We start from the raw sequence: 41,457 nt of genomic DNA, 5'->3' as shown, positions 1-41,457 counted from the left end.
GTCGAGAGGGGGCGGGGGTCGCGTCGGGCGCGGCGTCCGCCCCGCTTGCGCACGTCGCCGGGGGCGCCGCTCCAGACGGGAACCACGGCGGGCTTCAGGGGAGCGGCGACTCCCGCTGCGTCCGCCCAATTCGGGGCGAAACGAACGAAATCCTGACGCAGACGGTCCAGCCAGCTTTGCAACAGCATCCGGGCCCTTTGAGAAGGGAGGGAGGTCAGCGGAGCCTTGATCGCGAGCGTCGTGCGTTCGCACGCCGCCGGATCGGCCGGCCGCATTCTACGCCCCCGACACCCCCTGACACACCGGCGTTCGCCCAGACCGACCGCGATCCGGCGGGGACGTCGGGAATCCGGGCGACGCGCTGAAGGTCGGAGAACCGTTCGTCTGGGGCGCATCGGAGCATGTCGCGTCGATTGGGCTGTCCCGATGCGGGACGTTCGTTCTAGCGTGCCCGATCGACCGGCTCGCCCCGCAGGACTCGCCCGATCCGCCTCCGCACGCTCCCGACGATCGACCGTGCGGCGGCGGCGCTGCTGTGGTGTCTCGCATGCGCCGGCTCCGCGGGCGGAGTCGTTCAAGCGGCCGAGGGACCGATCGAACTGCAAACGCTCTCCGAAAGCCTTGCCCCCTTCGAGGAACGGAGCGCGAGCGATGGGCTGCCGTTTTCGTTGCTGACGCCGTTCGACGGCGACGGCGGCGCCCTCCCCCCGCGGCCCGATTGGACGCGGACGGACTGGTTGACCGCTCGTGAGGACGCCGATGACCAGGTCGTCACGCTGCTCGCGCCGGATCGCGGCGAACTGGTTCTCACGGAGACCTCGCTGCTGGGCCGCGCCCTGAAAAGCCGGGGCCGCCTGCGATTCGACGCCTGGAGCGACTTCGACGACACCAGCCGCTTCGGCGGGCAATTGGTCGCCACCACCTGGCTCCGCACGGCGATCGATGCGGAGGGGTACGCCTGGGACTCGGACGACCTCGCCGCCCCGGGAGAGCTGTTCGGCGGAGAGTACTACACCGGCGACGTGAACCTAGTGGCCGAGGTGATCAGCCACGCCCGCGGGACCGCCCGCACCGGCGCCGGGGCGGCCTGGGTGATCGACTCCTCCGGCGAATCGCACTTCGGCCCGCAGGCGACTGTGGCGCTCGATGCGAACCTGCTCGGCCCCGCGACCGCGGGGTTCGAGATCGACTGGGGGGCGATCGGCGACGACGCCCTGTTCCGCTGGCGGGCGGAGTTCGGCTGGGTGTGGGGGCTCGCGGAGATCCGCACCGGCTACGATAAAGTCTCGCTCGGCGACGAGAAACGGGCCGGTTGGTTCGCCTCGCTGTTGATGCGGTATTGAACGCAGCCGAAGCACGAGCCGGTTTCAAAACCGACGTACCAACCCGAAGCGTTAGCGAGGGCGTCGGCCGCAGGCCGACGTGCCGGACGCGACGCGTCCCTCGCTGACGCTTCGGGTTAGTTTTTAAACCGGCCCGTGCGGGATTGAGTTTGAGACCGGAGCGACGCACTGCCGGAGCTTGCGCTCCGGTCTCACGGGAAACCCTCTCAAGCTGCCGTGGAGGCATCGTTCCCGGCCTCAATTTAAGCCGTATAACGCCCCGTATTTCTCCCGGAGGTGCGTCAGTAACGGACCCGGAACCGGGGGCGAGCCGGCGGCGCGTTCGATCAGGTCCGTCGGGGCATAGCGGCGGCCGTGGCGATAAATCTTGTCCGTGAGCCACCCCCGCAGCGGCGCGAAGTTCCCGCCGGCCAGTTGATCGTCCAGGTCGCCCAACTCTTTCTGAGCCGCGTTCCACAGCATCGCGGCATACACGTTGCCGAGGGCGTAGGTCGGGAAATAGCCGATCAGTCCCGCGGCCCAATGGATATCTTGCAAACACCCGTCCGCGGGGCTGGGCGGGCGGAAACCGAACATCGCATCGAACTTCTCGTCCCACACGTCGGACACGTCCGCGACGGGCAGATCGCCGCTGATCAGCGCCTGTTCCAGCTCAAATCGCAGCAGGACGTGCAGGTTATACGTCACTTCGTCCGCCTCCACCCGGATGAGCGTCGGCCGCACGTCGTTGACGACGCGATAGAGATCATCGTCGGAAACGTTCTCTAGTTGTTCGGGAAACGCCGCCCGCGCCTGCGGGCCGACGTGCTTCCAATAGGGCGCCGATCGCCCGACGAAATTCTCCCATAAACGGCTTTGCGATTCGTGCACGCCCAGCCCGCAGGCCTCTCCGGGCGGGGCGCCGAACCACTCGGCGGGGAGGCCCTGTTCGTAAATGCCGTGTCCCGCTTCATGCAACACCCCGAAATAGGATTGCGAGAAGTCGTTGACGTTGTATCGCGTCGTCAGGCGGCAATCCGCCGGGCCGAGCGTCGTGCAAAACGGGTGGGCGGCGGTGTCGAGCCGGCCCGCTTCAAAATCGAAGCCCAATTCTTCGGCCCCGGATCGACAAAACGCGTCCTGAGCGGCGATCGGATAGTTGCGCGAAAGAATCGAACGATCCGGCGAGACGTTCGATTCGGCAATTCCATGCACCAACGGCACTAATCCGTCGCGTAGTTCGGCGAAGACCGCGGCGACCTGCTCGCTGCTCGCGCCGGGTTCGTAGTCGTCGAGGAGGGCGTCGTAAGCCGGGCGATCGGCGAGGTCCGTCCGACCCGCCGCGACCGCGGCCGCTTCCTCCCGCTTGAGTTTGACGACGGCGGAGAGGTGCGGACGGAACGCTGCGAAGTCCGCCGCTTTTCGGGCCTCCGCCCAGTTGCGTTGGGCGAGCGTGGTGACCCGCGAGAGTTCTTCGACCAATTGCCGCGGCAACGTGGTGCGGCGATCGAAGTCGCGGCGGGCCTCGCGCACGCAGGCCGCGGCGGCGGAGTCGTCCGGAAAGCCTTCGCCCTCCGCGGCGAGCAGCGCGTCGTTCAACGCCGGCCCGGTCAAGCGGTCATGCGTCAGGCCCGCCAACGCGGCGAGTTGATCGGCCCGGAAGTCCCCGCCGCGATCCGGCAGATAGGTTTGCTCGTCCCACGCCAGCGTGTCCGCGGCGGTCTTCAGGGTCGCGGCGTCCTTCAACAGGGCGAGAAGATCGGCCAGCGGGCCGCTCGTGGGCGGGCCGAAATCCGTGGGGGAGGACGACATCGGTGCGGCTCCGTCAGCAGGGTGGGGAATCGAACATCGTGCGGCGCCGGCGCTGGCGGGGAAAGTCTGCCGGCCGGATCCCGGCGGCGACCTCCTCAGGACAGGCCGCCCTCAGGACGATAGGCCCTCAGGATGAGAGACTCTCAGGGCGCCTCGATGCCCCAGGTGTCCAGCAGGTTGCGGGCGCGGGCGGCGCGGCGGGCTTTGATGATCTGCTTGATCGGCGGGAGCAGCTTCCAGGTCGCCCGGTAGGCGCCGGTCCAAGTCATCAACCGTTTGCCGTTCTTCACCCGTTCAAAGTGGCCGCCGTCGTGATAGTCGGCGAATTCGCGTTGCATATCGGCGCGGGCGGTCGCTTCCCAGTCTTCGGGGTCCGGCAGGGGGCGGAGGCGGCCGGTTCCCCATTCGCTGGCGATCGCCTTCTGGATGCGGACCAGCGTCGCCGGATCGTCGATCCACTCGCACAGCAGCTTGCGGCACTTCGTCGGATCGCGGGGGAAGGTGGCGGAGTCGCCGGAGTTCACCACGCCGACCTCCAGCACGCCGTCCTCGGAGTCGGACGATTCGTATTCGTTGCTCAACTCGAAGGCCCGCTGGGTCTCCGTGAAGCCGCCGCCCTGGCCGGAGGCGTAGGCGAAGGTGGCGAGGAACGCGGTGTCCGTCGTCCGATTGCCGAAGATCGCCACGAGAATGGAGACGTTCGGCACCAACCCGTGCACCGCGACGTGGGTTTCACGGGCGAAGCCCAAGGGGGCGAGGTCCGCTTCGACGTCGTCCCAAAACTCGGCGACGGGCTGCGGCGGGGGCGTTTTGTCCGGGTCGAACGCCACCGGTCCGGCCTCGGCGTTCTGGGCCGTGGCGAGGCGGATCAGTGCCGGGCTGACCAGGTAGAAGAACGCCCCGATCCCGAGGGGCACGGCGATCGCCCAGAACAGCAGGTCGTCGGTCATGACACGGCAGGGAAACGTCGGCGGGGCCGGGATGGCCGCGAGTGTGGCGTGGCGCCCGCCCGGTTCGCCACCGACCGGCGGACGCCGAGGCGCCGCGACGAGCCGACATGAAGACGACCCGCCCCGCCTCGCGGGCGGAACGGGTCGCGGGTTCGCGGGGCTGCGGTGCGACGCGGCCGGTCAGACCTTGTCCGCGGCGGGGATTTCGAAGCCTTTCCGCTGCGGATCTTGCAGCAGGGCGTTGGCCTGATCGGCCCGGTTGCCGGTGAACCGCTCCGACCCCGGGTCGAACTCCAGCGTCGGGCCGACGGTGTAACGGGTATCGGCGTCGGAGAGTCCGACCCCGTCCCGCATGATCGCGTGCAGACGCTCGAAGTGCTCCGTGGCGTCGTCGTTGGCGAACTCAATCGATTCCACCGGCGCCGGTTCGCCGAGTCGATACGAGTTGTTCATCACGTGGCCCAACACGCAGCCGTAGTGGGCGTCGAGGGCGTTGCCGTTGGCCATGCCGGGGTCGCCGGCGCGCACCGCGCTGATGAAGCTGCCCCAATTGCCGCCGGGCGTCACGTCCCCCTGGGGCAAGCTGAGCGGCTCCGCCTGATCGCTGCCGGGGCGATAGATCTTGTAGTTCCCCTCGCCGACGATCCGGCTGCCGTCTTCGAGGTAGTACTCGTTATACACCTGACGTTCGTAGCCGTCGTAATTCACGTTGCGAACGTCGAACATGACCATCTGGCCGTTCGGATATTCCGCGACGCTGAACATCGTGTTGGGCGTTTCGCCCTGGTCGTCCCACTTGAACCGTCCGCCGACCGCAGTCGTCCGAATCGGGTGGGTCTGGTCCGGGTCGATCGCCCAGCGGGCGACGTCGAGTTGATGGGTGCCTTGGTTATTGAGGTCCCCGTTGCCGGTCGGCCAGAACCAGTGCCAGTCGTAATGCACGTAGTTGTCGTGATACTGGTCGATCTCCGCCGGGCCTTTCCAGAGGTTCCAATCGAGGTTCTTGGGCGGGGCCTCCGGCTTGGCGACGCCGATGCCGCCGCGGGGCTTGCAGCAGTAGCCGTAGGCGATCTTCAGCTTCGGCAGCTTGCCCGTGTGCAACGCTTCATGCAGGCCGGCGATGCCGCTGTTGCTCCGCCGCTGGGTGCCGTGCTGGACGACCACGCCGTACTTCTCCTGGGCCGCCACCGCGACGCGCCCCTCGGCGATGTCGTGGCTCATCGGCTTCTCAACATAAACGTGCTTGCCGGCCTGGGCCGCCCAGATCGTGATGAGGGAGTGCCAGTGGTTCGGCGTCGCCACGCTGATGGCGTCCAGCGAAGGATCGTCCAACGCTTCGCGGACGTCGGCGACGCCCTTGACGTTCTTCGCGGCCTCCTTCCCCTCCAGATTCTTCAACGTCTTGGCGAGGACGTTCGCGTCCGGGTCGATGACGTAGGCGATCTCCACGTTTTTCTGGCCCAGCCACCCGCTGAGATGCGCTTTACCGCGACCGTTCAGCCCGGCGACCGCGATCCGCACGCGGTCGTTCGCCCCCTGAACCGCCCCGGACGCCCGGGTGCCGGCGAGAATCAGCCCGCCGCCGGCCGCGGCGGAGGTGGCGAGAAAGGTGCGTCGAGAATTGCGACGGGGAGCGAGCGTAGACATGCCGAGCGCCGTGGTGCGTGGAACTTGGAAGAACTGCGAACCCGTCAGCCTACGGAGCGCAGCGCACGGATCAAGCCGTTCCGATGGGGTCGGCGGGGCCGTTCGCCAGCGCATCGCGCGTCTTAGAGGCGCTCTGCGATGGCCCGATGACCGATTGCGCTCCCGCAGTCGGAGTCCGAGTGACGGGTTTCGTCCTTAAACTCGCCGGCGTTGATGCGAACGAAGAGTTTTGCAAGTTCCATGCCTGATTTGACGGGCAGCATATGGCGTCGCGGACTGTCGGCCGTACTGTGGACCCCTCTTCAATGTGGGGCCGGGCGCTGCGGCCGATTGATGCGACACAGAACTCTTTTCACTTTTGCACGCCGATGGCTCTTCCGGTCACCTGTGACGAATGTTTCACCGCCTTTGAGGCGCCGACAAAAGCACGGGGAAAACGAGTTCGATGTCCGCACTGCTCCGCCGCCGTGCGAGTCGGCGGCGGAGCGGCCGCCCCGCCGCAATCCAGCGCGGCGCCGACCCGGGCGGGCGGAAAACGAAAAGCCGCTCCCGCGACGAAGGCCGCCGGCCCGTCCACCGGGGTGCTGATCGGCGGCGGAATCGCCGCGGTGTTGGTCGTCGGCGGCGGCATGCTGGGTCTCGGCATGATGCTGGCCGGCGGGGGCGATGCAGCCGTCGCCGGCGGCGTCGCTCCCACGCCGGTCGTCGCGGAGACCAGCCCGACGGAACCGCGCAACGCCGCGGGCGATTCTTCAAACGAGACTTCATCGGAGTCCGCTCCGGATGCGGATCGCTCCGAACGGGCGCCCTCCCCGGCCGAGGACGACGAGACCGGCGTGATGGCGAAAGGCGGGTTGGTCGCGGATCTCGGCATCGCCAAGAGAGGCGGCCTCTCCGCCGAAATGTCGAGCGATGCCGAAGGAGCCGAAGCGGTCGTCGCGCCGGCGGATTCCAGCGACGCGGAGGGAAGCGAAGCCGCCGGGCCGGTCGCGACGGCGTCCTCCGAAGGCCTGCCGGCGGTCCGGGGCGAGGAACTCCGCGGGTCCGAACTCGTCAGCGCGGTCATGCCGTCGGTCGTTCGGATCAACAACACCGGCCCGAGAGCCCGCAGTCAGGGCAGCGGTTACCTCGTTCATTCGGACGGCATCGTCGTCACGAATTACCACGTCGTCTCCGGAGCCAATCGGATTGAAGTGGAGTTTCAGGACGGCAAGAAATACGACAGCCCGGGCTATCTGCTGGTCGAACCCCAATACGACATCGCGGTGATTAAGATTGATTTGGAAGGCGACGACACGCGGCCCGCCGTCCCGCTTATGGGCGAGTTCCCGGCGCAGGGATCGGAAGTGATGGCCTTCGGCACGCCGCAGGGATTGAACTTCAGTTCGACCCGGGGCAGCGTGAACGCCGTGCGGGACGAAGACGAGATTCGTAATAAGACCAACACCGATCATCGCGGCACTTGGATTCAGTTCGACGCCTCGATCTCCAGCGGAAACAGCGGCGGCCCGCTGTGCGACATGCGCGGCAACGTCGTCGGTATGAACACGTTCGTGATGGGCGGGGGCGGAGTCGCTCAGAACCTGAACTTCGCCATCTCCTCGGTCGACATCCGGGAGAAGGTCCGGGGCGTTCTGGATGCCTATCAAGGCGAGAGCAGCATCCAACGCTGGAGCGCCGAGAAACTGAAAGAGTTCGACGGCGACCTCGGCCGGAAACTGGTCGAGAACGAGATCGGCACCAACAAGGGCAAGCGGATTCTCGCCTCGATGACCGAGGTTCTGTTCGTCAAATATCAGGAGGGCGGCGATCCGTCGCTCGACGGCGTCCGCCGATACGTCGATTCTCAGGCGGAGAAGGCTGTCGAGAAATCCAATATGTCGGTCGTCTGGAAACGCCCGGAACGGATCGATATCGCCATCATGGTCATCAAGATGGACGTGGAGCCGAAGGAGCGGGGCAGCAGCGTGATGGTCGTCACGTTGGAAGCCGAAGTCGTGGTGCCGGACACGGAGGACGACTCCAAACAGAACCTGTTCTGCCGGGTGTGGACGCACAAAGGCGAGATCGGCACGCTTTCCCCGATGTCGATTGTGACCGGAAAGGTGCCGCCCGGCTGGAGCCTCCGCCTGATGCAGTTCTTCGGCGATTTCCGTCGGGTTTACAAAGACGCTCAGGACGAAGCCCTCGAAGGGAACCTCGACGACGACACCGAACGAGACGGCTCCAAGATCGCTGAAGAAGGCGAAGGACTCTTTGAAGAGCTCTTCGGCGGAATCTTCAACCTGCCCGAGCCCGGGGCGGACGTGGGCGAAGGGGAGGAATCGCCCCGCGGCCTGGGACCCGAAGGCGAATCGCCGAACGAAGGATCCCGCGGCGAGTTCCCCCGCCCGATGGAACCGGACGACGATCGCTGATCACGCCCGACCCGCCTCATCCGATCTGACGCGGTCGCGGCGCCCGGAACATTCCCGAGCGCCGTGGCCGCCTGGTTCGTTGGCGTCCTGGTACGCACGCCAGATCAGTCTGGCGTTTGCTGGAGGCGATGTGAGCCCGAAGCGCAAGAGATTTTTGCACGAAGAGACGCAACATTCGACCTACTCGGAACTTCGGTCGTTCGATGCGACGGCAGCCCGAAGCGCGAGCCGAGGCCGGGTGAGGCTGTGAACGTCGAACAACTTCGGCTCGCGCCTCAGGCTGCCAATGCTTCGTGCAAAAAGCTCTTGCGCTTCGGGCTCACTGAGGGACGCCGCACTGATCCGCCGGGCGCACTAATCGCGCGCAGCACCCGGTCGGCGCCCGTCTCCGCTTGCCCGCCGCGGGTGAATTGCGGCGGCAGGATCCGCGTGTTCGTCGACAGGCCCTGTGGCTGCAGGCCTTCCTTTCTCGCACGCTTCGGTTTGAGCCCTTGGGGAAAGAGGCAGCCACGCCGAACCCGTGCCCCCGACGTGCTCGGCCGGTTGAGGTCGAATCCACGCGGAGTCGCCAACAAAAACAGCCCCCCGCCACGGGGGCGGGGGGCTGCGACATCCGGCTGTGCGACTGGAGAGTCGCGTCTCAGAACTCGTTCTCGACTTCGCCGCCGTCCCGGCTGCCCAGGGCGCCCCAGGTGCCGTAGGGGCTCTTGCCCGAACGAACCGTCTGAGCGTTCTGGTTGCCGACATCGATGGTCTCGCTGATCAGCTTGACCGAGCCGTCGCCGAACACGACCTGCACGCCGCCGGAGTGGTAGCTGCCGGCGGACATGATGCCGTCGCTGGAGTCGCCGCCGTTATGGATACAGCTCGGGCCGTTCGGCGGGAGGATCGTGTTGAACCCGGTGAACACGGCCGAACCGTCGGCCCAGCGGGTGCCGCGCTCCTGGTCGCCGCGGCGGACGTTCGCACTGGGGTTGTAGAAGCCCGGGTTGTTCGGGTCCGCGACCACGTCGGAGCAGTTCGCTTCCGGGTCGTTAAAGATCTCGCGGGTCAGATCACGGGCGAACCCGGATTGATAGTGCCGAGTCCCTTGGCCGCGACCGATCTCAGACATCAGCAGGGTCGAGGTCGTCCCGTCCCGCATGTCGCGGAGGCTGGAGGGGTAGACGCGGCCGAACATCCCGCGGACGCGGGGGTTCGTGCCGAACACGTCGTCGTTGCCGTCGCCGTTATCGCCCCAGTTCACGGCGTAGTTGGTGTCCGCTTCGTTCGTGACGCGGGCGCCGTCGGAGGGGCAGAGCAACGTGGCGGTCACCGTCGCCCACGGGGCGTAGTTCTCGTTCCACGGAACGGGACCCATCGCCGGCCACGGGTTATCCGCGGCGCGGGTGGTGCCGTTCGAATTCAGCAGCGACGGCCGACTGATCTGGTTCCAGAGGGCGGTCTGGTCCATGTACGGGGACAGACCGACCAGGCCGCTCAGGCGACCACGGTTATCGCTCGTGCCGCCGCGTCCGATGGTGAAGGACTTGTAGGTGCTGTGGTAGTTGTGCAGAGCCAGCCCCAATTGTTTGAGGTTGTTCTGGCACTGGCTGCGGCGAGCCGCTTCGCGGGCTTGCTGCACGGCCGGCAGCAGCAGCGAGACCAGGATGGCGATGATCGCGATCACCACCAGCAGTTCGATGAGGGTGAAGCCGGCGCGCCGGCGTTGATTCGTTCGTAACATGGGATCCCTAAGGACAGGGGAAGAAAAGAGGTTGTGGAACCGCAGGGGAGTCTTTGGAGATCAGCCGAGAGTGTGACCGAACGGTCGATTTGAAGGCTGACGCATCCATCGTAGCAAATCTGAGAGCCCATTTCCACTCGCCATTTCGCCGCTTCCACGGAGGAAAACCGAAAACCGTGGGGCAGGGGCGCCTGGGCCGACCCTCATGCGTCCGCCAGATCAGTGCGGCGCCTGTCCGTGAGCCCAAAGCGAAAGCGAGGCCCGGGACCGCTCCGCCTTGCTTGTCCTTAGAACTCACAGAGGGCTTAGGAGAGTGCCGCGGTAGTTCGTGGAACGTCTTGGTGCGTCCGCCAGATCAGTCTGGCGTTCGCTGGAGGCGAAGTGAGCCCGAAGCGCCAGCGAGGATTACGACTCGCCCACCTCGCTGGCGCTTCGGGCTCACTGAGGGACGCCGTGCTTATCCGCCGGACGCACTAATAAAGGAACGTGCAATCGGCGAATTTCGGAAACCTGCTGGAGCGAGAGACCCGTCAACCAACCATGAATTCCCCGCGCTGAACAACACGTGTTGAATCATCAGAGATCCGGTGCGTTATGAGTCCGTTGCCGAACCGACGTATCAACCCGAAGCGTCGCCAGAGCCGTCGGTCGCAGGCTGGCGCATGACCAATGGCAGCTCGAGGGGGACCGATACACGCAGCCGCATTGGCCTTGGCCGATGCCTCGGGCTGTCGGTCCCTGAGTCGCGGAAGGCGCCTCCCCGCCGGGCGGGAACTGCGGCCCTCCGATGGTCGTGGGCCGTGCGCGGGCCGTAACTGACGCGATGGACCGAGTGCGCACAAAAACAGCCCCCCGCCACGGGGGCGGGGGGCTGCAACATTCGGCTGTGCGACTGCGGTGAGTCGCGTCTCAGAACTCGTTCTCGACTTCGCCGCCGTCCCGGCTGCCCAAGGCGCCCCAAACGCCGTAGGGGCTCTTGCCGGACTGCACCGTCTGGGCGGTCTGGTTCCCGGCATTGATGGTTTCGCTGATCAGCTTGACCGAGCCGTCGCCGAACACGACCTGCACGCCGCCGGAGTGGTAGCTGCCGGCGGACATGATGCCGTCGCTGGAGTCACTGCCGTCATGCATGCAGCTCGGGCCGTTCGGCGGGAGCACCGTATTGAACCCGGTGAACACGGCCGAACCGTCGGCCCAGCGGGTGCCGCGTTCCTGGTCGCCGGCGCGAACGTCCGCGCTGCTGTTGTAGAAGCCCGGGTTGTTCGGGTCCGCGACCACGTCCACGCAGTTCGCCTGGGGGTTGTTGAAGATCTCGCGGGTGAGGCCACGAGCAAAACCGGACTGGTAATGCCGGGTGCCCTGGCCGCGACCGATCTCAGACATCAGCAGGGTGGAGGTCGTTCCGTCCCGCATGTCGCGGAGGCTGGAGGGGTAGACCCGACCGAACATGCCGCGGACGCGGGGGTTGGTGCCGAACACGTCGTCGTTGCCGTCCGGGTTATCGCCCCAGTTAAAGGCGTAGTTCGTATCCGCTTCGTTGGTGACGCGGGCGCCGTCGGAGGGGCAGAGCAGCGTGGCGGTCACCGTCGCCCACGGGGCGTAGGTTTCGTTCCAGGGCTGGGGACCCATCGGCGGCCACGGATCGTCCACAGCACGCGAGGTGCCGTTGGCGTTCAGCAGCGACGGCCGGCTGATCTGGTTCCAGAGGGCGGTCTGATCCATGTACGGGGAGAGACCGACCAGGCCGCTCAGGCGACCGCTATTGTGGATGCTGCCGGTGGTGGTGCCGCCGCGTCCGATGGTGAAGGACTTGTAGGTGCTGTGGTAGTTGTGCAGAGCCAGCCCCAGTTGTTTGAGGTTGTTCTGGCACTGGCTGCGGCGAGCCGCTTCGCGGGCCTGCTGCACGGCCGGCAGCAGCAGCGAGACCAGGATGGCGATGATCGCGATCACCACCAGCAGTTCGATGAGGGTGAAGCCGGCGCGCCGGCGTTGATTCGTTCGTAACATGAGAACCCTTAAGGACAGGGGTGAAAGAAGACTGGGGCGTCACAAAGTAAAGTGTCAGCGGAGGACGCGACCGAATGGTCTTTGCAGTAGCTGACGCATCCATTGTAGCAGATCCGACATCGGCTTTCAAGTATCCGATTCGTCGTTCCAACAGACAAAAAGACCGCTGCCCAAGGCTGAGGGCTTCAGACAAGGCAAAACCCCGATCCGATCGAACGGCGATCCACGGAGCAGCTTTTCACGTGGGCGACGGGATTGTCCGCCGACCGCAACTCATACGATCCCGACCTGAAACCGGAACGAAGCCGACGGTTGACAGCGGCCGCCGGCGGCAATCTGCTTAGGCACGGCTTTCGCCCCCTCCCTCTCCATTAGGATTGCTCGATGCGTCTCCCCGCCCCCCTGTCTGCCCTCTCGTTCGCCCTCCGCTCCGCCGCGGCCGCCTCCATCTGCCTGTGCGCGGTCGCCGCGGCTGGATGCAGCGACGTTGAGTCTGGAACTGTCGAGTTGGATGAGAGCCCCGAAGCCGTCGCGGCACGCGAAGCTGAGAACGAAGAGAACGACCGCATGGCCAACGAAGCGATGCAGAACGACTGAATCGGCAGAGGCCGATCTTGAGCGTGGAACGATGGCAGAGCCGCCGGTCTGCGGACCGGCGGTCAGTCCCGCTCGAACGCCAGCGGGTGATCGCCCTGCGTGTCCGCGACGCGCAGGGCGATCTCACCGTCCAGCAGGTCCGTCAGCAGCTGACCGCACAGGTCTTTGCGCCAGCCCGCCGCCAATTGCGGGACCTCCACGTTCTCCGGGCGGCCGGCGGTGTGCCAGCGGACCAGATCGCGGAGATCCTTCGCCGTCCCGGCGATCGTGCGGGCCACCTCGTGCTCGTTGCAGAGGCTGCTGAGCGCGATGCCCAGTAACTGACCGAGCACGTGCTCGTCCGGGTTCTTATCCGGTCCCTCGCGGCGGATGCGGGGGGGAAGCTCCTCTTCGGGCACCAACTTGCCGCGTTCGATGGCGGCGAGGATGTCGTCCGCGCTGCGGTGGATGTCGCCGCGGTTCAGATCGCGGGGGGCGGTCAGTTCCTCCGCAGTCTCCGGCTGCCGCTTCGCCACGTCGATGACGAGGTCGTCTCGCAGAATCCGGCGCACCGGGCGGTTGCGCTCCTCCGCCTCGTTCCAACGCCACAACGCGACCTCCCGCGCGATCGCCAGATCCCTTCGCGACAGCTTCGACAGGCCGGACAGCTTCTCGTGCGGTTCGCGTCGATGGTCTTCCGCGAGATTCCGGACGAAGCGCACGAACTCCGCCGCCGCCCACGCCGTGCGGCCTCGCGCCTGCAAATCTTTTCGCTGGATCTCCCAGATTTTCGGCAGAAACTCCGCGTCGCGGAGGGCGTACGAGAGTTGATCCGCCGAGAGCGGCCGGCGGCGCCAGTCGGTGCGGGTCTGCGATCCCTTCTGCGGGCGGACGTTCAGCACCCGCTGCACGAGGGCGTCGTAGCCCAACGGGTAGCTCGTGGAACGTAACCCCTCGGCAAGCTGCACGTCGACCAAACGTCGCGGCGCCTGCCCGGTGGCTTCGAGGCAGAACTTCACCTCAGCCTGTCCGCCGTGGACGATCACGGTGGTGCGATCGTCCGTCATCAAATCCCACCACGGGGTGAGATCCTGCAACTCGAACGGATCAACGCCGACGGTCTCGCCGTCGGCGCTGAACTGCATCAGGCACAGTTCGGGGCGGAAGGTGCTCTCGGAGACGAACTCCGTATCGAAGGCGACGAGCCGGGCGTCGCGGGCTCGTTGGCAGAAGTCGTCGAACTCCCCCTGATCGGTAATGAGGGCGTCTTCGTCGGCCGGGGGGCCGCTTCCGCCGCCACGGCGGAACCCGCCGGAGGACTTCGATCCGCCGGACTTCCGGCGGGTCGGTTTCCGTGCGGCCGCGTTCCCGCCTTCAGAATCGCCGCGTGACGACGTTCGGCCGGGGGCGCCGCGGCTGTCGGAACGGGGCGAGCGACGAGAGCGGGGCATTCGGGCAGTGCCGCGGCAAGCGGTTGGTTGAACAGGGCGACGCCCGCGGGCGAGGCGGTCGGCGGGGGACTTGAAGCGTCGACGAAACAGGGATTCCCCCGATGGTCCGTTCCGGCTCCGCGGACGCAACCGCTGTGCCGTTCACGGCGGGCGGTCCGGTCGGAACGGTTCGCGGACGCCCCTTCAACCCGCACCGCCCGACAGGCCGATGGGCGTTCCCGTGCCGCCGGTCCGGCGCCGCGACCGACCTCGTCTTCGCCCCCTCCCCCGAACAGCTACGATGGACGCCGACGACGATGCGCCGCCGGGGGTCCCGGAATGGGTGGTGACGTACGGCGATATGATGAGTTTATTGCTGACCTTTTTTATTATGCTGGTCAGCATGTCGGAGATCTCCGAGAAATCGAAGTACCGGGAGGTTCTCGCGAGTTTGCACGATCGACTGGGCTACGCGGGCGGCGCCCGATCCAGCCCCGGCGATGAATTAGCGGGGACGGCTTCGGCCTCCATCGATGCCGAAGCGGGCGAAGCGCCGGTGGATCAGGCCGGCGACGGGGGCACGCCGCGGCCCACCAGCCCCGGCGTGCAGACGATGCTGACGCGGGAGCGCCCCGGCCGCCCGGTGTCCGCCGGCGCCGCGGTGCGATTCGATCCCGGCGCGGACGCTCCGGCGAGTGGCGAGCCGGCGACCTTGAACGCCCTTGCCGCTGCGATCGCGGGGAAGCCGCAGATGATCGAACTTCGCGGATACGCCGCAGATGGCGCCGAGACCACGTTGGCCTACCGCCGCGCCCGCAAGGTCTTGGACGAACTGACGGCTCGGGGCGTGCGACCGGGGCGATTCCGTATGCGGACCGGCGGGTTCGCCGCCGAACAAGCAGTGGATGCGCCGGACGCTCCGCCCGTCGATCGGGTCGAAGTTTGGGTGTTGGACCGGCTCGCCGCCGATCCCCGCGCGGGGTTCTGAACGGCCGCCTTCAAGAGCCTTCCCAACCGCTCGGCGACCGGCGACGCCAGGCGATCAGCGCCCAGATCCCGGCCAGGGTGAGCAGCCCGCCCACGCCGATCGCCGCGTCGAGCGGCCAGTGCCGAGCGTCCGCGGACCATTGATCCTGGATGTGCGACGGCCGGCCGGAGGTGTCGCCGACCTTCAGAATCGCGACGCCGTATTTTTCCTGAAAGCGGGCGTCGGGATCGGGCGATTTCTCGATCCACAACGCCTCGTCCTCGCGGACCTTTTCGAACCACTCGTCGGTCTCCGCGAACTCCCGTTCGAGCGCTTCGGCGACCTGCTTCGTCTCCACGTCCTGGCCGTCGATCTGCTGCATTTGAAGAGCGGTCGCGGCCAGTTCATGGAAGGCGTCCGCGGCCTCGGGGGCGGATCGGCCCGCTGCGAGATAGGCCCGCGAGGCGAGCAAGCGGGCCGCGGCGGGGTCTGGGAATTCGGAGGTGACTTGGGGCGCCATCAGCAGATCGCCCAACGCTTCCAAGAGCGCCGGGCTGCGATAGTCGCCGAACCGCATCATCCCCTCGACGCCCTTCCGCCCGTCCTTCAAAGAGACTTTTCGCTCTTGAAGGAACTTGGCGAAGCCCTCCCGGTTCGGGCCGATCGGGGCCAGCGGCGCCGGCATGGCCTCCGCATCGCTTTTCTTCTCCAGCATGTATTCGACCAACAGCTTCTGGATCCGCTCACGGCCGAAGTGGGCGTCCGGGTTGATCGCCAGCGCCCGGTCGATCTCCCCCAGCCCTTCCTCGAAGCGGCCGGCGTGGATCAGAATCGTGCCGCGATTCGCGGCGGTTTCGTACTCGCCCAATTCGCCGACGTCCGCGACCTTCTTGTCGAGCGTCGCCAGCGCCTCGTCGCGACGGCCAAGCTTGTCGAGGGCGACGGCGAGGTCGTCATAGGCGGCGGCGCGATCTTCGGCCGACATCGCCCGCTCGCCGAGGGCGTGCAGGCGGAGCGCCGCCCCGCGAGTCGAGATGCGGTGCTCGTAGAAGGCGTCGGTGTGCCGGGGGAACTTGCCGACGATCAATTCCAGCGTGCCGGGGAACTCCTGGCGTTCCTGCCACAGCGTGTCGGTGTCCCAGAGGCAGGCGGAGGCCGCCGGGGTCAGCAGCAGCGCCGAAACCGCGGCGACGGCGGCGAGGGGACGGAGACGAGTCATGACGGCGCTCGGGCGACGGGGGACCGGTCATTCTAACCGATCGCTGAGACGGTCGATCCCGCAGACGGTCGCACCCCGCGGCGGACGATTCTACCGTGACGGTCGCGTTCCTCCTCACCGATCGAGCTTCCCCGCGATGCCCCGTCCCGTTTCCGCCCTGGCTTTGCTGCCCGTCGCCGCCCTGTTCGCCGCCCTCGGTTCGTTCGCTCCGGCGGATCACCACGAGGGGGAGAAGGCGGAGGACTTCGGTCACTACCGCAAGCCGACGATCGACGTCGGCGTGATCGTCTCCGACGTGGGGGCCGCCGAAGAGTTTTACGAATCTGTACTTGGCTTCGAGGAAATCGACGAATTCACCGTCTCCGAGCAGATCGCCGGCGACAGCGGGCTGACGGACTACCGGAAATTCACCGCGGACGTGATGGCGATTGGCTGGGGCGAGAACGCCACCCGCATCAAGCTGATCGAAATGGCCGGCCGTCCCGCGGCCCGCGTCGACAATCAGTTCATCAGCAGCACCTACGGGCCGAGCTATCTCACGTTGCACGTGAAAGATATGGACCCGATCCTGAAAGCCGCCGCGGAGCACAAGCTCAAGCCGCTGGCGAAGGGGCCGGTGAAGATCGGGGAGAAGGGCTATCTGGCCTTGCTCCGCGACCCGGACGGCAACTTTATCGAACTGGTCGGCCCCCGCCCGAACATGAAGGCGGAGGAACCGGTCGAGAAGGCCGCGGACAAGGCGACCGAGGAAGCCGCTGAGGCGACCGAAGAGGCCGGCGAAGCTGCGGAAAAGGCCGGCGAAGCGGCGGGCGAAGCCGCCGAAGCGACGGAAGAAGCGGCTGAGGAAGCCGTCGAAGAGGCGGCCGCAGAAGCGACGGAAATCGTCGAAGAATAATTCGTGGCGAGAAATGAAAACGTCCCGGACGCCGCGCGGCGCCCGGGACGGTGAACCTGCGTGACCTCTGCTTACCGGGGATCAGGCGGCGGTGGTGACCGCGATCGTCCGCCGCTGCTGCTCCTTGGTCTTCGGAAGCGTGACCGTCAGCACGCCGTGACGCAATTGCGCCTCGACGGCGTCGCGGTCGACGGTCTGGCCGAGTCGAAAGGTGCGATGCCAGTCGCCCTCGGGATAACCGATCCCGCGGTTCAACAGCGAATCACGCGAGCGCCCGGCGAGGGGAGCCTCCGGGACTTTCGCCCACAGCGTCAGCACGTCCTTCTCGACGGTGAGTTCCAGGCCGTCTTCGCTCGTGCCCGGCACGTTTGCCGTCAGTAGGAAGGCGTCCGGGGTTTCGAGCACGTCGACCCGCGGTAGATAGCGGGACCGCAGCGCTTCGCCGTCCTCATGGGCGGACGAGTCGCCGGAGGACGGCGCATCGGTTTTCGTCAGGGTCTCCTCCATAGTGGTCTCCTCCACGGCGGTCTCGTCGGCGGCGGTTTCGTCGGCAGAGGTTTCGACAGTGGTCTGATCGTTCATCGAATCGGTTTCTATAAGAGTAGGAATGGATAGTGGGGGATAGGTCTTGATAGATCCTCGGCGCGGCGGCGCGGGGCGCCGCGACTCAGGAGACTTTGACCTCGATCCGGCGGGCCTGCTTCTCGGCCGGTTTGTCGAGCACGAGGGTGAGCACGCCGCGGGCGAACTGCGCCTCCACGCCGTCGACCGGCGGGGTGAACGGCAATCGCACGGTGCGGGCGAACTCGCCGCGGGGCCGCTCGCGGCGGAGCCAGTGGCCGCCTTCCGGCGTTTCGGCGGTCGGCCAGGCGCCGCGGACCGTGACTTCGTCCGCTTTCACGGAGACCTCGACCGCCGCCGGATCGACGCCCGGCAATTCCGCGGTGAGGATCACGGCGTCTTCCGCCTCATGCAGATTGAAGGGCGGAACGGACGAATCGGCCGAGGACGACGGCCCGGACAGCGCCCGGTCGAACGACCGCAGCAGGCCGTTCATCTCCTGACGGACGTTGTCCAGCTGGGCGAAGGGAAGCTCGGCAAGCGGAGAGCGGGTGACGAATCGCATGGGAGTGTTCTCGATCGATTGAGATAGGGGATACTCGCGGCTGCCACTTTGGTCAGCCCACGGTTGACATTCTGCAAGCGGCGTGCCGAACCGTTCGCATGTCCACTCCGGATCGGCGGCTCAGGGAGTTCCCGGTTTTCTGAAGTCGACGGATCGACGCCTCGAAAACGGCGTGACCGGCACGATCGCCGCCGCCGGGGCGATCGGCCGGAGCGACATGTTCGGGGACGGTTCGCCGCGACCCGGAGGGACGGCGGGTCCGCCGCTGATCCGGCCCCCGTCGGTCCGCCGATGCCCGCTGCACGCCCCGCGAGATGCAGGGCGCCCCGCTCAGGCGGGGGGACTCAGTCAACATTCCGCACAGCCGCACGGACGGGGCAGGGCGATGGCCAACCACGCTGCACACACCACTCATCAGGCGACCACCCCCATTCCGGAGGTCGCGGCCTTGCGGCCGGCCCGGCGGGGCGCCGCCGGTCGGGCTATGGGTCTGTTGACCCGCCTCTCCTTAGGCGCCGCCGGGGCCGCCTTGATGCTGGCGCCGGCGGACCTCCTCGCGGCGAAGATCGGCCCGGGGGTCGTCGCGGAAGTCACCGCGGGCTGGACCGCCGCGGAAGCCGCCGGCGTCGGTTTGCTGGCCGTCGCCGGCGTGTGGACGCTCCTGTCGTTGACGCGTCGCCCGCGGTGGGACGTCGCCCCGACATCGGTTCGGAACGAAGACGCTCGGACCCGCGAGGCGGAGTCGAGCGACTCCGAGACGGTCTCCCTGCCGTTCAACGGCGCCGCCTCGAAGTCGGCGGAGGCTCGCCCCGTCAAACGGGTCGACGATGTGGACCCCGCGGCGGTGCGGTCGACCTGGTCCGCGTCTGCCTCGAAGGTCGCCCACGACGAAGCCGAGTCGGAGTCGCCCGCCACGATCCCGTTCCCCGCCGCGGCGGAGTCGGCCGACGAAGAGGTCGTCGAGGAGACGGTCGCGTCGCATCAGGAGTGGCCGGAGGAATGGGGAGACGAGGGAAACGAACCGTCCGTGATCCGATTCGAGGACGTCCCGCGGACCGTCGAGGTCGGCAACCGGGTGGTGGATCTGACGGAGATGGACTTCGACGGCGGCAAGGAGGATCTGCTGAAGGGCCTGTCGAAGAAGGAGCGCCGCACCGTCCGCAAGGCGCTGCGGGTTCGGGAACGGATGCTGATGCGAGCGGCGTGAGGGGCTTGAACGGGTGAAGGGTCGGTCGGCGCCGGGGTCGGGTTTCTCCCGCCCCGGCGTCGTCTGCTTGACTGGGTCGGAGGCGGAAGGAATGCGGCCTGAGGGGGCGACAATCGACGACGGACCCCCCTTGGGTTTGACGCGGTCGCCGGCCGGCCGGCAGGATCAGCGAGTTGCCCCCGGTCTCGCCCGGTCCCCGCCCGGACGCCGCCGGCCCGCCCCGGTCCGTCGCCATGCCGTCATGTCCGCATCCGTCCTCGCCGCTCGTGGCAACGTAATCTTCCCGGTCGAAACGTTCGGGGACACGTTGATCGTGCTCCCGAAGGGAGATAAGGCGGGGTTCGGGGATGCCGATTTCCGGGTCGAATGCGGGCGCGTCTCCGCGGCGCTGCGCGACCCGCACTATAAGAATCTCGTTCTGGACTTCTCGCTGACGAACTACGTCGGCGGGAACGTCGTCAAAGAGCTTCAGCGATGGGTGACGCAGACCCGGGAGCAGGGCGGTCGAGCCGTGGCCTGCGAGGTCAGCGGCGACATGCGGAAAGGGTTGGAAGTTTCCCGGACCGCGGAGGACTGGGAGTTCTTCGAGACCCGCGACGACGCCTTGAAAACCGTCGCGACGGAGACCGTCGGCCAAACCCTGGCGAGGTGGACGCCCACGATCGCGACCGTCGTGACCGTGCTCTTATTGATCGGACTCGGCGCCTGGCTGCTGAGCGGGCGGCATGTCGAACGTCGGCACTTCGCCGAACTGGAGAGCATCTGGGCGGACTACGCCAAGATCCGCAAACAGTACGCCACCGTGCAGGAATGGCGGGAGCATACCCCGCCGCTGGTGGAACGTTTGGATCAAGAAATCGACGAACTTCAGGCCTTGTTGCACACGAAGTACGCCGCCCGAACGACGATGCTCTCGGTGGCGAAAAAACGAATGAAGCCGATTCTGCTAGATCCGCGGTCGCCCGATCCGCGGGCCCGCGGCGTCGAGGCGGGCTTTGCCTATATTCGCGCCAACCTCGCCGGCCTGCCGAAGGAGCAGTATGTCGATGTCGAGGAGGAGTATCGGGCCACGCGACCGACTCTGGCGGGGTCGGAATCCGACGACGACCTTGAGAACGGCGACGATCCGGAATCCGACGACGACCCGGAGGACGGCGACGACGAAGAACTGGATCCCGAGCCGGACGACGCGGAGGTCGAGAACGCCTCGGCTCCCGCCGCCGGAGACTCCGGCGCCTCAATGGATGGGGAAGTCACCGGCGACGACGACCAAGACGACGAGGCCCAAGAATCGCCGCGCTCGCGGTCGGATGATGAGCCGACGCCGATCGCTGAGGGGCGTTCGCCGGACTGAGGTGCGGCTCGCGAGCGGCTCGCTCGATCGGCGAGCCATGCCAGGGCGATCGCTCCGCAGCAGGCCGCTCCGATCCAACGGGTCGGGCCCTCCTCGAACACGATCGCTCCGTTGACGGCGATGAAGCCCAGAAACGCCCCCACGGCGGCGGCGATTCGTGGCGACCGCGTGTCGTACGACCGCGGCCGCACCCAGGCCCAGGCCGCGTCGACCGTCCACACGGCGGCAAACAGGTAGTTGATCCAGACCCCGCCGCCCCAATCGATCCCGGTGAGGGCGTCTGTCTGGCGGGCGGTCTCCCGGACCGCGTCGGCGTGGCTCCAACCGTGCTTCACCTCGAACGCGGCGGCGAGGTGCGCCCACATCGCCGCCGCTCCCCCCGCCCAACAGAGCCGGGCGAGTCGATCGAACCCGAGGTTCCGCCCCACGAACCCCGCCGTCAGCAGCGCCAGCGAGACCCGCACCGTCCAGACGACCCAGTCGTCGCCGGTCAGGACCGCGTCGCCGATCACGGCGTGTCGTCGCCGCCCATCTCCAAGGTCGGTTCCGCGCCGTCGCCCAATTCGCCATCGTCCATCGGGGGGGCGTCCTCAACGACGCCCTCCCGCAGATCGATTTCCGTTCCGTCCGAGAGGACGACCGCTTTTCGCGTGTACGTCCACGGGCCGCCGTTGGCGCTTCCGACGACATACACCGTCGCGGAGCCGTTCGGTCCGGTGATCGGATAGGCCAGATCCGCGGTTTCGTTCCCGTTGTTGTTGGCGTAATTCGCTTTCGTGGGGAAGCCGTCCTCGATCGGCTGCCCCAGCGCCGCCCGCACCTCGGCGTTCTCGCGAGCTGCGGCCAGCGAACTGACGTAGGCGTCGGAGGCCTTCAAGGTATCCATCCCGAAGCTGAACGCCCAGTAGAGGCCGCCGGCGCACAGCACGATGGGCAGCAGGCACCCCAGCGGCACGACCCACAGCCAGTTTCTCCCGAACCACCCCTTGCGGGGCGGCGGTGCGGCGGCGGGTTCGAAGGCGTCGTGAGTCGACATCGGAAGTCCTGTGGCTGGGGAACGGGGGGAATCGGCGGCGGGGGCGAGCGGTACTTGAGAACGTAACGCGGGGCCGACCGGATCACCCGGTCGATTTGGTCCGCTCACGAACCCAGGCATCCACTTCCATCAGGCTCTCTAACGTCGGCTCCGCTTCGAAGGGGTGCTCGTCCAGAGCCTGCTCGCAGAGGCGGGCGATGTCGGGGAAGCGGATCTCCCCGTTCAAGAAGCGTTCGACGGCGATCTCGTCCGCGGCGTTGAGCGCCGCCCCCGCGGTCCCGCCGCGTTCGGCGACCCGCGTGCCGAGGTTCAAGCCGGGGAACGCCTCGCGGTCGGGCGGCTCGAAGGTCAATTCGAACGCCTGGTTCCAATCGAACTTTGCCGTCGGCCCCGGGCGGCGGTCGGGGTGGGTGAGGGCGTATTGAATCGGCAGCTTCATATCCGGCGGGGAGAGCTGCGCCAGCACGCTGCCGTCGACGTATTCCACGAAGCTGTGCACCACGCTTTGCGGATGCACGACGACGTCGATGCGGTCCGCCGGCAGATCGAACAGCCAGCGGGCTTCGATCAATTCGAAGGCTTTATTGAGCATCGTGGCGCTGTCCACGCTGATGCGTTTTCCCATGTCCCAGGTGGGGTGAGCGAGCGCGTCCGCGGGGGTCACGTCGTGCAGCGAGGCCGCCGACCGGCCCCGAAACGGGCCGCCGCTGGCGGTGAGGATCACCCGTCGCACCTGATCGCGACGCCCCGCGAGCAGCGCCTGATAGATCGCGTTGTGCTCGCTGTCGACGGGCAGCAACTCGGCGCCGGTCTCGGCGGCTCGCTTCGTCACCAGCGGGCCGGCGACCACCAACGTCTCCTTGTTCGCCAGGGCGACCCGCTTCCCGGCCTCCACCGCCGCCCACGTGCCCCGCAGGCCCGCGGCGCCGACGATCGCGGACAGCACCGCGTCCGCGTCCGGGTGCGCGGCGACCTCCTCCACGGCCCGCTCTCCGAAGCGGACCTCACAACCGGGAGGAAACGCCTCGCGGTCCACCGTGTCGGCGACGGACTCGTCGGCCAGCACGGCGATCTTCACGTCGTGCTCACGGCATTGCCGGGCCAGCGTTTCCCACGACCGATGGGCGACGAACGCCAGCGGGACCAGTTCCTCACGGGCGGCGAACACGTCGCAGGCGCTTGTGCCGATCGACCCCGTCGAACCCAGCACGACGACGCGGGAGAGGGGAGCGGACAAGCACAAAACCGGTTGCGGGCGGGTCGGGCGAAGCCCGCACGATAGGACCGGGGCCGGCGGGTCACAATCCGCGGGAGGCGCCGGCGGTCGGGGCACGCCGGCAAGCGGTCGACTCGGGGAAGCGGGGGTGAGGCGTTCGGCCGGATTGACCGCCCCCCGTCGTTGCTTAGGGTTCACGGTTCGCCGCCGCGCCGCCCGTACTCGGGGCTGCCGTCGGTCGGCGAGCCGATCGCGGACGCCGCGATTCCGCCCGTCGCCTTTCCGAAGCCGCTCGCCTTGTCCGACGCTCCCCGCGACCCCGCCGGCGATCCCGCGCCGCTCGACCCGCCGAGCGTCGCCAAAGGCGACGTTCCCCGCAAAAAGCGGGCGCCCGGCTCGCCCAAACCGGGCGGAAAAGGCAATCGCCCCGGGCCGGGAAACCTGCTGTGGTTGGGGTTGGTGGGCGTCGCTGTCCTGGGGCTGATCGCCCTGACGACCGGCGGACGCGGCGGCAAGGAGATGTCCGTCAGTCGGTTCCGGGCATTGATTGAGGACGGAACGCTCACCGGCGAGAACGTCGACAACGTGCGGTTCGGCACCTCCGCGATCACCTTCACCGGCCCGCCGGGGTTGGTCGTCGATCCCGAAGCGAAAGAAGAGTCCCCCTCGGAGGTCGCCGCCGCTGCCGAAGGGAAGACCGGCGAGGACGGCGAGCCGCTCACGACTGCCTACCGGGTCGCGATCTACTCCCTGCCGGGCGACACGCTCACCGCCTTGGGAGCGAAGATGGACGAGGCCGGGCTGGATACCTCCGCCTCGGAGCCGCCCCCGGAGTGGGCCGGGCTGGCGATCCTGTTCCTGCCGCTGTTGCTGCTGGTCGGCCTGTTGGTGCTGGTGCTGCGGAAGTTCGGCGGTCCCGGCGCCGCGATGAGCTTCGGCAAGAGCCGGGGCCGCCTGGCGGCTCAGGACGACGTGGAGGTGACCTTCGCGGACGTCGCGGGGATCGATGAGGCGAAGGAGGAGCTGAAGGAGGTCGTCGATTTCCTGCGCACGCCGCAGAAATATCAGGCGCTCGGCGGTCGCATCCCCCGCGGCGTATTGCTGGTCGGCCCGCCGGGCACCGGCAAGACGTTGCTGGCGAAGGCCGTCGCCGGCGAGGCCGGGGTCAGCTTCTTCAGCCTGTCCGGCAGCGACTTCGTGGAAATGTTCGTCGGCGTCGGCGCCGCCCGGGTCCGCGATATGTTCAAGCAGGCGGGGGAGAAGGAACGGGCGATTATCTTTATTGATGAATTAGACGCCCTGGGAAAAGCCCGCGGCAACGGCGCCCCCGGCGGGCACGAAGAGCGGGAGCAAACCCTCAACGCCCTGCTGGTCGAGATGGACGGCTTCGACAGCGGGCAATCCGTGATCGTGATGGGCGCCACCAACCGCCCGGAGACGCTCGATCCAGCGTTATTAAGGCCCGGCCGATTCGACCGCACCGTGACCGTCGACCGCCCCGATAAGGCCGGCCGGTTTGCGATCCTCAAGGTGCATGCCAAACGGATCACCTTGGGCGAGGGCGTGAACCTCGAACGCATCGCCGGGATCACGCCCGGGTTCGTCGGGGCGGATCTCGCCAACCTGATGAACGAAGCGGCCCTGCTGGCCGCCCGCAGCGGCAAGCCCGCGGTGACGATGGTCGAGTTGGAAGAGGCAATCGAACGTGTCGTCGCCGGTCTCGAAAAGGGCACCCGGCTCATTCATGATGAGGAAAAGGAGCGCGTCAGCTATCACGAATGCGGTCACGCCCTCGTCGCGTGCAGCCTGCCGCACACGGATCCGGTTCATAAAATCAGCATCATCCCCCGCGGCATGGGCCTCGGTTATACGCTGCATTTCCCCGCCGACGAGCGGATGCTGACCACCCGCACGGAGCTGTTCAATCGCATCTGCTGCTTCCTCGGCGGCATCGCGGCGGAGGATCTGATTTATGAGGAAGCCAGCACCGGCGCCCAAAACGACCTGCAACGCAGCACCGATATCGCCCGACGGATGGTGACGGAATTCGGCATGAGCGACGCTCTGGGCCGCGTGCATTACTCGGACGCCCGCACCAGCTTTCTCGGCCCGCAGGCGTCCGGCGACGGGTTCCACGCGGAGCAAACGCTGCGACAGATCGACCTGGAGGTCAAAGCGATTATCGACCGGGCCGGCGAGACCGCCGCGGAGATTCTCTCCGCCCGCCGCCCGCTGCTGGACCGCATGGCGAAAGAGTTGTTGGAGGTCGAGGTGATGGACGCCGCCCACCTCAAACGTCTGCTGGACGAAGACACCACCGGTCCCCGGTTGTCATTGGGGACCAAGATCGGCGCGAAGGCCGGGCCGACGGAGATCGAACTGCCGACCTCGGAAGAGGCCACGGACGAGAACGAAGGCATCGACGTGGCGTGAGGCGACTCGAAACGGGGGCGAGCCGTTCGGCTCCCAAGTTCGGTTCCCAAGGATGCGGCGCGGGCGTTTCATTTCTCCTGATCGGGAGAACCGTTGCGGTCCGATCGGGGAATAGGCCGGCGTCCCGGCTGCGCTCGCTCCCCTTCGTCTGTCTGTGATGCTCCGCCTCGCCCTCACGGTCCTCCTGTCCCTGCCCGGGGCCGCAATCGCTCAGGATTATGCTCCGGCCTATGTGCCCCAGGCGTACGCCACGCAGGACGGCCTCCCGCCGGATTGGCTGCCGCCGCCGGTCGTCGCCGGCGATTGGGCGGAGACGCTGACGCTGTTCGGCGGGATCAGCGGCTCCAAGCAGCCGCAGGATCTCGGCGTGAACGCGCATTTCGGCGGTCGCCTCGCGGCGAACTACGGCTTCGCATTGGTGGATGCAGCGAACCTCGGCGCCCAGATCGGCGTCGCCGGCACCTATCAGGACGACGCTGTCCGCGTATTTGAATCCGTCGCCGTCGACACCGACCGCGGCCAGTTGTTCACCACAGCGGGCCTGTTCCAGAAGAACGAACTTTGGAACTGGAGCCTGGTTTACGATGCGCTCTATCAGGACCAGTGGGATCGCTCGACCCTCACGCAGTTCCGCGGCCGCGTCGGCGTCAATATGACCGCCCGCGACGAGATCGGCGTCTGGGGCACGAAGAACGATCGCGGCGAAGAAGGCGTCGTCGCCCCCCTCGATCTGCCGGTTCGCTTACAGGCGATCAGCCAGCTGAACCTGTTCTGGCGTCACCAATACGAAAGCGGCGCCTACACGACGATCTGGGGCGGCGTGAGCGAAGGTCACGAGGAGATGACGCTCGTCGCCACGGACGACCGACACCTCTCCACCGCCCCGGTGTTCGGAGCGGACTTCCGGGCACCGTTGAACGACTATTGCAGCCTGTACGGCGAGGCGAACTTCGTGCTCCCCGCGGATACCGGCTCCGTGGACAGCTTCCTCGGCATCGATATCCACCCGGCCGGCGTGGCGAAATGCTATCGCAAGTTGAAATACGCCCCGATCCTCCGCCCCGCCGGCAGCCCCAGCTTCGTCGTCGACGCCCGCCGGTGAGCCGGCCGCGATAGGCTCGCGGGTATGACCGACGAGTCGCCCGCCTGCCCCGTCACGACCGCCGCTCGCGTGCGGTTAGCGTTGGGGCGTTTGCTCGGTCCTTGGGGCTGGGCGTCGGCGATCCTCGGCACTCTGATCGCGACGTTCCCGGGCCAGATCTACCAGACGCCCCCGGCTCCCGAGCTCTCCGGCGCGGGCCGCGGCGAACGCACGCTGACCGAGGAGGAGGAAGCGATTCTCGCGGTGGAACGCCACGCGGCGTTCAGCGTGTCGCTTGATCGGCCGTCGGGGATTCACGCCGCCCACCTGCGAAGCGTCGAGATCGGGTTCGACGGCCCGGCCTCCAGTGACGAACTCGCGCAGCAATATCTTCGAAGGGATCTCCACCTGCCTATTCGAGGGTACTACGCCCCCCCGCCGAAGCCCGATTGGGTGTGGGAGATCGACGCCCCCCTTGTCGGTTTGTCGCTCTCGCGGAAATACGACTTCCAGGGACCACGGTTCAGCAGTCGAGTTGCGAACGCGACGGCTCCCACGGCATGGAAAACAATTGACGCCACGGTCGGCATCGTGTGGTTTCTACTCGCGCCGCTGCTCTGGACGTTGGTGCGGATCGGGCAAGCGTGGCGCCACGGCTGGCCGCTCCCCAAGCCGTTCGGTCGATGGCGGCGGGCCGTGCGTCCGTGGGCGGTGACCTTCGGCTTGCTCGGCGCCGGACTTCTTTGGTTGGGAGGGACGAAGAATGCAGGGCAGTCCTTCGGTGAAACGCGTTTGTCGATGGATCTGAGGCGCGACGCCTATTCTCCATCGCACCCGCGATTCGTTCGCCTGAGCGTCGCTCACCCGCTTCCCCCGGCCGTCGTGCCTGCGGGGTTGGAATATCCCCGGGAGGGTCCGGTCGGCTGGTACTGGGGCGACCGCCAGCGTGGTCTTCTGCTGGAACGGAGAAACGCCTCGCAGGGCGTCCTCGCCCGGTTTCCCACCCGAGCGGACAACCCGCGACGCGGCGAATCGCTGACGTCGCTGGACCTTTCCCTCTGGTACGTCCTGCTGCCCGCGGCGCTGTGGAGCGGCGTCGTGCTCTGGCGGACGCGACCCGAACGCATGCGTTCGGCGTGAGGGGCGTCTACGATCAGACGCATGTCCGCCCCGATCGAAGACACCTACGCCGAAGCCTTTCGCAGTCTGTTCGCGGAGGTGCTGGTCACCGCCCGCGACAAGACCTGGCTGGATCACGCCTGCGCGAACGCGACGGGGCACGCGAGCAGCACGATTCTGTGCGACTGCGAAGCCGGCGTCGCTTCGTTCGTCGATCCGGCCGACACCCCCGACGGCCGGCCCGGGGCCGTGCTGCAATTTCACGTCCCCCGCTTCCGCAAGGACCGCGAGGAGGCTCTCTATCAATCGCTGTTGAAGCGCGTCAGCCAGAACGTGCTGACTTGCCCCACCGCGTCGGCGTTCAGCCCGATGGCGGAGGACATCGCCGCCGGGCGGTCGATCCCGTTGGGCCGAAAGATCGCCTACTTCGGCGACGGGCACGAGTTCGAAGCCGAACGCCTCGGCCGCGCCGTCTGGGTAATACCCATTCTCGGCGGTGAGTTCGTGATGGACCGAAACTTCGGTTTTCGCGACGGCGTGATGGGCGGGAACCTCTGGTTCCTGGGCGAATCGGCCGACGCCGCCCTCGACGCCGGCGCCGCCGCGGTCGCCGCGGTGTCGAAGTGCGACGGCGTGATCGCGCCCTTCCCGGGCGGCCTTGCAGGCTCGGCCAGCAAAGCGGGGTCGAACTATAAGTTCCTGATCGCCAGCACCTTCGCGGAGTGGTGCCCGACATTAAAAGATAAACTGGGCGAGAAGAGCCTCGTCCCGGACGGGGTGAAATCGATTCAGGAAATCATCATTAACGGCCGCGATTTGGAGAGCGTCGCCGCCGCCACCTACGCCGCCATCGACGCCGCCAAAGAGACGCCCGGCCTGCGATTGATCCGTGCGGGCAACTACAACGGGCGGCTGGGGAAGAGCTTTATTCCGTTGATTGAAGGCTCGACGCCTTGGGAGACCGGTTCGTAGTGGCAGGCTTCAGCCTGCCCCGTCGAACAAAGTGAACGTTCCAGAGAGTCAAGCGCACGCGGTCGCTTGAGGCAGATCGATCCGAACGAGCGTCAATCATCCCATCCGCGGCCGAATTCTCGCAGCGGGTATTCCGATTGCAGATCGTGGAAGGCCTCTTCGCCGTTCTCCGTCAATCACTCGTGTAAACTGGACCATCGCCACTCTTGCGGATCGTCGACATACCTATGCTTGACCGGATTGAGAAAGAGATAATGCAGGCAGGTGGCGAAGTGTCGCTCGCTGCGTATTCTCCGGTCGCAGTAGCGGTACCAAACCCTACGGCCTGGCGTCCCGTCGCGCTCGTTGGCATATCGGGCGGACCGTCCGTGAACCCGTCCCAGCGCCGCCCCGACCGGTTCGAGCGACGGCACATTTACCATCAAGTGATAATGGTTCGTCAACACGACCCATCCGCCGCAGTTCCAACCCGCATTCGCGACAGCTTCTTGCAGGCGGCGCGTTAGAGCCGTCAATTCCGCAGGCGCGGAGAAATGACGCCGATGTCGATAACAGGCCGCCGTAATGAGGAACCACCCGCCCTCGCAATCGGGGTGAGGCGGGGCGTGCCACGGCAAACCGCGGCGGACACGCTCCGCAATTAGAGCGTCGTTCCTCTCAATGGGACGGCTGTCGACGGGATATCTCACGAGGTCGACAGTAGTGGTTTGCATCGCCTGCCGCACGACTGGGCAGGCTGAAGCCTGCCACTACGGACCACTATATCCCCTGGCACCGCTGGCAGGCGTACATCGCCCGGCCGCCGAGGTCCCATTTGTAGGTCTCGTCGCCACATGTCGGGCAGCGCTCCTGCCGATAGATGCGGAAACGATCGCGGCCGTTCAGCGCCTCCCGCGGCCGACCGGCCTCGCGGGCGGTGCGGGTCACGATCTTGCCGTACTTCAGTCCGGTCCTCATCTGTCGCGTCGTCACCTGCCAGAGGGCGTCAAACTCTTCGTCGCTCAAGTCCCTCGCCGGGCGGGTCGGATCCATCTTGAGTTCGTAGAAGATCTCGGCCCGGAAGATATTGCCCACGCCGGAGACGACCGGTTGATCCATGATCAGCGCCCCGGCCGGCTTCTTCGATTTCGCGAAGGCGGCGCGGACCGTCGCTTTATCTCCCGTTCGCAAGGCGAGCGGATCGGGACCGAGCCGGTCGCGGATTGCCCGCACGTCGTTCGGGGTAATCGTCTCGCAGGCGGTCGGGCCGCGCAAATCGAAGCCGGTCACCGGTCCCACGTTCTTCTGGCCGGGGATGGGCGGGAGCGGGGCGGCTCCGCCGTCACAGCGCGTCATCCGCACGCGCACGGAGCCGACCGCTTCCGGTACGGGAGACGTCAGCGGCGTGAACTTCCCGTAGCGTCCGAGGTGGATATGCACCACCCGCGGCTCGTCCGGGTCGCCGCCGCGAACGGCGGTCGCCCCGCCGGGGTCGCGGAAACAGTAGAACAGATGCTTGCCGACCGCCGTGACCGATCCCAACTCTCGCCCATCCACGGCCCTCGCCCCGGCATGAAACCGCCCCTGCGGGCTCGTCACTGCCAACGCCTGCCCGCCGAACGCGGCCGTGTGCTGGGCGGCGAGGTGATGAACCTTGTGACCTTCGGGCATCAGTCGCCGCCGACGCCGCTGAGCCAGACCAGCGCCGCGACGGCCAGCACGATCATGCCGACCACCTGGACGATGCCGCAAAACACCTCCCCGCCGGGCAGGAACAGCAACAGCAAGGATCCGCACATCACGATCACGGTTATCTCCGCGATCCGGGCGCCGAGCCGACGGCTGTCGGTCAGCAACTGGGTCCGGGCCCGGTTGACGATCTTGTCCGCCTGATCCGGGTCGCAACCGGCGGCGATCAGGCGAGCGCGGACCTGATGCGGCGTGCCGCGGGTCTTCAGTGCCCGCACCGCGGCGGCGATGCGGTCCGCCTCCGTGGGCGTGCGACGTTTCGGTTCTTCGGCGTCCGCTTCGGGCGGCGCGGCGCCGCTTTCAAAGGGGTCGGCGTGGAGCGAATCGGCCGGGGGCGAGGCGGCGACGGCGGCGTCACTCATCGGTCGGGCCCGGTTCGTCCTGAGGTTCGTTCAACGTGACCCGCACGCCGGCCGCTTTCAACGTTTCGATCTGCTTGGCCGCCGCGTCCCCCAGCGGATTGCCGGCCAGATAGAGCTGCAAGTAGGGGGCGAACCGCTTCGGACCGGCGGCGTCCTCCGTCGCCGCGGCGGCCAGCGGGGCGAGGTCGGTCACCTTGTTATCTTTAAGGATCAGGAACCGCAGGTCGGTCAGTCCGGCCAGCGGGGTGATGTCCGTGATTTGATTGCCGGTCAGCGTCACCGTGCTGAGCCATTTCAGTCCCGCGAGCGGTCCGACGTCCGTCACGCCGTTGTTCGCCAGATCGAGCGAGGTGAGTCGTTCAAGGTTCTCCAGCGGGCCGAGGTTCGTGACTTTGTTGTCGGCCAGATACAGCGCCGACAGCCGCTCCAATGCCACCAGCGGCGTGAGATCCGTCACCTGATTGTCGTCCAGCTTGAGGTACTGCAAGCCGGTCAGCTTGGAGAGCGGGTCGAGCGACGTGATCGCGTTCCCGGACAGATCGATCGATTGCAGGTTCGTCAGCGAGGCGAGCGGGTCGAGGCTTTCGATCGCGTTGCCGGACAGGTCGATCAGCGAGAGGTTCACGCACCGCTCCAAACCGTCCAGCGACTTCACCTCCGCGTCCGGCGCCCGCAGGAAATAGAGGTTTCGCAGGTCGTCGGCCTTCAACTCCTTGTCGTCGGCGAGCCGGAGCTCCTCACGGACGGCGGCTTCGAGCGCCGGGTCCGGCACCGGTTTGGTCGCTTCGGCCGGGGCCGGCTCCGGCTTCGGTTCCGCCTCTTGAGCGGTCGCCGGAGCGGGGAACAGGAGCGCGGCGGCGAGCAGCGCCGGGGCGAGGGGGGGGAGTCGATGGACCATCGGCAAGCGGTGCGGGTTCGGCCGGCGGGCGGGGCGACCGGCGAACGCCGGTCGGACTGCGGAGCGGGCGGGGCGTCGGTAGTGTACGAGCCCGTTTCCCGCCCCCACAACCGGCCTCCGCACGATGCAATCCCCCGGCCGACAGGAGGCGCCCAAGTTTGCCGACGCGTTCGACGGATTGCCGGTCTCTCCCGCGGACGTCGCGGCCGCCGCCGCCCGGATCGGGGCGTCCATCGTACGGACGCCGGTTCTGACCTGTCGGGGACTCGACGCACTGTGCGCCGCGGGAGCGGAGCCGCCGCGCCTGGCTCTGAAATGCGAGACGTTCCAGCGAACCGGCTCGTTCAAAGCCCGCGGAGCGTTGAACGCGGTCCTGCAGTTGTGTGAGGAACGGCCGGACGAAGCCCGCCGGGGCGTGGTCACGCAATCATCCGGGAACCACGGCGCCGCGTTGGCCTGGGCCGCCGGGCAAGCGTTCGACGGGGCCGGCATCCCGTGCACGATCGTCGTGCCGGAGAACGCTCCCCGCACCAAGCGGGCCGCCGTGGAGTCGTATCTCGCGGCGAACCCCGCCGGCGGACGGCTGATCGAATGCGGGCCGACGCTCGCCGATCGCAAAGCCGCCGCGGACCGGGTCGAAGCGGAGGGCGCCGTCTCCATTCATCCCTCCGACGACTCGTTCGTGATCGCCGGGCAGGGCACCAGCGCCTTGGAACTGATCGAAGACCGCCCGGATCTCGACGTCGTGCTCGTCCCGATCGGCGGGGGAGGGCTGGCGGCCGGGACGTTGTTGGCGGTGAAAGCGGCGAACCCCGACGTGCGGGTGATCGGCTGCGAGCCGGAACTGGTCGACGACGCCGCCCGCGGGTTCGCCGCCGGTTGGCCGGATGACGAGCCGCTGCCGACCACGGGCGCCCCGTCCGTCGGCGATGGCCTGCAAACCTGTCTGGGGCGCTGGAACCTGCCGATCATCAAACGGCTGATCGATGACGTGCGCACCGCCCCGGAGGAGCGCATCGTCGCGTTCGCCCGACATACGATGGAGCGGGCCAAGCTGGTCGTCGAACCCAGCGCCGCGGTCACGCTGGCCGTCGCGGCGGCGTCGCCGGATCTCGCCGGCCAGCGGGTCGGCGTGATCCTGTGCGGCGGGAACGTCGACCTCGTGGCGTTCGGCCGTCTGCTCCCCGCCCCGCGCTAGTCGCCCCTTCGTTCCCGCTTCGTTTCAGGCCGCTCGTGCCCAAAAGTCCGCTCCTCGGTAATCATCAGAAGTGTTGGGTCCGCGGACGGCACGCGGTCGCCGGCGTGCTTCGCGTACGGTGGGATCCCTATGAGGTCCGCATCGCGGAGACGGCCGATCCCGGCGCCGCGGACGAGATCACCCTCACCTGCGAACACCGCGGTATCCCGGTGATCGCCTCGCATGCGGCGAATCTCACCAAGCTGTGCGGCGGGGCGGACCATCAGGGGTTCGCCGCGAAGATGCCGCCCTTCCCCTACGCAAACGCTGCCGGGCTGCTGCGGACGCCGCCCACGCTCACCGTCGTGCTGGACGGCGTGCAGGATCCGCACAATCTGGGGGCGATTCTCCGCAGCGCCGCGGAGTTCGATGCGGATGCCGTATTGCTGCCCGCCAGCGGCGCCGCGGGAGTGTCCGCGGGAGCGGTCCACAGCGGCGCCGGCGCGGTCGGGGCGACGCCGATCGCCCGCGTGCCGGATCTCGCCGAGACGCTGAAGGAACTGAAAGCGAAGGGCGTGCGGATCGCCGCGGCGACGCTCTCCGGGGATGCGGTCGGCCCGTGGGAGGCGGATCTCGCCGCGACGCCGGAGCGGCCGTTGGCGTTGGTCGTCGGGGCGGAGTGGCGGGGCGTCTCCCCGCAGATCGCCGCCCTCGCGGACGTGCGGCTCCGTCTGCCCACCGGCCCCGTCGGGAGCTTGAACGCCGCGGTCGCCGCCGGCGTGTTGCTTTATGAGGTCTCCCGTGTGAAGACCCGTTGAAGATCGTTTCGACCGGGCGCCGCAGCTTCCGGTCGATCACGCCGCCGGGCATGCTCTCCGTTGGGAATTCGCCTTCGGACCGTTCATGCGTCGCTCGCTTTCGCTGCTGATCGCCGCCGTCCCGCTGATCGGTTGCGGCCCTGAACCCGCGGCGGAGGTCGATCGCGCCGCCGACCCTGTCAGCACGAACGCCCCGTCCGACGCGGCGCCCCCCGGCGAGTGGCCGAATCTGCATGGCCCCGGGGGCCGGAACGTCGCGGCGGACCAGGGTTTGGACTGGGACTGGCCGGACGCCGGCCCGCCGGTCGCCTGGCGGGTTCCCTGCGGCACGGGCTATGCCTGCCCCGTGATCGCCGACGGGACGGTCGTCCTGCTGCATCGCGTCGGGCCGGATGTCGGCCCCTACTCGGAGAGCGCCGCGGCGTTGGGCGGCGAGGAGCCGGTCGAGCGACTGGCGTGGTTCGATCTGGACACCGGCGAGCCGGGGCCGGTGGTAGACGTGCCCGCTCGATTTGAATCGGACTATCCCGGTCACAGCGGCGCCCCGTACGCGACGCCCGCGATCGGCGTGCGCGGCGCCGACGGGCAGCGTCGAATCTATGCCCACGGCGCCGCAGGCACGCTGCGGGCGGTCGACTTTGACTCCGCCGAGCCGCGGTGGTCGCGGGATCTCGCCGCGGCGACCCAACCGGCCGAGAAGCCGTTCGCCTCGTCCACCAGCCCGGTCGTCTTCCAGTCCGACGGCCGCGAGCGCGTGCTGATCGCGACCGGGGGGACGGCGCCCGGGACCGGGCTCACCTGCCTCGACGGCGAGACCGGCGAGACCGTCTGGCAGGCGATCGACGCCCGCGAGTCCTATTCGACGCCGCTGATCGTCGAGGCCCACGGCCGACGGTTCGTCGCGGCGCTGATGAAGACCCGCCTGCTGATCGCAGACCTCGCGACGGGCGAGGATTTGGGTTCCCTGCCGTTCGAGTTGCGAACTGTGGACGCGATGAACGCCGTCAGCCCGGCCGTCTGGGGCGACGTGCTCTTCGTCGGCAGCGGGCCCAGCGGTCGGACGGCGGGCTGCATGGCGGCCCGCATCGAGCCGGACGGTTCCCTGACGGAACTCTGGCGAAACCGGCGCGGCCTCGATCCGCAGTACAACTCGCTCGTCGCGGCGGACGGCTTCGTCTACGGGTTCGGTTCGAACCTCAACAAGCAGCAGAAGCTGCGCTGTTTGGATCTGGCGACCGGCGAGCTAACTTGGCTGTGGGACGACGACCTGCGACGGGGCAATCTCCTCGCCGTGGACGGCCACTTGATCGCGTTGGGCGAACGCGGTCGGCTGGCGGCGCTGGAGATCGACCCGACGGAGCCGCGCGTCGCGGCTCGGGCGACCGATCCGGTGATCGACGGGCAGGGCTACACGACCCCCGCCTTCTCCGGCGGGCGGCTGTTGCTGCGCACGGAGGTCGAGATGGTGTGTCTCGACCTCCGTCCGCAGAGTCCGTCGAACGATTGAACTCTCAGACGATCGACCCGACGAGGCGTTCGATCTCTTCGAGTTGGGCTTCGATCCGCGGGGTGATCGTCGTCTTGTCGTGCCAGGATTCGCACGCCTCGACGCAGTCGCCGCAGAAGGCGCTGCCGATGTCGTTCCGCAGGATCGACTTCGTTTTCTCCCAGGGCATGCCGTCGCGGTAGGGGCGGTCGGCGGTGAGGGCTTCGCAGACGTCGGCGACGGCCAACAGGCGAGCCTCCGTGGGGAGGTGGTCGCCGGTGGTGCGGTGGTGGTAGCCGCGGCCGTCGAGGCGTTCGTGGTGGGCGCAGGCGACGTCCGCGACGCGTTTAAAGTCGTGGACGCGGTTGAGGATCTGCTCCGAGTACTCCGGGTGCTTGCGGATCTCGGCGTACTCCGCGTCGGTCGGGCGGCCGGGCTTGTCGAGGATCATGTTCGATACGCCCAGCTTGCCGAGGTCGTGCAGCAAGCCGGCCCGCCGCAGGTCGCGGAGCATGATCGGCGGCAGGCCCAGTTCAGCCCCGATGCCGACGGCGATGTTCGCCACGCCCTCGCTGTGCTTGTGGGTCCAAGGGCTTTTGGCGTCCACGACCTTCGCGAACGCTTCGCAGATCCGGTCGAGTTCGTCTTCGTCCGTCACGCGGACGCTGTCCGCCGGCTCGAACTCCGCCAACTGAACCTGCAGATCGACGGTGGAGAGCCGATCCCAGAACGGTTTATCGTCGGCGAGGTCGACGAGCGCATCGACAAGGCTCGGTTCGAACCAGGTGCCGCGACGCAATTCGGCCACGCCGATCGCCCCGCGGGCGCCGAGGGTGTTCAGGAAGACTTCGACCGTCTGAGCGAGGCCGGCGAGCCGGGCGGCGACCGGGATCTCAAACCCCTTCGCCCCGGTGGGATGTCCGCCGCCGTCCCAGTGCTCGTCGAGGTGCCGGACGGCTTGGGCGGCGGACTCCGGGAAGCGCAGTTCCCGCATGATGTCCGCGCCGCGTTCGCAGCGGGTTTCGACGAGTGCCTTCTCCCCGCGTGAGCCGCTGCGGGCGAGCGCGGCGAACCGCATCACCCGGGTGAACATCCCGGCGCCGGGGGCGACGTGGGCGTTCACGAACTGAAATTTGCTTTGCGCCCGCCGCCAGTCGACGGTTTTGATGTCGTGTTTGACGGTGCGGTCGTCGGCGCCAAACAGCCAGGTCATCTTCGCGGCGTTGGAGCTACAGCCGAGGTCCTTCAACATCGTCGCGTAGAAGACGTCGGCCCGATCGAGAGCGGGCAGGCCGAGCTTCACCGCCAGCTTCGAGGCAATCAGGCAACTGCGCGCGGCGTGCCCGGCCGGTTGGCCCTCGGTGAGGTCCAACGCGGTGGACATCGCGGCGAGCAGCTCCGAACGCCGGATTTGCGTGTTCGTGAACAGCCGCCCCGGCGTCGCCGTCTCGGCGAGCCGAACGGGCGAAGTCGATCCGGCCTGACAGGCGGAACGGGCGGGGGCGAGTGTGGCGACCACGATGGCGTCTACGTTGGGAGCGAGTAGGGCGAAACGACCCTAGGTCACGCTCTTACAACGGGACGGATCATTCCGTCACCACCGATCTCGCCGGTAAGTTTCAGGTTCGCAACGCATCGATCGAACGACCCTGCCGGTTCTGCGGACCGAGCCGGCGATCCACGCCCATACCCGCCAGCAGGGTGTTGTAGACGTCGATTCCCTCCGCCCCGACGTCCAGCACGCCGCCGGTGCGGAACCGCCCGCCGGCGCCGGTGATCGCGTGGAAGACGCCGCTCAGTTCGCGTTTCACGTCGTTGTGACGGCCGTCGCCGGACTCGGTGGAGATCGTCACCAGGGCGTTCTCCAGCACGGTCTTGCCGTTGGCCTCGACGGCCTCCTCCCCGGCCAACTGACTGAGGAAGTAGGCGACCTCCCGCATCTTCAGATGGGCGTGCGCTTTGAGGGCTTCGTTCGGCTTGTCCTCGCGGAATTTGTGCCACCACTCGTGGCTGCAACCGCCGGAGCCGCTTTTGCCGTGCTGCTTCTTGTCGTCGAACGTGAAGATCTTGCGGCCGTCGTATTCGTAGTCGCCGGTGAGGCGAATCCGTTCTCCGGCGGCGAGGTAGGTCAGCGAACCGAACCGTACCCGATCGGTGAGAATCGCGTGGGAATAGAGGTCCGCGACGAGGCGCCATTCCCCGGTGAGATCCGCGAGGGTGATGTCGATGCCCTCGCCGCCAGGGTCGGCATCAGCGCCGTGGCGGAGCTTCGATTCGGGCGGCGGCGCGGGGCCGGCGGCGAGCTTCGCGGCTTTCTCATCCTCGAAGGCGAGGGTGCGGCGCTCATACTCGCGGACGCGATCGAGGTGATCGGCCAATCGCTCCCGGCTCGCCGCGCCCAACGGGCCGCGGGGGCCGGCGAGGAACTTCGTTTGCTGCTGCACAGCATCCAGCACGCTGCGGGTGAGCCGGCGGCGCCGCGGGTCCATCGGCACCCCGCTGCCGTCGCTGCCCGCCTGGGCGCCGAACACCCGGGCGAACAGTTCTCCGGGACTCTCCTGCATCGGAGCGGCGACCGTGCCGTTCTCCCGGTAGCTGTGCACGTAGCGACTGATCCGGCTGCGGCGGAAATACGTCCCGGCGACCAGCGTGGGAATGACGCCGTCCGGCGTGCGGCCGCCCGGGTGGGCGGCGTTGCGGATCAGCTGATCGATACTCGGCCCGCCGCTTTTCGCGTCGCCGTCGGGCGGCTCCGCGGTGAAGGCGCCGCTCGCCCCGTCGAAGTGGGCGTTGATGCCTCGGTCGTCGCATCGCACCTGGTCGACGTTCTTCAGCACCGCCAATTTGTCCGCCAGCGGTGCCAGCGGTTCGAGGACCCCTTCCAGTCGCCCGTTCTTCGTGGCCTCCGCCTGAACCGGCGCCGGGATGCCCAGCCCGAAGAACACGTTGAACGCCCGCGCCGGCACGCCGCCTTCGGCAGTCGGCTTGGCGGCGAGATTCGGCGCCGCCGAGGCGACCTTCGCCCCCAGCATCTCCTCGAAGAAGGGCAGCCCGATCGCCACCGCCCCGATCCCGGTTCCCAACGAACGAAGGACGGAGCGCCGCGGCAACGGCGTGCGGGAGGTGGCGGATTGCGGCGTCATCGGGTGCTCCGGTCGGAAGCGGGTTGAGGCGGGGCGGGTTCGGTGGGGGCGGTCGTCATCAAGTCGCTGGTCGCGAGGGCGCTCATCAGGGAGCGATACGAACCGCGACCATACGGGGCGTCGTCAGCCCAGCCGGCGTCGTGGATTGCTTGCACCGCGGGTTCGTCCGCCGCGGTCAGCGGACGACCAAGGGCGAACTGCGTCAGCTTGCGGGTCAGCCCGCGCCGGACCGCTTCGCTGGAGGCGATCAGGGCGAGAAATTCGTTCGTCGATTCGAAGCGGGTCTCCCCGCCGGCGCCGGGCAATCGCATCGTGCCCTCGGAGCGCAGGGCGTTGCCGTGATGATCTTTCTCGCGATAGGAGCCGAGGCCGTCGTACCGCTCGAAGGCGAAGGAGAACGGTTCAAACTGCACATGACAGCCCCCGCAGGAGGCGTCCGCGAGCCGTTTCTCCGCGATCGCCCGTGCGGACAGCCCCGGCTCCGCGGGGATCGGGGTGGTGTCGACGCCCGGCGGGGGATCGTTCACGTCGCCCAGCAGCAGATCGCGGAGGATGAACAATCCGCGGGTGACGGTGCTGGCCTCGTCCCCGCCGACGGTCAGCGTCGAACCCTGCGTCAGCAGCCCGGCCCGCGACGGTTCGTCGCTGAGATCGACCCGCCACGGCGAAGCGGCCCGCTCCGCGACCTCCGGCTCCGTCAACGCCCGATCGTAGAGCACGACGCGGTGCAGCGTGCCGAGCCACGGGCGGGCGTCGCCGATCTCCCCGGCCAGGGCGAACCGAAAGCCGTCGTCCCAGTTGTCGAACGACCCTTCGGTGTTGCGGTTCCCCTCCATGGACCCATCGACCCACAACCGGGCGAGGCCCGCCTTGGTGCGAGTGAAGACGAGGTGAGTCGGCCGATCATCGCGAACGGCGTCGTCCGTGTTCGTCGAGGGCATGCCGTTGCGGTCGGTGTTGACGGTGGTCCGCAAGCGGGCGTCGTACTTCTTCCCGTTCTGAGCGAGCGTGGCGTTTCGTACCGACGACCCGCCGGACAGCGTCGCGATGCGGGCCGGGCCGTCTTGCCTGGCGTTCGCGGGGGTGACCCACGCTTCGATCGTGATCTCCCCGGTCGCTTTGAGGGCGTCGGTCAGCTGCTTCGCCGGCTGCGGGGAGGCGATCTGCGAGGGGCCGTCGATCTTCAGCCCCCCCGCGACGCGGCGGGCCTTTGAGTCGCTGGAAATGACGAGGTCCAGCGGCTCCCCCGGGTTCGCGCTCAACGGGCCGGCGACGTCTCGAACCGTGTCCCCTTCGCCCGAGAAATCGTACAGGGCGACGACGCCCGCCGGCTCCGGCGAAGGGATCAGGACGGCGTTCTCGAACCCCTTCCATTCCAACCCGTAATGCTCCGCGAGGCGGGGCGTGAGGAACGCGACGCCAGCCGTCAGTAACTCCGTCAACGGCGGGGCGCCGGCGCCGCCGTCATTCCCATCGGATTGGGGCCAAGCGATATGGTTAAAGAACGCGAGCGTCTCCCGACGCATGTCGGCGGCGAGGGCGGGGTTCCAATCCGGGAACAATTCCTTCGCCGGGGAGAGGGCGTCGAGCCGATCGAGGTTCAACCATTCATGAGCGAACCGGGCGGAGCGTTCCCGGGCCCGGGGATCGTCCAGCATGCGGGCGACCTGCTCCGCGACCGCCGTGCGGCCGGCGGGGGAACCGTTCAACTCGCCTTGCTGGGCGGCGGCTCGCAGTTCGGCGTCCGGCGGGGCGCCCCACAGGGAGTAACTGAGCCGCGCGGCGAGTTCGTACCCCTCGACCGGCCGCGTGCCCCCGTCGCCGCGCTGCGTTTCGAGCCGATAGAGAAACCGCGGCGATTGCAGCATCGCTTCCAGCACGTACCCCAGCGCCTCCGTCTCGTCCCCGCCCGCCTCGGCGACGGCGTCCGCGACGGTTCCGAACGCTTTGGTCTCCTCCTCCGACAGCGGCCCCCGCAGCACGGTCGTGCCGAGCGCGGCGATGCGGTCTTCGAGGCGTTTGCCCGGCGCCTGTTTCTTCAGAACCGTCGGCAGATCGGCCCGCTGCACCGCGAGGCGGGCGAGTTCCGCATAGGCCTCCACGTGGGCCAGATCGACCGAGAGGTTGTACGCCGTGTTGTGGAAGCCGTCGGCCCGCAGATCGCGGGGCAGCAAGCGGGCGGCGTCCGCGGCGAGATCCACGCCCAGCGCCGCTTTCACACTGGCGACGTACTCCGGGGTCGTCAGTCGACGCACCCAACCGGCGCCCAGCGCCGCGGCGTCGGCTTCGTGCAGCACCGCCCAGGGTTCGTCCTCCGGCCAGGCGGCGCCGGCGTCGATCCAGCGTTTCAGAATCTGCTTCTCTGCCTTTGAAAGCGGCGGGCCGTCCGGGGGCATGGCGTCGGATTCGACGTACTGCCACAGCGGGCTGTCGTTCGCCTTCCCCGCGACCACCGCGACGCCGCTCGTCCCCCCGACGGCGAGCCGGTCCCGATGCGACAGATCGAACCCGCCCTGCCGCGACGTCGGCCCGTGGCACTCCAGGCACCGCTTCGCCAGAACCGGGGCGACCTCCGTCAAGAACCGACGTTCGGCGCCGCTGTGGACCGCCGAGTCGCCCGCCGAAGCGATCGCGCACCCGCAGAGGATCAACGCCGCGGCGAACGCCGTACGGGACGCATGAAACACACGAGCAGCCTGGTAGAAGACCGATTGGAACCAACTGATGTGACGATACCGCTCCGCGGAGGGACGGGCAATCGGCAGGCCGTTCGGGGCGCTCGGCTCGATGCTCAGCGCGGCGTGTTCGGCTTCACTTCGAAGATCGCTTCGACCTCGACGCAGACGCCCGCGGGGAGGCTGGCGACGCCGACGGCGCTGCGGGCGCAGCGGCCCTGTCCGCCGAAGACCTTCGTGAGCATCTGGCTGAACCCGTTGATCACCTTCGGCACGTCGCGGAAGTCCGGCGTGCACTGCACGAATCCGGTGACCTTCACTGGCCGCAGCACGTGGTCCAGACTCCCGACCTCCATGCGGACCGTCGACAGCATCTGCCGGGCGACGTAGTCGGCAGCCTTCTGAGCCGTCTCCAAGGTCACGTCGTCGCCCACCCGGCCCACGAACCGGGGGTCCGCCGGCGGGGCGATGTGCCCGGAGAGAAATAGCAGGTTCCCGCACCGCACGATCGGTTCGTAGACGCCGATCGCCTCCGGCGGGGCCGGCAGGTTGATCGAATCGTGCAGCAGCGTTTCCTCGGGCGTCATTGCGGGGGAGAGGGGATGAGGTGATGAGGGAGGGGGCGAATGAACGGGCACCTTCCCCCTTCCGTTCCCGC

Annotated in this window: 34 protein-coding genes; 14 read left to right on the top strand and 20 right to left on the bottom strand. The window is 67.8% G+C overall.

The genetic code is table 11. From position 1 onward, the window contains the following. On the bottom strand, window positions 1-188 hold a 188-nt coding region (locus LzC2_RS21775), incomplete at its 3' end, for a hypothetical protein (protein ID WP_206678586.1). A 480-nt stretch (window positions 189-668) separates the two neighbouring features. Between LzC2_RS21775 and LzC2_RS06445 the strand changes: the two genes are divergently transcribed. Continuing rightward, the gene (locus LzC2_RS06445; protein ID WP_171184974.1) at window positions 669-1,343 is read left to right on the top strand and encodes a hypothetical protein; all 675 of its coding nucleotides are present in this window, start codon (window positions 669-671) and stop codon (window positions 1,341-1,343) included. Between the two features lie 237 nt (window positions 1,344-1,580). Here the strand turns inward: LzC2_RS06445 and LzC2_RS06440 are convergent, their stop codons facing one another. The 3 genes from LzC2_RS06440 to LzC2_RS06430 all read right to left on the bottom strand — a co-directional run bounded on the left by LzC2_RS06440 (window position 1,581) and on the right by LzC2_RS06430 (window position 5,731). Beyond that, on the bottom strand, window positions 1,581-3,134 hold the full coding sequence (locus LzC2_RS06440; RefSeq protein ID WP_171184972.1) for a carboxypeptidase M32: 1,554 nt from the start codon (window positions 3,132-3,134) through the stop codon (window positions 1,581-1,583). A gap of 143 nt (window positions 3,135-3,277) precedes the next feature. After that, window positions 3,278-4,084 (bottom strand): hypothetical protein, encoded by an 807-nt coding sequence (locus LzC2_RS06435; protein ID WP_171184969.1) that lies wholly within the window; start codon window positions 4,082-4,084, stop codon window positions 3,278-3,280. Window positions 4,085-4,264: 180 nt separating this feature from the next. Then, window positions 4,265-5,731 carry a Gfo/Idh/MocA family protein gene (locus tag LzC2_RS06430; RefSeq protein WP_171184967.1) on the bottom strand — a complete coding sequence of 489 codons (1,467 nt, stop codon included), beginning with the start codon at window positions 5,729-5,731 and terminating at the stop codon, window positions 4,265-4,267. Between the two features lie 467 nt (window positions 5,732-6,198). Here LzC2_RS06430 and LzC2_RS06425 point away from each other — a divergent pair, with 467 nt between their 5' ends. Further along, complete coding sequence (locus LzC2_RS06425) at window positions 6,199-8,148, top strand: S1C family serine protease (RefSeq protein ID WP_171184966.1); 1,950 nt, start codon at window positions 6,199-6,201, stop codon at window positions 8,146-8,148. A gap of 640 nt (window positions 8,149-8,788) precedes the next feature. On the opposite strand, the gene LzC2_RS06420 is transcribed toward LzC2_RS06425, so the two are convergent. Both LzC2_RS06420 and LzC2_RS06415 read right to left on the bottom strand, forming a co-directional pair. Continuing rightward, window positions 8,789-9,874, bottom strand: coding sequence for a DUF1559 domain-containing protein (locus tag LzC2_RS06420; RefSeq protein WP_171184963.1), 1,086 nt, complete (start codon window positions 9,872-9,874; stop codon window positions 8,789-8,791). A 909-nt stretch (window positions 9,875-10,783) separates the two neighbouring features. Continuing rightward, entirely contained in the window at window positions 10,784-11,881 is a 1,098-nt protein-coding gene (locus tag LzC2_RS06415; RefSeq protein WP_171184961.1) for a DUF1559 domain-containing protein, read from the bottom strand. 384 nt (window positions 11,882-12,265) lie between these two features. Between LzC2_RS06415 and LzC2_RS06410 the strand changes: the two genes are divergently transcribed. Continuing rightward, window positions 12,266-12,478, top strand: coding sequence for a hypothetical protein (locus tag LzC2_RS06410; protein ID WP_171184959.1), 213 nt, complete (start codon window positions 12,266-12,268; stop codon window positions 12,476-12,478). Between the two features lie 62 nt (window positions 12,479-12,540). On the opposite strand, the gene LzC2_RS06405 is transcribed toward LzC2_RS06410, so the two are convergent. Then, entirely contained in the window at window positions 12,541-13,908 is a 1,368-nt protein-coding gene (locus tag LzC2_RS06405; protein WP_171184957.1) for a ribonuclease D, read from the bottom strand. Window positions 13,909-14,188: 280 nt separating this feature from the next. Here LzC2_RS06405 and LzC2_RS06400 point away from each other — a divergent pair, with 280 nt between their 5' ends. Next, window positions 14,189-14,875: an OmpA/MotB family protein gene (locus LzC2_RS06400; RefSeq protein WP_171184954.1), complete on the top strand. Its 687-nt coding sequence runs from the start codon at window positions 14,189-14,191 to the stop codon at window positions 14,873-14,875. 10 nt (window positions 14,876-14,885) lie between these two features. On the opposite strand, the gene LzC2_RS06395 is transcribed toward LzC2_RS06400, so the two are convergent. Continuing rightward, window positions 14,886-16,073, bottom strand: coding sequence for a tetratricopeptide repeat protein (locus tag LzC2_RS06395; RefSeq protein ID WP_171184952.1), 1,188 nt, complete (start codon window positions 16,071-16,073; stop codon window positions 14,886-14,888). 136 nt (window positions 16,074-16,209) lie between these two features. On the opposite strand from LzC2_RS06395, the gene LzC2_RS06390 reads away from it, so the two are divergent. After that, window positions 16,210-16,968, top strand: coding sequence for a VOC family protein (locus tag LzC2_RS06390; RefSeq protein ID WP_171184950.1), 759 nt, complete (start codon window positions 16,210-16,212; stop codon window positions 16,966-16,968). An 81-nt stretch (window positions 16,969-17,049) separates the two neighbouring features. Here the strand turns inward: LzC2_RS06390 and LzC2_RS06385 are convergent, their stop codons facing one another. Together LzC2_RS06385 and LzC2_RS06380 are read right to left on the bottom strand one after the other, a co-directional pair. After that, complete coding sequence (locus LzC2_RS06385) at window positions 17,050-17,550, bottom strand: Hsp20/alpha crystallin family protein (RefSeq protein ID WP_171184948.1); 501 nt, start codon at window positions 17,548-17,550, stop codon at window positions 17,050-17,052. 85 nt (window positions 17,551-17,635) lie between these two features. Then, window positions 17,636-18,094, bottom strand: a complete 459-nt coding sequence (locus tag LzC2_RS06380) for an Hsp20/alpha crystallin family protein (RefSeq protein ID WP_171184946.1) — start codon at window positions 18,092-18,094, stop codon at window positions 17,636-17,638. Window positions 18,095-18,479: 385 nt separating this feature from the next. Between LzC2_RS06380 and LzC2_RS06375 the strand changes: the two genes are divergently transcribed. Beyond that, the gene (locus LzC2_RS06375; RefSeq protein WP_171184944.1) at window positions 18,480-19,301 is read left to right on the top strand and encodes a hypothetical protein; all 822 of its coding nucleotides are present in this window, start codon (window positions 18,480-18,482) and stop codon (window positions 19,299-19,301) included. Window positions 19,302-19,542: 241 nt separating this feature from the next. Then, a complete protein-coding gene (locus LzC2_RS06370) occupies window positions 19,543-20,655 on the top strand; it encodes a hypothetical protein (protein ID WP_171184942.1) in 1,113 nt (370 codons plus the stop codon). 508 nt (window positions 20,656-21,163) lie between these two features. On the opposite strand, the gene LzC2_RS06365 is transcribed toward LzC2_RS06370, so the two are convergent. Both LzC2_RS06365 and dxr read right to left on the bottom strand, forming a co-directional pair. Next, on the bottom strand, window positions 21,164-21,691 hold the full coding sequence (locus tag LzC2_RS06365; protein ID WP_171184940.1) for a cytochrome c oxidase assembly factor Coa1 family protein: 528 nt from the start codon (window positions 21,689-21,691) through the stop codon (window positions 21,164-21,166). 82 nt (window positions 21,692-21,773) lie between these two features. Further along, entirely contained in the window at window positions 21,774-22,928 is a 1,155-nt protein-coding gene (dxr, locus tag LzC2_RS06360; protein ID WP_194362343.1) for a 1-deoxy-D-xylulose-5-phosphate reductoisomerase, read from the bottom strand. A gap of 276 nt (window positions 22,929-23,204) precedes the next feature. On the opposite strand from dxr, the gene ftsH reads away from it, so the two are divergent. The 4 genes from ftsH (at window position 23,205) to fhcD (ending at window position 28,512) form a co-directional block, all read left to right on the top strand. Continuing rightward, window positions 23,205-25,340, top strand: coding sequence for an ATP-dependent zinc metalloprotease FtsH (ftsH, locus tag LzC2_RS06355; protein WP_246254809.1), 2,136 nt, complete (start codon window positions 23,205-23,207; stop codon window positions 25,338-25,340). A 157-nt stretch (window positions 25,341-25,497) separates the two neighbouring features. After that, complete coding sequence (locus tag LzC2_RS06350) at window positions 25,498-26,442, top strand: DUF6666 family protein (protein WP_171184938.1); 945 nt, start codon at window positions 25,498-25,500, stop codon at window positions 26,440-26,442. Between the two features lie 24 nt (window positions 26,443-26,466). After that, a complete protein-coding gene (locus LzC2_RS06345) occupies window positions 26,467-27,561 on the top strand; it encodes a hypothetical protein (RefSeq protein WP_171184936.1) in 1,095 nt (364 codons plus the stop codon). A 21-nt stretch (window positions 27,562-27,582) separates the two neighbouring features. Beyond that, window positions 27,583-28,512: a formylmethanofuran--tetrahydromethanopterin N-formyltransferase gene (fhcD, locus tag LzC2_RS06340; protein WP_171184933.1), complete on the top strand. Its 930-nt coding sequence runs from the start codon at window positions 27,583-27,585 to the stop codon at window positions 28,510-28,512. Window positions 28,513-28,688: 176 nt separating this feature from the next. Here the strand turns inward: fhcD and LzC2_RS23010 are convergent, their stop codons facing one another. The 4 genes from LzC2_RS23010 to LzC2_RS06325 are packed head-to-tail and all read right to left on the bottom strand — an operon-like array spanning window position 28,689 to window position 31,500. Continuing rightward, complete coding sequence (locus LzC2_RS23010) at window positions 28,689-29,225, bottom strand: REP-associated tyrosine transposase (protein WP_414636411.1); 537 nt, start codon at window positions 29,223-29,225, stop codon at window positions 28,689-28,691. A gap of 46 nt (window positions 29,226-29,271) precedes the next feature. Beyond that, a complete protein-coding gene (locus tag LzC2_RS06335; protein ID WP_171184931.1) occupies window positions 29,272-30,162 on the bottom strand; it encodes an Fpg/Nei family DNA glycosylase in 891 nt (296 codons plus the stop codon). Then, window positions 30,162-30,602, bottom strand: a complete 441-nt coding sequence (locus LzC2_RS06330) for a hypothetical protein (protein WP_171184929.1) — start codon at window positions 30,600-30,602, stop codon at window positions 30,162-30,164. The genes LzC2_RS06335 and LzC2_RS06330 overlap by 1 nt, the downstream gene beginning before the upstream one ends. After that, complete coding sequence (locus LzC2_RS06325) at window positions 30,595-31,500, bottom strand: leucine-rich repeat domain-containing protein (protein ID WP_171184927.1); 906 nt, start codon at window positions 31,498-31,500, stop codon at window positions 30,595-30,597. Before LzC2_RS06325 ends, LzC2_RS06330 begins: the two co-directional genes overlap by 8 nt. A gap of 124 nt (window positions 31,501-31,624) precedes the next feature. Here LzC2_RS06325 and LzC2_RS06320 point away from each other — a divergent pair, with 124 nt between their 5' ends. From LzC2_RS06320 to LzC2_RS06310, 3 genes are all read left to right on the top strand, one after another. Beyond that, window positions 31,625-32,698, top strand: a complete 1,074-nt coding sequence (locus LzC2_RS06320) for a pyridoxal-phosphate dependent enzyme (protein ID WP_171184926.1) — start codon at window positions 31,625-31,627, stop codon at window positions 32,696-32,698. Window positions 32,699-32,733: 35 nt separating this feature from the next. Beyond that, window positions 32,734-33,495 (top strand): TrmH family RNA methyltransferase, encoded by a 762-nt coding sequence (locus tag LzC2_RS06315; RefSeq protein WP_171184924.1) that lies wholly within the window; start codon window positions 32,734-32,736, stop codon window positions 33,493-33,495. Between the two features lie 85 nt (window positions 33,496-33,580). Further along, window positions 33,581-35,002: an outer membrane protein assembly factor BamB family protein gene (locus tag LzC2_RS06310; protein ID WP_171184922.1), complete on the top strand. Its 1,422-nt coding sequence runs from the start codon at window positions 33,581-33,583 to the stop codon at window positions 35,000-35,002. A gap of 4 nt (window positions 35,003-35,006) precedes the next feature. Here LzC2_RS06310 and LzC2_RS22130 read toward each other — a convergent pair whose 3' ends face one another. The 4 genes from LzC2_RS22130 to LzC2_RS06290 all read right to left on the bottom strand — a co-directional run. Further along, window positions 35,007-36,500 carry an HD-GYP domain-containing protein gene (locus LzC2_RS22130; RefSeq protein ID WP_171184921.1) on the bottom strand — a complete coding sequence of 498 codons (1,494 nt, stop codon included), beginning with the start codon at window positions 36,498-36,500 and terminating at the stop codon, window positions 35,007-35,009. Window positions 36,501-36,600: 100 nt separating this feature from the next. Further along, a complete protein-coding gene (locus LzC2_RS06300; RefSeq protein ID WP_171184919.1) occupies window positions 36,601-38,124 on the bottom strand; it encodes a DUF1552 domain-containing protein in 1,524 nt (507 codons plus the stop codon). After that, the gene (locus LzC2_RS06295) at window positions 38,121-40,811 is read right to left on the bottom strand and encodes a DUF1592 domain-containing protein (RefSeq protein WP_171184917.1); all 2,691 of its coding nucleotides are present in this window, start codon (window positions 40,809-40,811) and stop codon (window positions 38,121-38,123) included. The genes LzC2_RS06300 and LzC2_RS06295 overlap by 4 nt, the downstream gene beginning before the upstream one ends. Before the next feature lie 104 nt (window positions 40,812-40,915). Then, a partial coding sequence (locus LzC2_RS06290) for a RidA family protein (RefSeq protein ID WP_206678584.1) occupies window positions 40,916-41,457 on the bottom strand: 542 nt, incomplete at its 5' end.

Source organism: Alienimonas chondri, from assembly GCF_013036045.1.
In the GTDB taxonomy this organism is placed as follows: Bacteria; Planctomycetota; Planctomycetia; order Planctomycetales; family Planctomycetaceae; genus Alienimonas; species Alienimonas chondri.
This window is presented reverse-complemented; position numbering and strand designations above follow the sequence as displayed.

Bases quoted from the DNA above. Each gene is read 5' to 3' on its own strand.
- LzC2_RS06440 (WP_171184972.1), bottom strand. From the start codon at position 3,134: ATGTCGTCCTCCCCCACGGATTTCGGCCCGCCCACGAGCGGCCCGCTG.
- LzC2_RS06435 (WP_171184969.1), bottom strand. From the start codon at position 4,084: ATGACCGACGACCTGCTGTTCTGGGCGATCGCCGTGCCCCTCGGGATC.
- LzC2_RS06430 (WP_171184967.1), bottom strand. From the start codon at position 5,731: ATGTCTACGCTCGCTCCCCGTCGCAATTCTCGACGCACCTTTCTCGCC.
- LzC2_RS06420 (WP_171184963.1), bottom strand. From the start codon at position 9,874: ATGTTACGAACGAATCAACGCCGGCGCGCCGGCTTCACCCTCATCGAA.
- LzC2_RS06415 (WP_171184961.1), bottom strand. From the start codon at position 11,881: ATGTTACGAACGAATCAACGCCGGCGCGCCGGCTTCACCCTCATCGAA.
- LzC2_RS06410 (WP_171184959.1), top strand. From the start codon at position 12,266: ATGCGTCTCCCCGCCCCCCTGTCTGCCCTCTCGTTCGCCCTCCGCTCC.
- LzC2_RS06405 (WP_171184957.1), bottom strand. From the start codon at position 13,908: ATGCCCCGCTCTCGTCGCTCGCCCCGTTCCGACAGCCGCGGCGCCCCC.
- LzC2_RS06400 (WP_171184954.1), top strand. From the start codon at position 14,189: ATGGACGCCGACGACGATGCGCCGCCGGGGGTCCCGGAATGGGTGGTG.
- LzC2_RS06395 (WP_171184952.1), bottom strand. From the start codon at position 16,073: ATGACTCGTCTCCGTCCCCTCGCCGCCGTCGCCGCGGTTTCGGCGCTG.
- LzC2_RS06390 (WP_171184950.1), top strand. From the start codon at position 16,210: ATGCCCCGTCCCGTTTCCGCCCTGGCTTTGCTGCCCGTCGCCGCCCTG.
- LzC2_RS06385 (WP_171184948.1), bottom strand. From the start codon at position 17,550: ATGAACGATCAGACCACTGTCGAAACCTCTGCCGACGAAACCGCCGCC.
- LzC2_RS06380 (WP_171184946.1), bottom strand. From the start codon at position 18,094: ATGCGATTCGTCACCCGCTCTCCGCTTGCCGAGCTTCCCTTCGCCCAG.
- LzC2_RS06375 (WP_171184944.1), top strand. From the start codon at position 18,480: ATGGCCAACCACGCTGCACACACCACTCATCAGGCGACCACCCCCATT.
- LzC2_RS06370 (WP_171184942.1), top strand. From the start codon at position 19,543: ATGTCCGCATCCGTCCTCGCCGCTCGTGGCAACGTAATCTTCCCGGTC.
- LzC2_RS06365 (WP_171184940.1), bottom strand. From the start codon at position 21,691: ATGTCGACTCACGACGCCTTCGAACCCGCCGCCGCACCGCCGCCCCGC.
- LzC2_RS06350 (WP_171184938.1), top strand. From the start codon at position 25,498: ATGCTCCGCCTCGCCCTCACGGTCCTCCTGTCCCTGCCCGGGGCCGCA.
- LzC2_RS06345 (WP_171184936.1), top strand. From the start codon at position 26,467: ATGACCGACGAGTCGCCCGCCTGCCCCGTCACGACCGCCGCTCGCGTG.
- fhcD (WP_171184933.1), top strand. From the start codon at position 27,583: ATGTCCGCCCCGATCGAAGACACCTACGCCGAAGCCTTTCGCAGTCTG.
- LzC2_RS23010 (WP_414636411.1), bottom strand. From the start codon at position 29,225: ATGCAAACCACTACTGTCGACCTCGTGAGATATCCCGTCGACAGCCGT.
- LzC2_RS06335 (WP_171184931.1), bottom strand. From the start codon at position 30,162: ATGCCCGAAGGTCACAAGGTTCATCACCTCGCCGCCCAGCACACGGCC.
- LzC2_RS06330 (WP_171184929.1), bottom strand. From the start codon at position 30,602: ATGAGTGACGCCGCCGTCGCCGCCTCGCCCCCGGCCGATTCGCTCCAC.
- LzC2_RS06325 (WP_171184927.1), bottom strand. From the start codon at position 31,500: ATGGTCCATCGACTCCCCCCCCTCGCCCCGGCGCTGCTCGCCGCCGCG.
- LzC2_RS06320 (WP_171184926.1), top strand. From the start codon at position 31,625: ATGCAATCCCCCGGCCGACAGGAGGCGCCCAAGTTTGCCGACGCGTTC.
- LzC2_RS06310 (WP_171184922.1), top strand. From the start codon at position 33,581: ATGCGTCGCTCGCTTTCGCTGCTGATCGCCGCCGTCCCGCTGATCGGT.
- LzC2_RS06300 (WP_171184919.1), bottom strand. From the start codon at position 38,124: ATGACGCCGCAATCCGCCACCTCCCGCACGCCGTTGCCGCGGCGCTCC.